The organism is Pseudomonas sp. F2 (assembly GCF_057174385.1).
The window spans coordinates 2,705,291-2,761,915 of the sequence record NZ_CM169904.1 but is presented as its reverse complement, the minus strand read 5'-3'; the positions used below and the strand labels follow the sequence as shown (position 1 = coordinate 2,761,915).

Here is a 56,625-nt window from a genome sequence, read left to right as displayed (position 1 = left end):
CAGATGCCCGGTTTTTTTGTGCTGACGAACAGGAGTCCTGATCCATGGCTGAACCTCTTTCCTTGCCGCCGGTGCCTGCGCCGCCGAAGGGTGAGCGTCTGAAAGACAAAGTGGTGCTGCTGACCGGCGCGGCCCAAGGCATCGGCGAAGCCATCGTCGCCACCTTCGCCTCACAGCAGGCCAGGCTGGTGATCAGCGATATTCAAGCAGAGATGGTCGAGAAGGTTGCCGCGCACTGGCGCGAGCAGGGCGCTGACGTGCAGGCGATCAAGGCCGACGTCTCGCGCCAGCAAGACCTGCATGCCATGGCCAGACTGGCGGTTGAGCGGCACGGGCGCATCGACGTGCTGGTCAACTGCGCCGGGGTCAACGTGTTCCGCGATCCGCTGCAAATGACCGAAGAAGACTGGCGTCGTTGCTTCGCCATCGATCTGGACGGCGCCTGGTACGGCTGCAAGGCCGTGTTGCCGCAGATGATCGAGCAGGGCGTCGGCAGCATCATCAACATCGCCTCGACCCATTCCTCCCACATCATTCCCGGTTGCTTCCCGTACCCGGTGGCCAAGCACGGCTTGCTCGGACTGACCCGGGCGCTGGGCATCGAATACGCGGCGAAGGGCGTTCGGGTCAACGCCATTGCCCCGGGCTACATCGAGACGCAACTCAACGTCGATTACTGGAACGGCTTTGCCGACCCGCAGGCCGAGCGTCAGCGCGCATTCGATCTGCACCCGCCGAAACGTATCGGCCAGCCGATTGAAGTGGCCATGACCGCGGTGTTTCTGGCCAGTGACGAAGCGCCGTTTATCAATGCCTCGTGTATCACCATCGATGGTGGACGCTCGGTGATGTACCACGACTGAATAGCTTGGATTTCAGGCGGTGAACTCCGCGTGAAATCCAATCATCATACGATATGACTATTTTCAACAGGCTTTGCAGCAGTACGTGTCACGCCACCACACCTGTGGCGAGGGAGCTCGCTCCTGCTCGGCTGCGCAGCAGTCGTAAATTCGGGCTGCGCGGTGTGTTTGATTGACCGAGGTAACCGGTTTTAGGGCCGCTTCGCAGCCCAGCGGGAGCAAGCTCCCTCGCCACAAGCTGTTTAATTTGCTCAAGAAAAATAACAAGGAGTCAGCTTATGAAACGTCGTTTCGGGATTCGTACCCTGTGCAGTGCCGCGCTGGCGGTCACCGCGTTCAGTCTGAGCAGTACGCTGCTCGCTGCCGACGCCGTGAAAATCGGTTTTCTGGTCAAGCAGGCTGAAGAGCCATGGTTCCAGACCGAATGGGCCTTCGCCGAAAAAGCCGCCAAGGACAAAGGCTTCGAACTGATCAAGATCGCCGTGCCGGACGGCGAGAAAACCCTCTCGGCCATCGACAGCCTTGCGGCCAACGGCGCCAAAGGCTTCGTGATCTGCCCGCCGGACGTCTCGCTCGGCCCGGCAATCATGGCCAAAGCCAAACTCAATGATCTGAAAGTGATCGCCGTCGACGACCGTTTCGTCGACGCCAGCGGCAAGTTCATGGAAGACGTACCGTACCTCGGCATGGCCGCGTTCGAAGTCGGCCAGAAGCAGGGCAACGCGATGGTCGCCGAAGCGAAGAAACGCAACTGGGACTGGAAAGACACTTACGCGGTGGTCAACACCTACAACGAACTCGACACTGGCAAGAAGCGCACCGACGGTTCGATGAAAGCGCTCGAACACGCCGGCCTGCCGAAAGACCACATCCTGACCGCCGCGCTGAAAACCCTTGATGTACCCGGCAGCATGGACGCCACCAACTCGGCGCTGGTCAAGCTGCCCAGCGCAGCGAAGAACCTGATCATCGGCGGCATGAACGACAACACCGTGCTCGGCGGCGTCCGCGCCACCGAAGCCGCCGGGTTCGCTGCGGCCAACGTGATTGGTATCGGCATCAATGGCACCGACGCCATCGGCGAGCTGAAAAAGCCCAATAGCGGTTTCTTCGGTTCGATGCTGCCAAGCCCGCACATCGAAGGCTACAAGACCGCCGAGATGATGTACGAGTGGGTCACCACCGGCAAAGAACCGCCGAAGTACACGGCGATGGACGACGTCACTCTGATCACCCGCGAGAACTTCAAGCAAGAGCTGGAAAAAATCGGCCTGTGGAACTGATGGCTGCTCGATCGGTGTGAAGAGGTGACTCAGATGCACGCGCAAGTACAGACACATGTAAACAGCAGCGGCGGCAGCCTGCGCTTCAACGGGATCGGCAAGACTTTTCCCGGGGTCAAGGCGCTGGACGCCATCAGCTTCGTCGCCCACCCGGGGCAGGTGCACGCCTTGATGGGCGAGAACGGCGCCGGCAAATCGACCCTGCTGAAAATTCTCGGCGGTGCCTACATCCCGAGCAGCGGCGAGTTGCAGATCGGCGAGCAGACCATGGCGTTCAAGTCGACCGCCGACAGCATCGGCAGCGGCGTCGCGGTGATTCACCAGGAGCTGCATCTGGTGCCGGAAATGAGCGTGGCCGAGAACCTGTTTCTCGGTCATCTGCCGGCCAGGCTCGGCCTGATCAATCGTGGTGTCCTGCGCCAGAATGCCTTGGCTTGTCTCAAGGGCCTGGCCGATGAAATTGATCCGCAGACCAAGGTCGGGCGCCTGTCGCTCGGCCAGCGGCAACTGGTGGAAATCGCCAAGGCGCTGTCCCGTGGCGCGCATGTGATCGCCTTCGATGAGCCGACCAGCAGCCTCTCGGCGCGCGAAATCGACCGTTTGATGGCGATCATCAGCCGCCTGCGCGATGAGGGCAAAGTGGTGCTCTACGTCTCGCATCGCATGGAAGAGGTGTTCCGCATTTGCGACGCGGTGACGGTGTTCAAGGATGGCCGTTACGTGCGCACCTTCGATGACATGAGCCAGTTGACCCACGATCAACTGGTGACCTGCATGGTCGGCCGCGACATTCAGGATATCTACGATTACCGCAGTCGCCCACGCGGCGCGGTGGCGTTGAAGGTCGACGGTTTGCTCGGCCCGGGCCTGCGCGAACCGGTGAGTTTCGAGGCGCACAAGGGCGAGATTCTTGGGTTGTTCGGCCTGGTCGGGGCCGGGCGCACCGAGCTGTTCCGGCTGCTCAGCGGGCTTGAGCGCAACACCGCCGGACGCCTGGAATTGCGCGGCCATGAACTGAAATTGCGCTCACCGCGCGACGCGATTGCCGCCGGGGTTCTGCTATGCCCCGAGGACCGGAAAAAAGAAGGGATCATTCCGCTGGCCAGCGTTGCCGAGAACATCAACATCAGCGCGCGCGGCGCCAATGCCAGCCTCGGCTGCCTGCTGCGCGGGCTGTGGGAGAAGGGCAACGCCGACAAGCAGATCAAGGCGCTGAAAGTCAAAACCCCGCACGCCGGTCAGCAGATCAAATTCCTGTCCGGCGGCAATCAGCAGAAGGCCATTCTCGGTCGCTGGCTGTCGATGCCGATGAAGGTCTTGCTGCTCGACGAGCCGACTCGCGGCATCGACATCGGGGCCAAGGCCGAGATCTACCAGATCATCCATAACCTGGCCGCCGATGGCATTTCGGTGATCGTGGTGTCCAGCGACCTCATGGAGGTGATGGGCATTTCCGACCGCATTCTGGTGCTCTGCGAAGGCGCGCTGCGCGGCGAAGTCAGCCGCGACCAGGCCAATGAATCCAACCTGTTGCAACTGGCTTTGCCGCGCCATCGCGCTGACGGCGTGGCGAACTGAGAGGTGACTATGATGACCATCCAAAACAAGGCGCTGCCGACTCCCCGCAAACCGCTGGACCTGCGGCGCTTCCTCGATGACTGGGTCATGCTGCTGGCGGCGATCGGCATCTTCGTCGCCTGCACGCTGCTGATCGACAACTTCCTCTCGCCACTGAACATGCGCGGGCTGGGCCTGGCGATTTCCACCACCGGCATCGCCGCGTGCACCATGCTTTACTGCCTGGCGTCGGGGCACTTCGACTTGTCGGTAGGCTCGGTGATCGCTTGCGCCGGCGTGGTGGCGGCGGTGGTGATGCGCGACACCAACAGCGTATTCCTCGGCGTCAGCGCGGCGCTGGTGATGGGCCTGATTGTCGGGCTGATCAACGGCATCGTGATTGCCAAGTTGCGGGTCAACGCGTTGATCACCACGCTGGCGACCATGCAGATTGTTCGCGGCCTGGCCTACATTTTTGCCAACGGCAAAGCGGTGGGCGTGTCGCAGGAATCGTTCTTCGTCTTCGGCAACGGCCAGTTGTTCGGCGTGCCGGTGCCGATCCTGATCACCATCGTCTGCTTCCTGTTCTTCGGCTGGCTGCTGAACTACACCACCTACGGGCGCAACACCATGGCCATCGGCGGCAACCAGGAAGCAGCGTTGCTCGCCGGGGTCAACGTTGACCGGACCAAGATCATCATTTTCGCCGTGCACGGCGTGATCGGCGCACTGGCCGGGGTGATTCTGGCATCGCGCATGACCTCCGGGCAGCCAATGATTGGCCAGGGTTTCGAGCTGACTGTAATTTCGGCGTGTGTGCTCGGCGGCGTGTCGTTGAGCGGCGGGATCGGCATGATCCGGCATGTGATTGCCGGGGTGCTGATTCTGGCGATCATCGAAAATGCGATGAACCTGAAGAACATCGACACGTTTTATCAGTATGTGATTCGCGGTTCGATTCTGTTGCTGGCCGTGGTGATCGACCGCCTCAAACAACGCTGATTCCCGCTCAGCACGCGAACCTGTGGGAGCTGGCTTGCCAGCGATTTCGGTTGATCATTCAACATTAACTTTGAATGTTCCGCCGCCATCGCTGGCAAGCCAGCTCCCACAGGTGGTTGCGCCGCGCCAGACCTTCCGTCATCTCTCCTAAAAATTCCTTGCTCGCCCGCGCCCGTTTCGGGTATCAATTTGTACATGATTAGACAGGTACGATTTGACAAGAAACAACGGGTGGTCGACGAGCTCGTCCGGCGTATCGAAAGCGGCCTCATGGAGGACGGCTTTCTGTTGCCCGGCGAGCATCAGTTGGCTCAGGAATTCAACGTCAGCCGTGGCACGTTGCGCGAGGCGCTGGCCGAGCTGAAGCGGCGCAATTACATCGCCACGCAAAGCGGGGTCGGCTCCATTGTCACGTTCGACGGTGTAGCACTCGATCAGCGCAGCGGCTGGGCGCAGGCGCTGGCCGACAGCGGGGCGCTGATCAACACTGAAGTGCTGCGCCTGGAAGCCGTGACCCGGCCCGATCTGCTCTCGCGGTTTGGCACCGACCAATTCATCACCCTCGACCGCCGTCGCCGCTCCAACGACGGCACTCTGGTGTCCCTTGAACGCTCGTTGATGCCGGCCACCGGCGGCCTGGAAAGCCTGCCGCGGGTCGGTCTGATCGACAACTCGTTGACCATTACCCTCGCGGCCTACGGCTACATCGGCGAGCGCGGTGATCAGTGGATCGGCGCCGAACCGCTGAATGCCGAAGACGCTGAGCTGCTCGGGCGCCCGGTGGGGACGGTGTTCCTCAAGGCCCTGCGCACCACCTACGACCGGCAGAACCGTTTCATGGAACAGGTCGAAAGCCTGCTCGACCCGGTGCATTTCCGCCTGCACCTGCAATTTGGAGAATCGAAATGACCGCGCTCAACCGTGCCCTTGGTGCGTTTTATGGCCTGGCCCTCGGTGATGCGCTGGGCATGCCGACGCAATCGCTGAACCGTGAAACGATCAAGATCCGCTTCGGCTGGATCACCGATCTGCAGGATGCTGGTCCTCTGCAACCAATAGCCGCCAACATGCCCAAAGGCTCGATCACCGACGACACCGAACAGGCGATTCTGGTCGGCGAGTTGCTGATCGAGGGCAAGGGCCGCATCGAGCCGGCCGTGCTCGCCCAACGGCTGATCGAGTGGGAAGCCGAGATGCAGGCCAAGGGTTCGCAGGACCTGCTTGGCCCGTCGACCAAACGCGCCATTGAAATGATCCTAGCCGGCCACTCGCCGGAGGAGGCCGGGCGTTATGGCACCACCAACGGCGCGGCGATGCGCATTACCCCGGTGGGCATTGCGGCGGATGTCGCCGATCCACAGCGTTTCATTGCGGCGGTGGTGCAGGCCTGTCAGGTCACCCACAACACCACGCTGGGGATTTCCAGTGCGGCGGCGGTGGCGGCGGTGGTCTCGGCCGGGATCAACGGCATGGATCTGGGCCAGGCGTTGAACCTCGGCCAGCAGATTGCGCAACAGGCCGAGGCACATGGGCACTGGGTGGCCGGCGGGCGCATCGCTTCGCGCATCAGTTGGGCGCGAACCATCAGCGTCGATAGTGACAAGGCGCTGCTGGCGGATCTGCTGTACGACGTGATCGGCACGTCGGTGGCATCGCAGGAATCGGTGGTGGTCTCATTCGCCCTGGCGCAGCAAGTGGCGGTCGGCGAGATGAGTGCGTTCGAAGCGTTGTGCATGGCCGCCAGCCTGGGCGGTGACACCGACACCATCGCGGCGATTCTTGGCGCCATGCTCGGGGCCTGCCTGGGTCTTGAGAGTTGGCCTGCCGAGATGATCAAAACGGTGAAGGCTGTCAATCATCTGGAGCTTGAGCCGTTGGTGCAAGGTCTGTTGGCCTTGCGTTGATTCAATTGACGCCTTCGCTGGCAAGCCAGCTCCCACAGGGATCGTGCATATCTTAAGGTTCACTTTGAACCTGTGGGAGCGGGCTTGCCCGCGATAGGCGCGACGCGTTTATGAATTATTCACCCGCAATGGATCGCACAGACAGGCCCGGGAAGGCCACAGATGTCTTGTCGTTTTGCGTCATTGCCACAACCACAATAAAGGCAAACAGGAGCACTGTTCATGAGTTCATCAAACGTCGGGCCAAGCGCCGGGCAACTGGAAACCCGGGGTATCGAGCCGGTGCCGGAAGCCGAGTGCAACGGCCATCCGTTGCAACTGTTCTGGGTCTGGTTCGCTGCCAACATTTCCATTCTCGGACTGCCGCTGGGCGCTACGCTGGTGGCGTTTCGCGGGCTGGCGATCTGGCAGGCGATCATCGTCGCGATTGTCGGCGCAGCCGGTTCGTTTGCGGTGGTGGGGATCATCTCGATTGCCGGCCGCCGCGGCCGCGCGCCGAGCCTGACCCTGTCGCGGGCGATCTTCGGCGTGCGCGGTAACATCGGCCCGACCCTGGTCTCGCTGATGTCGCGTCTGGGCTGGGAAACCGTCAACACCACCACCGCGGCATTCGTGTTGCTGTCGCTGTGCTCGATCCTGTTCGGCTCGCCGGTGGAAGCGAAAAGCGCGCCCGTGCTGACGCTGATCTTCATCGCTATTTTCGTGTTGCTGACCCTGTCGGTTTCCGGTCTCGGACACGCGACGTTGCTGGTGATCCAGAAGTGGGCGACCTACGTGTTCGGCGCGCTGAACATTCTGGTCGGCGGCTTCCTCTGCGCGACGATCGACTGGAGCGCGGTGTTCAACGCCACGCCAGCGCCGCTGAGCGCAATGATCATCGGCATCGGCACCATGGCCGCCGGCACCGGGATCGGCTGGGCCAACGCTGGCGCGGACATGTCGCGCTATCAGCACCGCAGCGTCAAGGCGGTGCGGCTGGTGGCATCGGCGGCGTTCGGTGCGGGGATTCCGCTGGTGCTGCTGATCACCCTCGGCGGCCTGCTGTCGGTGGGTAACAACGACCTGGCATCGGCGACTGACCCGATCGTGGCAATCCGCGACATGCTGCCAACGTGGATGGCCGTGCCGTACCTGATCACCGCATTCGGCGGACTGCTGCTGTCGAACAACCTCTCGGTGTACTCCGCCGGTTTGACCACGCTGACTTTGGGTCTCAAGGTCAAACGCGTCTACGCGGTGGTGGTGGACATCGTCGCGATCTTCGCCGGCTCGATCTACTTCATGCTGATTGCCGACAGCTTCTACGGCCCGTTCATCACCTTCATTTCCCTGCTGGCGGTGCCGATCACCGCGTGGGTCGGGATCTTCGTCGTCGACCTGATTCACCGGCATTACTACAGCCCCAACGACCTGCTTGATGTCAGCCCGAGCAGCGCCTATTGGTATCGCGGCGGCATCGAGTGGCGCGCGTTCGGCGCCTGGGCGATTGCCATCGTGCTCGGCTTCAGTTTCACCACCATCGGCACCACCGCCGAGAATGTCTGGTTCAAAGGCTTCCTGTCTGACTCGTGGCTGGGCCACAACGGTCTGGGCTGGATCGTGACCTTCGTGGTGGCCGGTGGCATTTACCTGGTTCTCGGCGGGGCGAAAGACCGCCGCGCCGCGCAAGTCGAGAATGCTCATGCCTAAGATGTTGCACACCGGCCAGGTCATCATTGACCTGGTCATGGCGGTGGATCAGTTGCCGCAAATCGGCGGCGATGTGCTGGCGCAGTCTGCGGCGTTCGAGGCCGGCGGCGGTTTCAACGTGATGGCCGCTGCCGTACGCAATGGTTTGCCGGTGGTTTATCTCGGTCGCCACGGCAGCGGGCGTTTCGGTGATCTGGCGCGTCAGGCGATGAACGCCGAAGGCATTCACATCGGTATACAGACGCCTGCGCAACGCGACACCGGGATTTGCGTGGCGCTGACCGATGCGTCGGCCGAGCGCAGTTTCATTTCCTACATCGGCGCTGAAGGTGAGGTGACCTGGGAGGATTTGAACAGCGTGACCGCCGAGGCGGGCGATTACGTGTATGTGAGCGGCTACAGCCTGCTGCATGCAGGCAAGGCGCAGGCACTGCTGGACTGGACGCTGGCGCTGCCGGACGCGATCAACGTGGTGTTCGATCCGGGCCCGCTGGTGGAGTCGCCGGACTCGGCGTTGATGCGGGCGCTGCTGCCGCGCATTGATGTGTGGACCAGCAACAGCGTCGAAGCGTTGCGCTTTACCGGGGCGGCGGACATTGGCGCGGCACTGGACCGACTCGCCAAACACTTACCGCGAGAAGTGCTGTTGGTGGTACGCGACGGGCCGCAGGGGTGCTGGATTCAGCAGGCCGATGAGCGGCGGCATGTGCCGGGGTTCGCCGTGAAAGCCGTGGACAGCAACGGTGCGGGTGATGCGCATGCCGGGGTGTTTGTCGCCGGGTTGGCGCAGGGCCTGGATGCGCATGAGGCGGCGCGGCGGGCGAATGCGGCAGCGGCTTTGGCGGTGACGCGATGGGGGCCGGCTACAGCGCCGGTGGCGGCTGAAGTGGATGTTTTTATCCGCGAGTCCTGCGGCGACTGAACTGACGCTTTCGCGAGCAGGCTCGCTCCCACAGGGAGATTTGCGTCGTTCACAGTTCCCTTTGTGGGAGCGAGCCTGCTCGCGAAGGGGCCATACGGCTCAGCACAAAAAATATGGATCAGCCCGCTTTGCGCAACGCCGCAATCAACTCATCCTTGCGCATCGAAGAACGCCCGGCGATATTCTTCGCCCGCGCCTCTTTCCTCAGACTGTCCACGGTCTGCGTCTCGCGCGACGCCTTGCTGTCGCGCGCATGTCCTTCACGACTGGCCACCGCTCGCCGCGATGATTCCTTGCGATCTCCGGACTTGGCACTCGCCGGTTTTCTGCGTCCGGAGCCGCCAGCCTTTTCGCCGCCGCCCGACTGTTTGTTGACCGTCGCCCAGGCCCGCGCTTCGGCTTCGTCCTTGGACAGGCCTTTGTGCTCGTAGCTGTCTTCGATGTGTTCAGCCTTACGTTTTTGCTCGGCGGTGTATTTGTCTTTGCTTCCACGAGGCATGGGATTTCTCCTTGCATCAGTAGATGGGTTTCATGTGTAGGAGCTGCCGAAGGCTGCGATCTTTTGCTTTTAAAAAACAAGATCAAAAGATCGCGGCCAGCGGCAGCTCCTGCATGATCATGCGTTCACACAACCACCGCTTCTAGACATCCAGCTTTCGCGCCGCTTCGACGCCCGCGGCACTGAGCTTGATCGGCAGATTCAACGAGTGTTCGCCGGCCTCGTTGCAAGTCACATGACCATGGTGAATCAGTCCGCGATCCTGCAGGGCGGCGAGGGCGCTGGCCACGACTTTCTCACCGCGATAGTTGTCCAGCACCTCTTTGCCCAGTCCGCTCGGATGGGCGTGCAGCAGGCGGGTGAGGACTTCTTTTTCCAGGTTTTTATCGACGTTCATGGTTACCTCTTCATGGATGTGAATAGGACGCTCGCGTCGGCGAACTACTGACCGCTGCCTTCGGAACCCGAGCCACCGGTGGTGGTTTTCGAGCCGATGCCGGGGCCGGCGTTATCGGGTGTGGCGGGGGAGTCGGGGGTGTTCATGCCACCCTGGCGACCGGGATCACTGCCTTGGGTGCGCGGATCGGTGCCGGTGGCGGGTGGCTGATTGATCAACGGAACGCCGGAGCCATCGGTGTTCATGCCCGGGGCACTGTTAATGGCGGGAGCGCGTGGTGACGGAACCGGATCGGTAGGACCGGTGCCTGCTGCGGTGGTAGAAGCGGCGAAAACCGCAGGACTCAGCAGGGCGGCGAAGACGAGGGCAGTCAACCTTGACGGGATCATAGGGCTTCTCCAGTGATTGAATTCCTTACCTTTCGTTGGTCTGCCCCTGGACTGGATTGGTGCCTGATGAACGACGAACGGTCGAGACACAGGTCATCAATCGATGCCGATTTCCTCCTTGAACTGCTCCATGAAACCCTTCAGACGCTGATGGCGGATCTGCGCCAGACGCTGACCGGCGCCAGTCTGAAAACCGTCGGCAAGGTGCAGCAGTTTGGTCTGGAAGTGGTCGAGGCAGAAGCGTGTGTCATCGTAGTCACGTGTCTTGGCTTCGGGGTCGCGTGGATCGTACAGCGCACTGCCCATGCGCCCGGCAACGTAGAAGGTACGGGCAACGCCGAGCATGCCCAGCGAATCGAGACGATCGGCGTCCTGGACCAGTTTTGCTTCGAGGGTGAGCGGGGTGATATTGGCGGAGAAACTGTGGGCTTCGATGGCGTGGCTGACGGCGGCGATTTTGCTGGCGGGCCAAGCCAGTTCAGCCAGCACATTGGCCGCTTTGTCAGCGGCAAGGCGCGAGGCCTGCGAGCGCAGCGGCGAGTTCTTCTCGACAGCTACGCAGTCGTGCAGCAGCACGGCGGCGAGCAACACTTCGAAGTCGCCGCCTTCCTCGGCCTGCAAGGTGCGCACGGTGTGCCAGACCCGTTGCAAGTGAGCGAGGTCGTGGGCGCCGTCGTCGGAGGTCTCCAGAGCGTGGGGCAGCAACTCGGCGGCGAGTGAGGTGAGCGGGGCAAAAGCAGCGGCGTTCATGAACATCCTTGCAGACTTACCTGAATTTCGAAGCCCATGATACTTCTGTGGTGAGGGGATTTATCCCCGATGGAGTGCGAAGCACTCCCATTTTTCAAGGCTGCTGCGCACCCCATCGGGGATAAATCCCCTCACCGCAAGGTTCTGTACCAGGTATTGAATGTGACGAGCGCTGCCCACGGCTTTAGTATGGCGCTTTCCCTTTTCCGACAAGGCCCGTTCATGACGATCGAAATCCGCCCGGCGACCCCCAGCGATGCGCCGCAAATCCTCGCCTTCATCACCGAACTGGCAGATTTCGAAAAGGCCCGCCACGAAGTGATCGCCAGCGTCACCGATATCGAGCGCAGCCTGTTCAGCGAAGGCGCCACGGCCCATGGCCTGATCTGCCTGCGTGACGGTATGCCAATCGGTTTCGCGGTGTTCTTCTTCAGCTATTCGACGTGGCTCGGCAGCAACTGCCTGTACCTCGAAGACCTCTACATCACTCCCGAACAACGCGGCGGCGGTGCCGGTAAAACCCTGCTGCGGCATCTGGCGAAAATCGCCTGCGACAACGACTGCGGCCGCTTCGAATGGAGTGTGCTGGACTGGAACACCCCGGCCATCGAATTCTACAAATCCCTTGGTGCGCAGCCGCAGGAAGAGTGGGTGCGCTATCGCATGGATGGCAAGGTGTTGCGCGAGTTTGCCGAGGGGTAGTTGATCCCTCAGGAAAAGATCGCAGCCTTCGGCAGCTCCCTCCTACAGAAGATTGATCATCCTCTGCAGGAGCTGCCGAAGGCTGCGATCTTTTTTTGGGTCAATCCCATAATATGGGAACGATATTTATATATTGAGATTTGTCTGCGCCAAGGTTTATAGTCCGTCGCACTCACTGCCAAAAACAAAACAGGTGATGCGATGCAAGCGCAATTGATCGCGCTCGATTGGGGGACGACCTCATTACGTGCTTACAAACTCGCAGCGGGCGCAGTGGTGCTGGAGCAGCGTGCGCTGTCGTTCGGGATCATGCAGTTACCGAAGACGCCGCGAGTCATCAACGGTGGTGAATGCACCGACGGTTTTGAACTGGCCTTCGAAGAGGCGTGTGGCGACTGGCTCGATGCGCAGCCGGATCTGCCGGTGATCGCCTGCGGCATGGTGGGCAGCGCTCAAGGCTGGCGCGAAGCGGCTTACTGCGAGACGCCGGCAAACGTCGCCAATCTCGGAAACTCCCTACAAACGCTGGTCAGTCTGCGCGGCACACGGGTGCATATCGTGCCGGGGGTGATTCAGCGTTCGCGTCTGCCCAATGTCATGCGCGGTGAAGAAACCCAAGTCCTCGGCGTGCTGCAGAACTTGCCGGCCGAGGCGGGCGGCGATCTGTTGATCGGTCTGCCGGGCAGCCATTCCAAGTGGGTGGAAGTGATCGACGGCTGCATCACGCATTTCGATACGTTCATGACCGGCGAAGTGTTCGCCGTGCTCAGTGAACACAGCATTCTCGGGCGTACCCAGCAACAGGGTGCAGCGTTCGACGGGCTGGCGTTTGACCGTGGCGTGCAAGTGGCGCTGTCGGCGGACGGCGAACTGGGTGTGCTCTCCACATTATTCAGTGCCCGCACCTTGGGCCTGACCGGCGAACTGGTCCCGACGGCGCAAGCGGATTACCTGTCCGGGCTGATGATCGGCCATGAACTGGTGGCGCTTGCCGCCGTGCAGCGGCGTCGGCGCCACAGCGTGCACCTGCCCGCAATCATCCTTATTGGCAACGCGCAACTCTGCGCCCGTTACGGCCGTGCGCTCGAGGCCTGCGGTTTCGCTCGCGTCACGCTGGCCGAGCAGGCCACCGAGCGTGGCCTGTGGCAACTGGCGCTGGCCGCCGGCCTGCTCGATTCCTCATCCCGTTAACCCTGACTGGAGGCCTGACATGCTCAAGCAAGCACTGGCACAAAACGGTCTGATCGCGATTCTGCGTGGCCTGCATCCGCAGGAAGCCGCAGCGGTCGGAGAAGTCCTGTATGCCGCCGGATTTCGCGTCATCGAAGTACCGCTCAATTCCCCGTCGCCGTATGAAAGTATCCGCATCCTGCGTCAGACCTTGCCCGCCGATTGCCTGATCGGTGCCGGTACGGTGTTGACGCCGGATCAGGTCGAATTGGTGAAAGAGGCTGGCGGCCAGGTGATCGTCATGCCGCACAGCGATGCCAAGGTACTGCGAGCAGCGAAAGCGGCGGGGCTGTACCTGTCGCCGGGTGTCGCCACGCCGACCGAAGCCTTCGCGGCGCTGGAGGAGGGCGCGGACATTCTCAAGCTGTTCCCGGCCGAGCAGATGGGCCCGGCAGTGGTCAAGGCGTGGCTCGCGGTGTTGCCTTCAGGGACGGTGCTGGCGCCGGTTGGCGGGATCACCCCGGACAACATGCAAGCGTTCATTGACGCCGGCGTAAAAGGTTTCGGCCTCGGTTCCGGCCTGTTCAAACCGGGCATGACGGTTGAGCAAGTGGCGGCCAATGCCGAAGCCTACGTGGCCGCGTGGAAAGCCCTTCGCTGAGATTTATCCGGCGCTGCGTGCGCTGCATCTAACAAGAGAGACAAGCAGATGAAAATCACCAAACTCACCACCTTCATCGTCCCGCCGCGCTGGTGCTTCCTCAAGGTCGAAACCGATGAGGGCGTGACCGGTTGGGGCGAGCCTGTAGTCGAAGGCCGCGCCCACACCGTCGCGGCCGCGGTCGAGGAATTGTCCGACTACCTGATCGGCAAAGACCCACGCAACATCGAGGACATCTGGACCGTGCTGTACCGCGGCGGCTTCTACCGCGGCGGCGCGATCCACATGAGTGCGCTGGCCGGTATCGATCAGGCGCTGTGGGACATCAAGGGCAAGGCCCTTGGCGTGTCGGTCAGCGATCTGCTGGGCGGTCAGGTGCGCGACAAGATTCGTGTGTATTCGTGGATCGGTGGCGATCGTCCGGCCGACACCGCGCGTGCCGCCAAAGAGGCGGTAAGCCGTGGTTTTACGGCGGTGAAAATGAACGGCACCGAAGAGCTGCAGTTCCTCGACTCCTTCGAGAAAGTCGATCTGGCCCTGGCCAATGTCGCCGCCGTGCGCGATGCGGTCGGGCCGAACGTCGGCATCGGTGTCGACTTCCACGGTCGGGTGCACAAGCCGATGGCCAAGGTGCTGATGAAGGAGCTCGACCCGTACAAACTGATGTTCATCGAGGAGCCGGTGCTCAGCGAAAACTATGAGGCGCTGAAGGAGCTGGCGCCGTTGACCAGCACGCCGATTGCCCTCGGTGAGCGGCTGTTCTCGCGCTGGGACTTTAAACGGGTGTTGAGCGAAGGTTACGTCGACATCATCCAGCCGGATGCCTCCCACGCCGGCGGCATCACCGAAACCCGCAAGATCGCCAACATGGCCGAAGCCTACGATGTGGCGCTGGCGCTGCATTGCCCGCTGGGGCCGATTGCGCTGGCGGCGTGTCTGCAACTCGACGCGGCTTGTTACAACGCGTTTATCCAGGAACAGAGCCTGGGTATCCATTACAACGAGAGCAACGACTTGCTCGACTACGTGAAGGATCCGCGGGTGTTCGATTACGACCAAGGCTTCGTGAAGATTCCGAACGGGCCGGGGCTGGGTATCGAGATCAACGAGGAATACGTGATCGAGCGTGCCGCCGTCGGCCACCGCTGGCGCAACCCGATCTGGCGTCATGCCGATGGCAGTTTTGCCGAGTGGTGAGTCTCTTCTGACCCACCCAAAATCCATTGTGGGAGCTGGCTTGCCAGCGATGACGGCGGCACATCCGACATTGATGTAACAGATGCACCGCTATCGCTGGCAAGCCAGCTCCCACAGGGTTCGGCGCAAGTTTTACGACTGTCCTCAAATAATCATAAAAAGAGGCACCCCCCATGCCAACGCAAACCCTCACCGGGCAGGCGTCTTTAGTCACGCCTAGCCGCAAGCGGTTTTTCATCATGGTGCTGCTGTTCATCACCGTGGTCATCAACTACCTCGACCGCAGCAACCTGTCGATTGCCGCGCCCGCGCTGACCAGCGAACTGGGCATCGATCCGGTTCACGTCGGGCTGATTTTCTCCGCATTCGGCTGGACCTACGCTGCGATGCAGATCCCCGGCGGCTGGCTGGTGGATCGCGTGCCACCGCGCATCCTCTACAGCGTCGCGCTGCTGCTGTGGTCGCTGGCCACGGTGCTGCTCGGCTTCGCCGCGAGTTTCATTGCGCTGTTCGTGCTGCGCATGGCGGTCGGCGCGCTGGAAGCGCCGGCCTATCCGATCAACAGCCGCGTGGTCACCACCTGGTTTCCCGAGCGCGAGCGGGCCACGGCAATTGGTTTCTACACCTCCGGGCAGTTTGTTGGCCTGGCGTTTCTGACCCCGGTGCTGGCCTGGCTGCAACATGAATTCGGTTGGCACATGGTGTTTGTTGCGACCGGTGCGGCGGGCATCATCTGGGCGGCGATCTGGTACGCGGTGTATCGCGAACCGCGAGATTTCAAGGGCGCCAACAACGCGGAGATCGACCTGATCCGCGAGGGTGGCGGACTGGTAGACATTCAAGCGCAAGCAACCAAGGCCTCGTTCAGCTGGACCGATCTCGGCATCGTCCTGAGCAAACGCAAGTTGTGGGGCATCTACCTTGGCCAGTTCTGCCTGAACTCGACGCTGTGGTTCTTCCTGACGTGGTTTCCGACCTATCTGGTGAAATATCGCGGCATGGACTTCATCAAATCCGGCCTGTTGGCGTCGCTGCCGTTTCTTGCCGCGTTCATTGGCGTGCTGTGTTCGGGGTTCTTCTCCGACTTGTTGATTCGCCGTGGCTGCAGCGTGGGCTTTGCGCGCAAGTTGCCGATCATTGGCGGACTGCTGATTTCCACCTCGATCATCGGTGCCAATTTCGTTGAATCGACACCGCTGGTGATCGCCTTCCTGGCGCTGGCATTTTTCGGTAACGGGCTGGCCTCGATCACCTGGTCGCTGGTCTCGACCCTCGCTCCGGCGCGCTTGCTGGGGCTGACCGGCGGGGTGTTCAACTTCATCGGCAACCTGTCGGCAATTGCCACGCCGATTGTCATCGGTTTCCTCGCCAGCGGTGATTCGTTCGCCCCGGCAATTACTTACATCGCGGTTCTGGCGCTGGTCGGTGCATTGTCCTACGTGCTGCTGGTGGGCAAGGTCGAGCGTATCGAGTTGTAGTCGTCTGCGTCGGGCGACCATAATGCCGCCCGTTCCCTCGCTCAACGGTAAAGGCTGGATATGCAGGAAGACGCCCCGGAAAAAACCAAGGACGCCGCACCCACCGGCACCCAGACGCTGCTTCGCGGCCTGGGTGTGGTGCACGCGGTGGCCAGTGGCGCCCGAGATCTGAAAGAGATTGCCCGGCTGATCGGCACCACGCGCAGTACCACCCATCGTCTGGCCAGTTGCCTGGTGGACGAGCGCTATTTGCGCGTAGTGCCGCAAATCGGCTATCTGCTGGGGCCGAAGCTGATCGAGCTGGGGTTTCAGGCGCGTGAAGAGTTGCCGCTGGTGAGTCTGGCCGGGCCGTATCTGGACGAGTTGTCGGCGCTGACCGGCGACACCGTGCACCTGGGCATTCGCGAAGGCGACGAGGTCTTGTACCTACTGAAGAATCCGGGGCGCAACGGCCCGGAAATGCGTTCGCGTGTCGGCCACCGCATGCCGTTGGCGCGCACCGGGATCGGCAAGGCGTTGATGCTCGATGATGCGCCGCAGGATTGGCAGCGCCTGTACGACATCAGCCTGCCGGCGGGTGGGAAAAGTCAGTTCTGGCCGCAGCATCCCCAGCAATCGTGGGAACAGCTCGAGCAGCGCATGACCGAGTACGTGGCCGGCGGCTATGCCTTCGATCTGGAGGACAACGAACCGTCGATCCGCTGCGTGGCGGCGCCGATTCGCGATGCGAGCAAGCGCATTGTCGCGGCCATCAGCATCGCCAGCACCGTGCCGTACATGCCGCTGGAAAAAATGGCCGAGCTGATCCCCCTGATCAAAGGGGTCACGGCCCGGCTCTCGGCAGAACTCGGTCTGAAGGTTTAAAGCTTCAAGGTCGCCATGTCGATCACGAAGCGGTACTTCACGTCACCGGCAATCATCCGCGCGTAAGCTTCGTTGATCTGGCGGATGTCGAGCATTTCGATGTCGCAGGTGATGTTGTGCTCGGCGCAGAAATCCAGCACTTCCTGGGTTTCGGCAATACCGCCGATCAACGAGCCGGCCAGGACTCGACGGCCCAGCACCAGGTTGGCGGCGTGCACGGGCGGATCGATCGGTTCAATCAGGCCGACCAGAATGTGCACGCCATCAAAGCGCAGGGTTTGCAGGTACGGGTTGAGGTCGTGCTGCACCGGAATGGTGTCCAGCAGGAAGTCGAAACGGCCCGCAGCGGCGGCCATTTGCTCGGCATCGGTGGAGACGATCACATGATCGGCGCCCTGACGACGGCCTTCTTCGGCCTTGCTCGCCGAACGGGTGAACAGCGTGACTTCCGCGCCCATCGCCTTGGCGAACTTGATGCCCATGTGACCGAGGCCGCCCATGCCGAGAATCCCGACCTTGTCGCCGGCCTTGACCCCGTAGTGCTTGAGCGGTGAGTAGGTGGTGATGCCGGCGCAGAGGATCGGCGCGGCGCTGGCCAGATCCAGTTTTTCCGGAATGCGCACCACGAAGTGCTCGCTGACCACGATGCTGTCCGAATAACCGCCCATGGTGTTGCTGCCGTCGACCCGGTCCGGGGTGGCGTAGGTCATGGTCGGGCCTTCGAGGCAGTATTGCTCGAGGTTCTGCTGGCAGGCGGCGCAGGTGCGGCAAGAGTCGACCATGCAGCCTACACCGACCAGGTCGCCGACTTTATGTTGAGTGACGTTGGCACCGATGGCGGTGACTTTGCCGACGATTTCGTGGCCCGGCATCAACGGGTACACGGCGATGCCCCATTCGTTGCGCGCCTGGTGGATGTCGGAGTGGCAGACGCCGCAGTACAGAATCTCGATCGCCACGTCGTCGGCGCGCGGGCTGCGGCGTTCGAATTTCATCGGGGCGAGGGGAGTGGTGGCCGATTGAGCGGCATAACCGATAGCGGTGTACATGAGAAACCTCGCAGAAGCAGTGACAGGTGAGGTGGCGCATTTTGGGCGCCGACTGCCGCTGCGGCCATGACGATTCCTCCGGGTCTCATGCCTAATCCTCCGGCATGCAGGTCTGGGCAAGCGCAGTGGCAAAAGGATCTGCGATGATGCTTGCATGCCTTTTTCCGTGACTTTTTTGAAGACCCCTCCGATGCAGTTGACCCGCCACCTTGATGCCAATGCCACGCTGGTTTCGCTGATCGAGCCGCTGGCGCTTTGCGACGGTTACAGCCAGACCGGGTTACCCGGTGTGCAGGTGTTGCGCGCCAGTTGCGACGTCGCGCGTGGCCCGCACATTTATGAGCCGAGCCTGATGATCATCGCCCAAGGCAGCAAACTGGCGTTCCTCGGCCCGCGCACCATGGAATATGGTGCCGGGCACTACCTGATTCAGGCGCTGCCGGTGCCGTTCGAGTGCGAAACCTTTGCCCTGCCGGATGCGCCGTTGCTGGGTGTATCGGTGGCCATCGACCGGGTGTTGCTCGGCGAACTGGTGCTGGCCATGGGGCTGGCGCCGGGGCGGCACATTCCGGCGCAGACACCGGAGTCGATGACCTCGGTGGTGCTCGACGATGACATGCGCGGCTGTGTCGAACGCTTGCTGCGTTGCCTGCACGATCCGCTGGAACGGCAGATTCTCGGACCGGCGCGGGTCCGTGAATTGTTGTTCACTACGTTGCGCGGGCCGCAGGCCGATGTGTTGCGCGCACTGGTCGAACAGCAGGGGCAGTTCGCCCGGGTCGCGGCGTCGATCAGCCATCTGCATGCGCATTACACCGAGCCGCTGAATGTCGAGACGTTGGCCAGTTGCGCGAACATGAGCGTTTCGTCCTTTCACGAGCACTTCAAGCGCAGCACGCTGTTGTCGCCGGTGCAGTATCTCAAGCGCCTGCGCCTGCTCAAGGCGCAGACCTTGCTGGTCGCTGAAGGCCTGGGCGTGGCGCAGGTGGCGCATCGGGTGGGGTATCAGAGCACGTCGCAGTTCAGTCGTGAGTACAAGCGCTACTTCGAGCGCAGTCCGGGCGAGGAGCGCGTGGCCTGAGAGTTTGCGTAACCCTGTGGGAGCTGGCTTGCCAGCGATGGCGGTGATCCACGCTGCCAAATGTCCACTGACACGGCCCCATCGCTGGCAAGCCAGCTCCCACAGGGGCTGATGTGATGCATTTAGTTGTGGGCAACAAAAAGGCCCCCGTTTCGGGAGCCTCGTTGTTCAGCGATGCGACTTACATGTTCGGGTAAGTCGGGCCGCCAGCGCCTTCCGGCGTGACCCAGGTGATGTTCTGCGAAGGGTCCTTGATGTCACAGGTCTTGCAGTGCACGCAGTTCTGGGCGTTGATCTGGAAGCGTTTTTCGCCGTCTTCCTTGGTGATCACTTCATACACACCGGCCGGGCAGTAGCGCTGTGCCGGTTCGTCGTACATCGGCAGGTTGCGGCTCAGCGGAATGCTTGGGTCGGTCAGCTTCAGGTGGCACGGCTGTTCTTCTTCGTGGTTGGTACCGGAGATGAACACCGAGCTCAGTTTGTCGAAGCTGAGTTTGCCGTCCGGCTTTGGATAGTCGATCTTCTTGCAGTCGGCCGCGAGCTTCAGGCAGGCGTAGTCCGGCTTGGTGTCGTGCAGGGTGAACGGCAGTTTGCCGCCGAAGATGTTCTGGTCCAGCCAGTTGAAACCACCGCCGACAATCGCGCCGAACTTGTGGATCGCCGGGCCGAAGTTACGGCTGGCGAACAGTTCGTCGTAGAGCCAGCTCTTCTTGAACGCGTCGACGTAGGAGGTCAGCTCTTCGGTGCCATCCTTTTCGGCGAACAGGGCGTCGGCCACCGATTCAGCAGCGAGCATGCCCGACTTCATCGCCGTGTGGCTGCCTTTGATCTTGGCGAAGTTCAGGGTGCCGAGGTCGCAACCGATCAGCGCGCCGCCCTTGAAGACCATTTTCGGCAGCGAGTTCAGGCCACCTTTGCAGATCGCGCGGGCGCCGTAGCTGACGCGTTTGCCGCCTTCCAGGTACTGCGCCAGCACCGGGTGATGCTTGAGGCGCTGGAACTCGTCGAACGGCGACAGGTAAGTGTTGCTGTAAGACAGGTCAACGATCAGACCGACCACGACCTGGTTGTTTTCCAGGTGATAGAGGAACGAGCCGCCGGTGTTTTCGGTGCCCATGATGTCCAGCGGCCAACCGGCGGTGTGCACCACCAGGCCTGGCTGGTGTTTGGCCGGGTCGATTTCCCAGATTTCTTTCAGGCCGATGCCGTAGTGCTGGGCGTCGGCATCGCTGTCGAGGTTGTAGCGCTTGATCAGTTGCTTGCCGATATGGCCACGGCAGCCTTCGGCGAACAGCGTGTACTTGCCACGCAGTTCCATACCCGGGGTGTACAGGCCTTCTTTCGGGTTGCCTTCACGGTCGACGCCCAGATCACCGGTGATGATCCCGCGCACGATGCCGTTTTCGTCGATCAAGGCTTCCTGAGCGGCGAAGCCCGGGTAGATTTCCACGCCCAGGTTCTCGGCCTGCTGGGCCAGCCAGCGGCACAGGTTGCCCAGGGAAATAATGTAGTTGCCTTCGTTGTGCATGGTCTTGGGCACAAAGAAGTCAGGGATTTTCTGCGCGCTGTCGGCGTTTTTCAGCACGAAAATGTCATCGCGGGTGACCGGCGTGTTCAGCGGGGCGCCGAGTTCTTTCCAGTCCGGGAACAGTTCGTTCAGAGCGCGTGGTTCGAACACGGCACCGGACAGGATGTGTGCGCCGACTTCGGAGCCTTTTTCGACCACGCAGACGCTGATTTCCTTACCGGCTTCGGCGGCCTTCTGCTTCAGACGGCAGGCGGCGGACAGGCCAGCGGGGCCGGCACCGACGATGACCACGTCGAATTCCATGTATTCGCGTTCCACAGGCTATCTCCTACTCAAGGCTCAACAGTTTTTTTTCTAATTTGGAGGTTCGGTGTCGCATCCGTTATTGCCTTTACGTTAACGTCAAGGGTAATAATGGGCAAACCACCTTTCTCTCTAGGCGGCGCATTATATCTACACCACTCCGAGCGTCCAATACAAACGTTTGTTTGAATCGGCTCCAGCCCAGAGAAATCAAAGAAGCGCGGCTTATGAACGGCCATTTTGCCGTATTGACCGGAATAGGCGTTCCGGTCAAGATACGGGCGGTTTTGCGCTCGCCGTAGGCAGACTGGCGGTTTCAAGAGCACCTCTAAAGACAGGGCACAGGCAGTTCAAGGTGATGCGCAGCGCAAGCCCGGCGCGCAGTTTACACACCGTGCGATTCAATGACCCGTTGGTCACCACTGACGAACGGTCATCGCCCCCCGCCGGCGTTTTTAGAGGTGCCCTTGTGCCCGATGAGCATCAACCGCCAGGTTCGCCTAGGCGACTTTCTTTTCACCGGAGAGTAACGAGGAATCCATGAAGGTTCTTGTAGCTGTCAAACGCGTTGTGGATTACAACGTCAAGGTTCGCGTCAAGGCGGACAATTCCGGCGTAGACCTCGCCAACGTCAAGATGTCGATGAACCCGTTCTGCGAAATCGCAGTGGAAGAAGCCGTACGCCTGAAAGAGAAAGGTGTTGCGACTGAAATCGTCGTCGTCTCCATCGGCCCGTCCACCGCTCAGGAACAGCTGCGTACCGCACTGGCTCTGGGTGCCGACCGTGCCATCCTCGTCGAATCCGCTGAAGACCTGACTTCGCTGGCCGTGGCCAAGCTGCTCAAGGCTGTGGTCGACAAGGAACAGCCTCAGCTGGTGATCCTGGGCAAACAGGCGATCGACAGCGACAACAACCAGACCGGCCAGATGCTTGCTGCACTGAGCGGCTATGGTCAGGGCACATTCGCTTCGAACGTCGAAGTCTCCGGCGACAGCGTTGCCGTGACCCGCGAAATCGACGGCGGCGCGCAGACCGTTTCCCTGAAACTGCCGGCCATCGTCACCACCGACCTGCGTTTGAACGAGCCGCGCTACGCGTCCCTGCCAAACATCATGAAAGCCAAGAAGAAGCCTCTCGAAGTGCTGACTCCGGACGCTTTGGGCGTTTCCACCGCCTCCACCAACAAGACCCTGAAAGTCGAAGCGCCGGCTGCACGCAGCGCGGGTATCAAGGTCAAGTCGGTGGCTGAACTGGTCGAGAAACTGAAAAACGAAGCGAAGGTAATCTAAAAATGACTATCTTGGTAATCGCTGAACACGACAACGAAGTGCTGGCCCCGGCCACGCTGAACACCGTGGCTGCTGCTGCCAAAATCGGCGGCGACATTCACGTACTGGTTGCAGGTCAGGGCGCTGGCGCCGTGGCCGAAGCCGCGGCGAAAATCGCAGGCGTGGGCAAAGTTCTGAACGCTGACAATGCCGCTTACGCGCATCAGTTGCCGGAAAACGTTGCTCCGCTGGTAGCAGAGCTGGGCGCTGGTTACAGCCACATCCTGGCTGCCGCCACGTCCAACGGCAAAAACATCCTGCCGCGCGTTGCCGCTGCACTGGATGTTGACCAGATCTCCGAGATCATCTCGGTAGAAAGCGCCGACACCTTCAAGCGTCCGATCTACGCCGGTAACGCCATCGCTACCGTGCAATCGACCGCTGCGATCAAAGTGATCACCGTGCGTGCCACCGGTTTCGACCCGGTTGCTGCTGAAGGCGGTTCGGCGGCTGTTGAGGCCGTTGCTGCTGCGCACGACGCCGGCACTTCCAGCTTCGTCAGCGAAGAACTGGCCAAGTCCGATCGTCCTGAGCTGACCGCTGCCAAGATCGTCGTCTCCGGCGGCCGCGGCATGCAGAACGGCGACAACTTCAAACACCTGTACGCCCTGGCCGACAAGCTGGGCGCCGCCGTCGGTGCTTCGCGCGCCGCGGTCGACGCAGGTTTCGTACCCAACGACATGCAGGTCGGTCAGACCGGCAAGATCGTTGCGCCACAGTTGTACATCGCCGTCGGTATCTCCGGCGCGATCCAGCACCTGGCCGGCATGAAAGACTCCAAAGTGATCGTTGCGATCAACAAGGACGAAGAAGCGCCGATCTTCCAGGTGGCCGATTACGGTCTGGTGGCGGATCTGTTCGAAGCAGTCCCTGAGCTGGAGAAGCTGGTCTAATCCGGCGGCTTCACTTATAAAGAGCCCGGCCTTCTGGTCGGGCTTTTTTTTGTCTCGAATTTGAGTGGGAGCGTTTGCCATGGATCTGCGCCGCAGGTTGTTATTGGGATTGATCCTGTTGCCGGGGATGGCTGCGACTGCCGGCAAGTGCGAGCGCCTGGTCGTCACCGGTAGCCCGGACGCGCCGCCGTACCTGTGGCAGGACCCGCAGAACCCCAAACATTTGATCGGCGCCAGTGCCGACCTGTTGCAGCAAGTGGCCAAGGATCTGGGGATCAAGGTCGAGCTGCTCTACGCCGGCAAACGCGCGCAGGCCCTCGACGAAGTGCGCAGCGGGCGCATGGACATGCTGGCGGACACGCCGCTGATGTTCAATGAGCTGGAAAACCTCGACTACGTCTATCCGCCGTTGCTGGAAAACGACTACCTGGTGTGGACGCGCAAAGGCTCGACGCTGGCCTACAGCGAAGCAAAAGACCTGCACGGGCACACTGGCGGGTTGTCGGAAAAGTCTCGAATGACCCAGGCTTTTGGCACTTTCGCCGAGCAGAATCTGACCCTGACGCGGACGGCAAACATCACTCAGGCCTTTCAGAAACTTCTGCTGGGCGAAGTGGAATATGTACTCGCCGGGCGCTATTCGGGCATGGCTGCCGCGCAGGCATTGGGCATGGCCAATGATCTGCTGGCGTTCGAACAGCCGATCGACCGACCGGGATTGTTCCTCGCGGTTTCGCATAACTCGGCCTGCAACGATCCGTGGTTGCGCGGACAGCTCGCTAAAAAGATGACAGAATTGCCCGCGTCCGGACTGACCGAGGCCGCGCTGCAACGCAATATCGAGCGCTGGAAGGCGCAGCAGCAACAACCGCAGCCACCTGTCAGTGCCCCAAAACAGTAGGGATTCTTAGTGAGTATTCGACCTCTTTTCGCGGCCATGGCCGTTCTGGCCCTGGCCGGCTGCGCCAACGATCCGGCACCCAATGAGCAAATGCGCCTGACCGAGCAGGCCATCACCCAGGCCAAGGCCGTCGGTGCGACCGCCGATGAAATGCCGGAAATGAAACTGGCCGAAGACAAGTTCAACCGGGCCAAGGGCAACATGACCGATGAGTCTTTCAAGAACGCCCGCATGCGCGCCGAACAGGCTGAGCTGGATGCGCGTCTGGCCGAAGCCAAAGTGCTGACGCAAAAGAGCGAAGAGCAACTCAACGTGCTCAACACCCGCATCATCCGTCTGCGCAAGCAACTGGGAGATGCCCAATGAGCCTCAAGTCCAAAATCCTCGGCGGGGTGATTCTGGCCGGTTGCGCAAGCCTCTATGGCTGCGCCGGTCAACACGGCGAAGCCGCATTGCAACAGGCTGGCAGTGACTTTCAGAAGGTCAAGGAAGATTCCAATGTGCTGCGTATCGCGCCGAAGGATGTGATCCGCGCCGGTGAGTCGCTGGCCCGCGCCGATCGCTTGTCCACCTATTGGGGCAGTGGCGCGGACGTGGTGCATTACGCGTACTTGAGTCAGCGCTACAGCGAAATCGCTCGCGAACACACCAATCTGGTGCTCAACGAAGAGCGCGCGGCGAAGCTTGAACTGGAGCGTCAGCGTCTGCAACTGGCCCTGCGCGAGTCCAAACTGCTGAGCGTACAGCAGCAGGGTAAATGGCTTGAAGAACAGATCGTGGCGTTGGCTACTACGCAGACCGATCGCGGTCTGGTGATGACCCTTGGTGATGTTCTGTTCGACACTGGCGAGGCGGAGCTGAAGAACTCGGCCAATCGCGTGGTGTTGAAGATTGTGCAGTTCCTGCAACTCAACCCGAAACGTGTGGTGCGTATCGAGGGTTACACCGACAGCACCGGTGGCAAACAGGAAAACCTCAAGCTGTCGCGTGATCGCGCGCAAGCAGTGGCCGATGTGTTGATGGACCTGGGGATTGAGGACAAGCGGATTCAGGTCGAAGGTTACGGTGACGAATACCCGGTGGACGCCAACGCTTCCGAGCGCGGTCGGGCACAGAACCGTCGGGTGGAAATTGTGTTCTCCGACGAAAAAGGCCAGCTTGGCGCCGCCCGCTGAGGGCTGCGTCTCTGGAAAGCCCGGCCTGTCTGCAGCGCCGGGCTTTTTTACGGCTGTCGATTGGCACGCAAATCCGTACAGTTTTGGCTGACACTGCACTGTACGGTCGACTATGGTGGCAACTGTCCCAGTACACTTCTAAACTGTTCCGGTATTGTTTCACACAAGAATAAAATGCCCGTGAAATCGAGTGCTGCGTCATGACCAACCTCTTGCTCTACCAACGTATTGCTCAACAATTGGCGGAAGACATCCGGCGCGGTGTCTATCAACCCGGAGAACGCGTGCCGTCGGTGCGCAAGATGAGTTCGCAGCTCAATGTCAGCCATGCGACGGTGTTGCAGGCGTATGCCAATCTCGAAGATCAGGGCCTGATCCGCGCACGGCCGCAATCCGGTTACTACGTGCACCAGACCCCGGCACTGACGGCGCCGACCCCGGACATCGCCCGGGTCGAACGCCCGGGCCTGGTCACCCGCGCCAGCATCATTCAGCAAGTGTTGGTCGAGTCTCGCCGCGAGGGGGTTTTCCCGTTGGGCGCTGCGGTGCCGAGTGTCGATTACCTCCCGGTTCGCGCACTGCATCAGCAACTGGCCAAGGTCACCCGATTCCACAGCCCACGCGCCTTCAGCTACATGTTCAGCCCGGGTTTCGAACCGTTGCGCCGGCAAGTGGCAATCCGCATGCGCGACGCCGGGGTGGTGGTCGATCCGTCGGAAGTGGTCATTACCCACGGTTGTGTCGATGCGCTGCAGATGTCGCTGCGGGTGCTGACCCGTCCGGGAGATCTGATCGCTGCCGAATCGCCAACCTATTACGGCCTGCTGCAACTGGCCGATCTGTTGGGCCTGAAAGTGATCGAGATCCCCAGCGATCCGGCCACCGGCATGAGCCTCGAAGCCTTGCAACTGGCGGCCAACCAATGGTCGATCAAGGCTTTGGTACTGACCACGCGCCTGAGCAATCCGTTGGGCGGCACCATGCCGGAAGAACGCCAGAAACAGCTGCTGCGTCTGGCCTCGGACTTCGATATCCAGATCGTCGAAGACGATATCTATGGGGAGTTGATGTTCGAACAGGGCCGCACCAAAGCCCTCAAGGCTTACGATCGACTGGATCGGGTGATTTACTGCTCGAGCTTTTCCAAAACGTTGTCGCCGGGCGTGCGCGTCGGCTGGATGATTGCCGGCAAGTATCAGCAGGAAATCCAGCGTCTGCAGACCTTCACCACGCATTCGGCATGCAGCGTGACGCAGATGGCGATTGCCGCTTATCTGGAAAATGGCGGTTATGACCGGCATTTACGGTACATCCGCCAGGAATACCGGAAAAATCTCAGCGCGTTCCAGTTGGCGGTGCAGCAGTACTTTCCCGAAGGTACGCAGATGACCCGGCCCACGGGCGGTTTCATCCTCTGGGTGAGTCTGCCGGGCAGGGTCAATACCCAGGAATTGCATGTCCGCGCATTGCAGCAGGGCATCAGCATTGCACCGGGGCTGATCTTCAGTAATACCGAGCAGTTCAATCACTGCATCCGCCTGAACTGCGGCACACCGTGGAATCGCGAGGCGGAAAGGGCGCTGATGACCCTCGGTCTGCTGGCGACTCAACTGTGTCAGGAAACGGCTGGCGGTTTCTGAACGAGCGGCGCGTCGTGCTTGTCTTGTGACGCTCAACAGGCGAGCATATGGCCCTCTGCCGTTAGTGTTGTAGGGTTCATGAAAGCGATTTTGCCTGCTGCCTGGATTTTGCTTGGTGTGTTGATGATGGGCCATGCGCCCGGTGTCATGGCAGCTGCCGTTCAGGAAAAGCCCGCAACGTCCGCGCCGGCAAGCAAACCGGCGGCGAGCAAAAAAGCCGTTGCAGATAACAAAGCTGCGGCTAAAAAAGCCCCACAGAAGAAAGCCGCCGCGGTGAAGAAACGGCCCCCGGTCGCCTCCAAGTCGAAACCGGCCAGCGAAGTGGCGAAAACCAGACTGCCACCGGCCAAGCTTGACCTGAGCTTGCCCAAGGATATGGTTCAGCAGCTTAAACCTGCCGGTACCGTACCGATGCCCAAGCACGACGCAATCCTGCCGCAGATGTTTGGCGAGAAGAACAGCGGCTTTCAGCTCAACGGCCGCCTGCTCAGCAACGAAATGCAGTTGCAGCTGCGCAATGAGGAGCGCCGTGAAGTCGAAGGCGCAGCACTGGATTTCGAGTTCAAGCAATAAATTCAATCGATCCGTGACCCGCGAACCAGACGCTTTGTCGGAGACTGGTCAGTCACATTCAGTTATCGGTAAAAACCCCGGTACAGGGAATTTGAAACAACCGTTTTAGCGGTTACTCTGTCCGCGTCTCTTTAACACATTGCCCGTTGCGAGGACTTGCTCGTCATGAAATGCCGTGAAGGCTGTGGCGCTTGCTGTATTGCCCCCTCCATCAGTTCTGCCATTCCGGGCATGCCCAACGGCAAGCCTGCCGGCGAACGTTGCGTGCAGCTCTCGGTCGAAAACCTGTGCAGCATTTTCGGCCAGCCGGAGCGTCCGGCGGTTTGTTCAGGATTTGCCGCCGATGTCGAAGTCTGTGGCAGCAGCTCCGAGGAAGCGATCAAACTGATCGGCTGGTGGGAGCAGATGACGGCGGCGTGATGTGTCAAACGAACGGAACTTCAACAATAAGGAATAAGACTATGGGTTCGCTGCATCGTATCGCTGTGTTGTGTGGTTTGACCGCTGTACTGGCTACTTCGTTGGCTCAGGCCGAGGACTGGAAGGTCGCCAAGGAACAGGACGGGATCAAGGTCTCGCTGGCTCAAGTGCCGGGCTCGGATTACAAGTCCTACCAGGGCGTGACCCTGATGAAGACCACCGTGGCCAAACTGCGTGCCTTGCAGGACGACGTGGCTGGCGCCTGCACCTGGATTCACGAGTGCAAAGCCCAGAAGCTGCTCAAGCACGAGGGCGATCAGAGCTGGACCTACACCCAGTTCAATACGCCGTGGCCAGTGACCCCACGTGATTCGGTGTTGCACATCACCACCGTTGAGGGCGCCGATGGCAGCCTGACCCGCAACCTCGAAGGCGTGCCGAAGTACATTCCCGAAGAGAAAGGCTTTGTCCGTGTCGCTCAGGTCAAAGGGTTCTGGAAGTTCGTACCCAAAGGTGATCAAGTCGAAGTGACCTATCAGGTGCACACTGAGCCCGGCGGCAGCGTACCGAGCATGATTGCCAACAAGTTCGTGGTCGACGCTCCCTTCAATACCCTTAAATCCCTGAAAGAACGCGCCGAGAAGTAATTTTTCGCGCTGACAGCAAAACGCCCCGACCGAATCGGGGCGTTTTGTTTTGTCGTTATATTGTGTTTCCAGATATGCGCTGCACGAAATTTTCACAAAGCGTTCCTGACAATTCGCCCGCGCAATGCGTGCTGTCTGCGAACGATTGCCTTTATGAAAGAGTCGGGCAGCGGGGCACTAATCAATGGCAATGCTGCCGGTGATCGTGCAACATTTGCGCACCGCGCACGCCCCGGGGTCTGGAATGGCCAATAGAGGGCATCGCGCCGCTGTATTTTGCAACTTCAACTTCCAATGGGTCCTAAAACGACATGGCAAACCCGGACGCCCTGAATCAGCAGCGATCTTCAACTCGGCTGCTGCAACCGACCGTCAAATCGCATCTGGCCTACACCCTGTTGTGTGCCCTGGTCATGATGGTGATGTTTTCCGTGCTGCGCCTCGCGCTGCTGGTCTACAACCGCGAGATGATCCTCGATACCCCGGCTTCGACCTTCCTCGAAGCTTTCGCCAACGGCTTGCGTTTCGACCTGCGCCTGGTGGTCTACGTCTGCGTTCCGCTGCTGCTGGCACTGTTCAGTGCGCGGGCGATGGCTGCGCGCGGGTTCTTCCGTCTGTGGCTGACCGTGGCGTCCAGCATCGCGCTGTTCCTCGGCCTGATGGAGATGGACTTCTACCGTGAGTTCCACCAGCGCCTCAATGGCCTGGTGTTCCAGTACGTGAAAGAAGACCCGAAAACCGTGATGAGCATGCTCTGGTACGGTTTCCCGGTGGTGCGCTACCTGCTGGCGTGGGTGATCGGCACCGTAATCCTGACCCTGGCCTTCAAGGGCGCCGATCGTGCAACCCGTCCGCGCGGCCCGTTCAGCGGCGGCAACGTCGGCACCCGTCAAGTGGCGCCGTGGTACACCCGTCTGGCGGTGTTCGTGGTCTGCCTGCTGATCTGCGTCGTGGCCGCCCGTGGCACCCTGCGTCAGGGCCCGCCGCTGCGCTGGGGTGACGTGTACACCACCGAATCGAACTTCGCCAACCAGCTCGGCCTCAACGGCACGCTGTCGCTGATCGCCGCCGCCAAGGACCGCATGGGTGAAGATCGCAACAACATCTGGAAAGCCAACCTGCCGCAGGAACAGGCGCAGAAAGTGGTGCGCGAGATGCTGGTGATGCCGGACGACAAACTGGTCGATGCCGACATTGCGGCGGTGCGTCGTGACTACACGCCACCGGCCGACAAGACCCTGCCGATCAAGAATGTGGTCGTGATCCTGATGGAAAGCATGGCCGGTCACTCGGTGGGCGCTCTGGGCGCACCGGGCAACATCACGCCGTACCTCGACAAACTGGCGAAGGAAGGCCTGCTGTTCGACCGTTTCTTCTCCAACGGCACCCATACCCACCAGGGCATGTTTGCGACCATGGCGTGCTTCCCGAACCTGCCGGGTTTCGAATACCTGATGCAGACCCCGGAAGGCAGCCACAAACTCTCCGGCCTGCCGCAGCTGCTCAGTGCGCGCAAGTATGACGACGTGTATGTCTACAACGGCGACTTCGCCTGGGACAACCAGTCGGGCTTCTTCAGCAACCAGGGCATGACCAACTTCGTGGGTCGTAACGACTTCGTCAACCCGGTGTTCTCCGATCCGACCTGGGGCGTGTCCGACCAGGACATGTTCGACCGTGGCCTGGTGGAGCTTAAGGCGCGGGAGAATGGCAAACCGTTCTATGCGCTGCTGCAAACCCTGTCCAACCACACGCCGTACGCCTTGCCAACGCCTTTGCCAGTCGAGCGCGTGACCGACCGCGGTTCGTTGAACGAACACCTGACGGCCATGCGTTATTCCGACTGGGCATTGGGCCAGTTCTTCGAGAAGGCGCGCAAAGAGCCTTACTTCAAGGAAACCCTGTTCGTCATCGTCGGCGACCACGGTTTCGGCAACGAGCGTCAGATCACCGAAATGGACCTGGGTCGTTTCAACGTGCCGATGCTGATGATTGCACCGGGCATTCAGGAGAAGTTCGGTACCCGTGACCATACCGTGGGCACCCAGATCGACATCGTGCCGACCATCATGGGTCGTCTGGGTGGCGAAGTGCGTCACCAGTGCTGGGGCCGTGACCTGCTCAACCTGCCGGCCGGCGACACCGGTTTCGGTGTGATCAAGCCGTCGGGCAGCGAGCAGACCACTGCCATCGTCACCGCTGACCAGATCCTGGTCTTGCCGAAGGAGAAGGAAATGGCGCCGAAGATCTACCAGTACCAACTGGGCGCGAACCCTTCTGCGGAGATCATTCCGGACGCACCGCGTACCGCCGAATTGAAACTCAAGCTTGAAGCGTTCCTGCAAACGGCGACCAAGAGCCTGATGGACAACACGGCCGGTGTGATCAACGGCAAGCCGGACTGATAAAACCGCTGCATAAAAAAGAGGCCCCTGAGGGCCTCTTTTTTTTGTCTTGGGGTTTTATATCCTGCCAAGTAACAGCAAGACCAACAGCACCACCAACACCACGCCAATAATGCCCGAAGGGCCATAACCCCAACTTCTGGAGTGCGGGAAGACCGGCAGACCACCGATCAGCAACAGGATCAGGATAATGATAAGAATTGTGCCCATGTCGATTTCCTTGTTTATAGCGTTCGAGAAGTCTTGGTATTCAAGGGCGACTGGAGGCTAACTAATTCCAGACGGCTTACAAATTCCGACCGGTGCGTATGAAAGAAAATTCAATGTTTTTTTAATGTATTTGGATGACTCGTTTATTTCCTTTGAAGCGCGAGATCAAAAGATCGCAGCCTTCGGCAGCTCCTACAGGGAACTGATGCAGGAGCTGCCAAAGGCTGCGATCTTTTGATCCTGTATTCAGCATTCTGATGGAGCGTGGGTGGCCAGTGTTCCTTCGCTACACTCCGCGCATCTCCTACAGAACAACAAGGCTGTCTGCTATGCAAAATCGCATGATGATCACGGGTGCGGGCTCAGGTTTAGGTCGCGAACTTGCACTGCGCTGGGCGCGTGAAGGCTGGCAGCTGGCCTTGTCCGACGTCAGCGAGCCTGGCCTGCAGGAAACCCTGAAGCGGGTGCGCGAGGCCGGTGGCGACGGGTTCATCCAGCGCTGTGATGTGCGTGATTACAGCCAGCTCACCGCGTTTGCCCAGGCTTGCGAAGTGAAGCTCGGCGGTATCGATGTCATCGTCAACAACGCCGGTGTGGCGTCCGGCGGGTTCTTCAGCGAGCTGTCGCTGGAGGATTGGGACTGGCAGATCGCGATCAACCTGATGGGCGTGGTCAAAGGCTGCAAGGCCTTCCTGCCGCTGCTGGAAAAGAGCAAAGGCAAGATCATCAACATTGCTTCGATGGCGGCATTGATGCAGGGCCCGGCGATGAGCAATTACAACGTGGCCAAGGCCGGTGTGGTGGCGCTGTCTGAAAGTTTGCTGGTGGAACTGGCGCAGCAGGAAGTCGGGGTGCATGTGGTCTGCCCGTCGTTCTTCCAGACCAACTTGCTCGACTCGTTCCGTGGCCCGACGCCAGCCATGAAAGCGCAGGTTGGCAAGTTGCTGGAAAGTTCGCCGATCAGCGCAGCCGACATCGCCGACTACATTTATCAGCAAGTGGCCGCCGGCGAGTTCATGATCCTGCCGCACGAGCAGGGACGCATGGCCTGGGCGATCAAGCAGAAGAATCCGCAACTGATCTACAACGAAATGACCACCATGGCCGATAAAATGCGCGCCAAGGCCAAACAAACCAACGGCTGAACTTGCCCCATGGGTGTCGCGTCGCTAGGGTGGCCGCAATGGTCACCCTGTCGAGAGGCATCAATGCTCAATTACCTGTGGTTCTTCCTCGCGGCGCTGTTTGAAATCGCCGGTTGTTTCGCCTTTTTCATGTGGTTGCGTCAGGGCAAAAGTGCCTTGTGGGTGATCCCGGCACTGCTCAGCCTGACGCTGTTCGCCCTGTTGCTGACCCGTGTCGAAGCGGCTTACGCCGGTCGCGCCTATGCCGCCTATGGCGGGATCTACATCGTCGCGTCGATTGGCTGGCTGGCAGTGGTTGAACGGGTGCGTCCCTTGGGTTCGGACTGGATCGGCGTGGCGCTGTGCGTGATCGGCGCCAGTGTGATCCTGTTCGGGCCGCGGTTTAGCGCCGCGTGAGGCGAGACTGTTTAGCGATTTGCAGGAAACGTCTGACGGGCGCAGCGCTTGCGGGTGTAGGGCAAGACTGAATTGCTCGCCGCGCATTGTAGAGCGGGCGTGCACCGCGCATCTTCAGGGCTGGTTAACCCTTGAAGGACGAACTCCATGCTTGTACTCAGCCGTGTTGTGGGCGAGTTGATTTCCATCGGTGACGACATTTCCCTGCGGGTGTTGTCCGTCAACGGCTCCAGTGTGCGCTTTGGTGTCGAAGCGCCGCAGAAGATCAATGTGCACCGTTCGGAAGTCTATGAGCGGATTCAGCGCAAACAGGCCACCGAGAAGGTCCGCTAGTCGAACAGGTGCTTGGGCACGTCGTGTTTGAGCATCAGTTGGCATTGTTCGCTTTCCGGGTCGAAAACGATCAGCGCCTGGCCTTTGGTCAACGCCTGGCGGACGCGCAGCACGCGGGTTTCCAGCGGCGTGTCATCACCGTTGTCGGTGCCATCGCGAGTGACAAAGTCCTCGATCAGGCGGGTGAGGGTGTCGACTTCTAGAGCGTCGTGGGGAATCAGCATGGGCACCTCGGTTCAATCAATGGCGGGATGCTACGGCGATTGGTGGCTGGCTGCCAGTTTTGTGTGGGCAGTATCGGCTCTATCGCTGGCAAGCCAGCTCCCACAGGGTTTGATGGTGTACACAAACAACTGATCCACCCCGAAAACTGTGGGAGCTGGCTTGCCAGCGATGGGGCCAGTCCAGCCACCACGGAAGCCCGGATCAACTGTCGGAGCGCTGCCCCACCAGACTGTCCACCGAAGGCACCCGCGTATCGCTCTCCATTTGCGTGTCATGCTCGATCTGGTGACTGAAGCGATCCAGCGAAGCATTGGCCGGCGCGGCATCGCTGGCAAATACCGGCGGGCTCAGAATGTACGCTCCAAGCAAACGACTGAGCGCCGCCAGACTGTCGATGTGCGTGCGCTCGTAACCATGGGTTGCATCACAACCGAAGGCGAGCAGGGCCGTGCGGATGTCGTGCCCGGCGGTCACCGCCGAATGCGCGTCGCTGAAGTAATAGCGGAACAGGTCGCGCCTTACCGGCAGTTCGTTTTCACTGGCCAGACGCAGTAAATGTCGCGACAGGTGATAGTCATAAGGGCCACCGGAATCCTGCATCGCTACGCTCACCGCGTGCTCACTGGAATGTTGGCCCGGAGCAACCGGCGCAATGTCAATGCCGACGAATTCGCTGACATCCCACGGCAAGGCCGCCGCCGCACCGCTGCCGGTTTCTTCGGTGATGGTGAACAGCGGGTGACAGTCGATCATCAGTTCCTGACCGCTGTCGACGATGGCTTTGAGCGCGGCGAGCAGCGCGGCGACACCCGCCTTGTCGTCGAGGTGGCGGGCGCTGATGTGGCCGCTGTCGGTGAACTCCGGCAACGGGTCGAACGCCACCACGTCGCCGACACTGATGCCCAGCGAGTCGCAATCGGCCTTGGTTGCGCAATACGCATCCAGACGCAGTTCGACGTGATCCCAACTGATCGGCATCTCGTCCACGGCGGTGTTGAACGCGTGCCCGGAGGCCATCAACGGCAACACGCTGCCGCGAATCACGCCGTTGTCGGTGAACAGGCTGACGCGGCTGCCCTCGGCAAACCGGCTCGACCAGCAGCCGACCGGGGCCAGGGTCAGGCGACCGTTGTCTTTCACCGCGCGCACTGCAGCACCAATGGTGTCGAGATGTGCGGAAACGGCGCGGTCGGGGCTGTTTTTCTTGCCCTTGAGCGTGGCGCGGATGGTGCCGCGACGGGTCATTTCGAAAGGGATACCGAGTTCTTCCAGACGCTCGGCGACGTAGCGCACGATGGTGTCGGTGAAGCCCGTGGGGCTGGGGATGGCGAGCATTTCCAGCAGGACTTTTTGCAGGTAGTTCAGATCCGGTTCGGGAATTTGTGTGGTCATGGAAACTCCTGATGAGTTGAGGCGCATCGATGGTTTCGATGAGGGAATTTGTGTTGCCTGTCAGGGCCTCATCGCTGGCAAGCCAGCTCCCACAGTGATGGGGTACACCGATAAACCTGTGGGAGCTGGCTTGCCAGCGATGGGGCCGTTTCAGGCTCTACATGATCAAGAAACAGCCGGCTGACTGTGCGGAAACAACAGATCGACAAAGCGCTCCGCCGTCGGCTGCGGCTCGTGATTGGCCAGGCCGGCGCGTTCGTTGGCTTCGATAAACACGTACTCCGCTTGATCCGCCGCCGGCACCATCAAGTCGAGGCCGACCATTGGAATGTCCAGCGCCCGCGCTGCGCGGACGGCGGCATCGACCAGGGTCGGGTGCAGAATCGCCGTGACGTCTTCCAGCGTGCCGCCGGTGTGCAGATTGGCGGTGCGGCGCACAAACAGGTGTTCGCCCGCCGGCAAAATAGTGCTGTAGTCATAACCGGCCGCGTGCAGGGTGCGCTGGGTTTCGTGGTCCAGCGGGATCTTGCTCTCGCCCCCGGTGGCGGCTTGCCGGCGTCGACTCTGGGCCTCGATCAATGCACCGATCGAATGATGGCCGTCACCGACCACCTCGGCGGGACGACGAATCGCTGCCGCCACCACTTCAAAACCGATCACCAGAATCCGCAGGTCGAGGCCTTCGTGGAAGCTTTCGAGCAGTACGCGGCTGTCAAAACGCTTGGCGGCTTCGATGGCCTGCTGCACCTCTTCGATGCTCTGCAAATCCACCGCCACGCCCTGGCCCTGTTCACCGTCGAGCGGCTTGACCACCACCCGCTGATGCTCATCAAGAAACGCCAGGTTGTCGTCGGCGTTGCCCGCCAGTTGCTGCGAGGGCAGCTTCAGGCCGGCGCCTTTCAACACTTTGTGAGTCAGGCTTTTGTCTTGGCACAGACTCATGCTGATCGCGCTGGTCAGGTCGCTCAGCGATTCGCGGCAACGCACGCGACGTCCGCCATGGCTGAGGGTGAACAGCCCGGCTTCGGCGTCGTCCACCTGCACGTCGATGCCGCGCCGGTGCGCTTCCTCGACGATGATCCGCGCGTAAGGGTTGAAGTTGGCTTCCGGCCCGGGCCCGAGGAACAGCGTCTGATTGATGCCGTTCTTGCGTTTGATGGCGAAGGTCGAGAGGTTGCGAAAGCCGAGTTTGGCATAGAGATTCTTGGCCTGACGGTTGTCATGCAACACCGACAAATCCAGATAACTCAGGCCGCGGCTCATGAAGTGTTCGATCAAATGCCGCACCAGCACTTCACCGACACCGGGCCGCGAGCACTGTGGATCCACCGCCAGGCACCACAGGCTGCTGCCGTGTTCCGGATCGTTGAAGGCTTTCTGGTGATTGAGGCCCATGACGCTGCCGATCACCGCGCCGCTGTCTTCATCTTCGGCCAGCCAATAAACCGGGCCGCCCTGATGATGCGGAGTCAGGCGCGTGGCATCGATCGGCAACATGCCGCGTGCCTGATACAGCAGATTGATTGCCTGCCAGTCCGCTTCGCTCTGCGCGCGGCGAATGCGGAAGCCGCGAAACACGCGGGTGGCCTGGCGGTAATCGCTGAACCACAGGCGCAGGGTATCGGACGGGTCGAGAAACAGTTGCGTCGGTTCGAGCCCGAGAATCTGTTGCGGTGCGGCAACGTACAGAGCGATATCGCGTTCGCCGGGCTGCTCGTTGAGCAGTTCCTGGGCCAGTGTCGCCGGATCAGGAAAGGTGTGACCGATCAGCAGCCGGCCCCAGCCGCAATGCACGGCAATGGGGTCGGCGCCCAGTGTGCTGCCGTCTTCGGCCAGACGCGCCTGCAAGCGTTCATACGACGGTGTCTGGCCGCGCAACAGGCGTTGATTGATAGCCGTGGCGTGAGGTTTCATCAATCAGATTCCTTGTTCACTGAGCCACAGGTTCAGGGCCGCCAGTTGCCACAGTTTCGAACCGCGCAAAGGCGTCAGTTGGCCTTGCGGATCCGTCAGCAGTTTGTCGAGCATGGCCGAGTTGAACAGGCCGCGATCCTGGCTCGGATCCAGCAGCAGTTCACGCACCCAGTTCAGGGTGTCGCCTTGCAAATGCTTGAGGCCCGGCACCGGGAAGTAACCTTTCTTGCGGTCGATCACTTCGCTTGGAATCACCAGCCGTGCAGCTTCTTTGAGCACCTGTTTGCCGCCATCGGGCAGCTTGAACTGGCCGGGAATCCGCGCTGACAGTTCAACCAGTCGATAGTCGAGAAACGGCGTGCGCGCCTCCAGACCCCAAGCCATGGTCATGTTGTCGACGCGTTTGACCGGGTCGTCCACCAGCATCACCGTGCTGTCCAGACGCAGCGCTTTATCCACCGCGGCCTCGGCGCCGGGTTGGGCGAAATGCTCTTTCACGAAGTCGCCAGCGGCGTCATTCGCGGTCAGCCATTTCGGTTGCACGGTGGCGGCGTAGTCGTCGTAGCTGCGGTCAAAAAACGCCGCGCGATAGGCTGCATACGGATCCGCTGCGCCGTCGACTTGCGGATACCAGTGATAACCGGCGAACAGCTCATCCGCGCCCTGGCCGCTCTGCACCACTTTGCAATGCTTGGCCACTTCGCGCGACAGCAGATAGAAGGCGATGCAGTCGTGGCTGACCATCGGCTCGCTCATCGCGCGGAACGCCGCGGGCAGTTGCTCGATGATCTCTTTTTCGTCGATGCGCAATTGATGGTGCTGCGTGCCGTAGTGTCTGGCGATCAGATCGGAATACTGGAATTCGTCACCGCGCTCGCCGCCGGCATCCTGGAAGCCGATGGAAAAGGTCGACAGGTTTTCCACACCGACTTCACGCAACAGGCCGACGAGCATGCTCGAATCGACACCGCCGGACAGCAGCACGCCGACATCCACTGCCGCCCGTTGACGAATCGCTACCGCTTCGCGGGTGCTGTCGAGCACGCGGTCGCGCCAGTCTTCGAGGGTCAGGTTTTTCTCGTCGTCGTGCGGGCCGTAGGGCAGGGTCCACCAGGTTTTCTGTTCGGTGCGGCCATCAGCCTCGACGCGCATCCAGGTCGCCGGTGGCAGCTTTTCGATGCCCGCGAGCAAAGTGCGTGGAGCCGGCACCACTGCATGGAAATTCAGGTAGTGATTGAGCGCCACCGGATCGAGGATCGGGTTGATGTCGCCGCCCTTGAGCAGTGCCGGCAGGGCCGAGGCAAAGCGCAAACGCTGGCCGGTGCGCGACAGGTACAAAGGCTTCACGCCGAGGCGGTCACGAGCGATGAACAGGCGCTGCGCATCGCGTTCCCAGATGGCGAAGGCGAACATGCCGTTGAGTTTTGGCAGCAGCGCTTCGCCCCAGGCGTGGTAGCCCTTGAGCAGCACTTCGGTGTCACCACCGGAATAGAAGGCATAGCCGAGCGCTTCGAGTTCGGCACGCAGTTCCGGGAAGTTGTAGATCGCGCCGTTGAAGGCCAGGGACAAGCCCAGCTGGCTGTCGATCATCGGCTGCGCCGAGCCGTCCGACAGGTCCATGATTTTCAGGCGACGATGGCCCAGGGCAATCGGCCCTTGGGCATGGAAGCCCCACGCGTCGGGGCCGCGAGGGGCCAGGTGATGGGTGATTCGCTCTACCGCTGCAAGGTCTGCAGGTTGATGATCAAAACGTAACTCGCCAGCTAATCCGCACATAAAGTCCTTACCGGTTTTTCCGTTGGGGAGGGGTGATTCAAGTCTGGCCAAAATGGCCGGTACTCAGAAACTGACCCGCTGCAGATGTGGGAGTTTTAGAACGATGAGTTATAAGAGGCGGCGACTGACCAGCGGCCAGCCGCCATTTTTCATTTGCCGCGAATCAACGTGCGCAACGCGAAACGGTTGGGATGGCACGCCTCGGCGACGCTTTTGGGCAGTGGCAGCGGCTCGTTGTCCAGCCACGCCGCGAGCAGTTCGCCCGACAGCGGCGCGGTGATCAGCCCGCGTGAACCATGGCCACTGTTGACGTACAGGCCATCGAGCCACGGGCAGGCGATGTCCGGCACTTGGCGCGCATCCTTGCTCAACGCGGCATAGGCCTCGGCGAAGGCTTCGCGGTCGGCGAGGGGGCCGACAATCGGCAGATAGTCAGGACTGGTGCAGCGGAATGCGGCGCGTCCTTCCAGGGTTTCCGGGGGCAGCCCATTGATGTGCAGACGCGCTACCAGATCGCTGGAGATCTCTTTGAGCATCGCCAGATTGCCCAGGTGTTCGGCGGTGGTCGGTGTCAGGTCATCGCTGTTGAAGTCGAAGCTGGCGCCAAGCGTGTGTTCGCCCAGACGTGCCGGGGCGACATAACCTTCGGCGCAGACCACGGTGCGCAGCGCCTGGCTCTCGGCGGTTTGCGGCAGGCGCGTGATCTGCCCGCGAATGCGCTTGAGCGGCAGCTCGGCACTTTGCGCAAAGCGTTTGATCTCCGCTGCGCCGGCCAGCACCACCACTGGCGCGCTGGCGAGCACCCGTTCGCCATCGAGGGCTTGCCACTGTCCCTCGACCTTGCGCAGTTCGAGCACTTCGTGGTGCTTGAGCAGTTCGATGTTCGCTTGCGCGGCTTGTGCCTGGCACAGCGCGGGCGGATGCACCCAGCCCCCTTCGGGATAGTACAAACCGCCATGGGCCAGACCGATGCCGGCCTGAATCTCGGCTTGCGGCTGATCGAGCCAGTGCACCAGGTCTTCCGGGAATGCCGCGGCCAGTTGCGCCTGACGCTCGGCTTCCTTGGCATTGAACGCCAGTTGCAGCACGCCGCAATCGTCCCAGTCGGTGCCGCGTTGCAGGGTTTCCAGCAGACGGCGGGTGTAGCCGAAGCCGCTGACGATCAGTTGTGACAACGCTGTGCCGTGGGCCGACAACTTCAGGTACAGCACGCCCTGTGGATTGCCTGACGCTTCCTGCGCCACCTCGGCATGCCGCTCCAGCAGACTGACCTGCCAACCGCGCGCCGCGAGGCTGGCGGCCGTGGCACAACCGGCCAGTCCGGCGCCGATTACCAGCGCCCGACGGTCAGCGGTCAGCGGAGCAGGGCGGGCGAACCACGGTTTGTCCGGCAGCGGGGGCGCGACGTCCTGCGGCCAGCCGAGAAACTCGCCGCGCAGGATCTCCCACTTGTGGCCGATGCCCGGTGTGCGTTTCATCTTGAACCCGGCGGCGTTGAGCAGACGCCGCACCCAACCGGTGCTGGTGAAGGTACTGATGGTCGAGCCGGGCGCCGCCAGTCGAGCCAGTTCGACGAACAGTTCGGCGGTCCACATGTCGGAGTTTTTCGCCGGAGCGAAACCGTCGAGAAACCACGCGTCAATCTGCGCATCGAGTTGCGGCAATTGTTCCAGCGCATCGCCGATCAGCAGCGTCAGCGTGACCCGGCCGTTGCCGAGGACGATCCGCTGAAAGCCCTGATGGATTGCCACGTAATGGGTCAGCAGTTGATCGGCCAGCGGCTTGAGTTGCGGCCACAGGGCCAGAGCCCGCTGCAGATCCGCCGGACTCAACGGGTACTTTTCGACACTGACAAAATGCAGCCGCGCACCAGCTACTGCGTGCTGCTCGAACAGTTGCCAGGCGCAGAGAAAATTCAGCCCGGTGCCAAACCCGGTTTCACCGATCACCAGTCGCCCGTGCGCCGGCAACGCGGCAAAGCGCTCGGCCAGGCGATTCTGTTCGAGGAACACGTAACGGGTTTCATCCAGCCCCGACTGGTCGGAAAAATACACATCATCGAACACCCGCGAACGCGGGCGTCCTTGGTCATCCCAGTCGAGTTGGGCGTGGGGCAGTACAGGTTTCATGGCAGGCTCGGCAACGACAAGGCGGCCATTCTAGCTGATTGGGTGGAAGGGGCTTGATCCATGGCAAGGCCTGGCTGCGCAGCCTCGAAGACAATCGATGATTTGGGCGCTGATCAGAGCAACCTGTGGCGAGGGGATTTATCCCCGATCGGCTGCGCAGCAGTCGCAATCCCGCTACCAGCGTGCATCTGGCGTTGAATGGCTTTGGGGCCGCTGCGCTGCCCATCGGGGATAAATCCCCTCACCACAGAGTTTTTCTTGAAGCCAAAAGGAGCGGAATTTCTCCGTCGTACCCATGCCCAATCCGCTAGTCTTGCTGAATCCTGGAAGGAGCCGTGCCCATGTTTGAATCCGCCGAAATCGGCCATGCCATCGACAAAGAGACTTACGATGCGGCTGTGCCTGCCTTGCGTGAAGCACTGCTGGAAGCGCAGTTCGAATTGCAGCAGCAGAAGCGTTTCCCGGTGATCATCCTGATCAACGGCATTGAGGGCGCCGGCAAGGGCGAGACCGTCAAGTTGCTCAACGAGTGGATGGACCCGCGTCTGATCGAGGTGCGCACCTTCGATCAGCAGACCGATGAAGAGCTGGCGCATCCACCGGCGTGGCGTTACTGGCGGATGCTCCCGGCCAAGGGGCGGATGGGCGTGTTCTTCGGCAACTGGTACAGCCAGATGCTTCAGGGGCGAGTCCACGGCCTGTTCAAGGATCCGCGTCTGGATCAGGCGATCAACGCCGCCGAACGTCTGGAAAAGATGCTCTGCGATGAAGGCGCGCTGATCTTCAAGTTCTGGTTTCACCTGTCCAAGAAACAGATGAAGGCCCGCCTCAAGGCGCTGGCCGACGACCCGCTGCACAGTTGGCGCATCAGCCCGCTGGACTGGCAGCAATCGCAGACCTACGACAAGTTCGTCAAATACGGCGAGCGCGTGTTGCGCCGCACCAGCCGCGACTATGCGCCCTGGCACATCATCGAAGGTCTGGACGCCAACTACCGCAGCCTCGCGGTGGGCAAGATTCTGCTGGAGGGCTTGCAGAATGCGCTCAAGCGTACTGAGGTGCATACCGAAGAGGTCAACGCCGCCCCGTTGGGCACTGCCGTCGACGAACTCAACCTGCTCGACAGCCTCGACCTGAACCAGCAGCTGGAAAAGAAAGATTACGAAGAACAACTGATTACCGAGCAGGCGCGGCTGTCCGGGTTGATGCGTGACAAGCGCATGCGTCGCCATGCGTTGGTGGCGGTGTTCGAAGGCAATGATGCGGCGGGCAAGGGCGGGGCGATCCGCCGGGTGGCGGCGGCGCTCGATCCGCGTCAGTACAGCATCGTGCCGATTGCCGCGCCGACCGAAGAGGAGCGCGCGCAGCCGTATCTGTGGCGCTTCTGGCGACATTTGCCGGCACGCGGCAAGTTCACCGTGTTTGATCGCTCCTGGTATGGCCGGGTGCTGGTGGAGCGGGTCGAAGGCTTTTGCAGCCCGGCCGACTGGTTGCGCGCCTACAGCGAGATCAATGACTTCGAAGAGCAGATCGCCGACGCCGGGGTCATCGTCGTCAAGTTCTGGCTGGCGATCGATAAGGACACGCAGATGGAACGTTTCCAGGCCCGCGAGCAGATCCCGTTCAAGCGCTTCAAGATCACCGAGGACGACTGGCGCAACCGCGACAAGTGGGACGCCTACCGCGCCGCCGTGGGCGACATGGTCGACCGCACCAGCACCGAGATTTCGCCGTGGACGCTAGTCGAGGCCAATGACAAACGCTGGGCGCGGGTCAAGGTCCTGCGCACGATCAACCGCGCGCTCGAAGAGGCGTTCGAGAAGTCCGACAAGCGCGCGAAAAAACACAAGGACTGAGCCGATGGGCACGCATACGCGGGGTGAATGATTGTCGCGGTCGGCGGTGGGGTGGACTTATCCTCGGTTGACTCTCCTGCGACAACAACAATTGAGGTATGCCATGCGTGAAGTGGTGATCGTCGACAGCGTGCGGACCGGCCTGGCCAAGTCCTTTCGCGGCAAGTTCAACCAGACCCGTCCCGATGACATGGCGGCCCATTGCGTCAATGCGCTGCTGTCGCGCAACGACATCGACCCGGCCAGCGTCGAGGACTGCATTGTCGGCGCCGGCTCCAACGAGGGCGCGCAGGGTTACAACATCGGCCGCAACGTGGCGGTGCTTTCGCAGCTGGGCACGAATGTGGCCGGCATGACCCTCAACCGTTTTTGCTCCTCGGGTTTGCAGGCGATTGCGATTGCCGCCAACCAGATTGCTTCCGGTTGCAGCGACATCATCGTCGCCGGTGGCGTCGAGTCGATCAGCCTGACCCTGAAAAGCGTCAACACCGATCACCTGATCAATCCGCTGCTCAAGCAGCAGGTGCCGGGCATCTACTACACCATGGGGCAGACCGCTGAAGTGGTGGCGCGTCGTTATGACGTGAGTCGCGAGGCGCAGGATCGCTATGCGCTGCAAAGCCAGTTGCGCACCGCCCAGGCTCAGGCGGCCGGGCTGTTCGATGACGAAATTGTGCCGATGGCGGTCAAGTACCGGGTCGAGGACAAGAACAGCGGCGAGGTGCAGATCCTCGACGGCATCGTCGATCGCGACGACTGCAACCGCCCGGACACCACCTATGACAGCCTCGCCGGACTGAAGCCGGTGTTTGCCGAAGACGGCTCGGTCACCGCCGGCAACTCGTCGCAGTTGTCTGACGGCGCGTCGATGACGCTGGTGATGAGCCTGGAAAAAGCCCTGCAACTGGGGCTCAAGCCGAAGGCGTTTTTCCGCGGCTTCACCGTGGCCGGTTGCGAGCCGGACGAAATGGGCATCGGCCCGGTGTTCTCGGTGCCGAAACTGCTCAAGGCCAAGGGCCTGCAAGTGGCCGATATCGATCTGTGGGAACTGAACGAGGCGTTTGCTTCACAGTGCCTGTATGCCCGCGACCGTCTGGAGCTCGACAACGAAAAATACAACGTCAACGGCGGCTCGATTTCCATCGGCCACCCGTTCGGCATGACCGGCTCGCGGCAGGTCGGACATCTGGTGCGTGAGTTGCAACGGCGCAATCTGCGTTACGGCATCGTGACCATGTGCGTGGGGGGCGGGATGGGGGCGACGGGGTTGTTTGAGGCTGTTCGGTAAGCCTGAAGATAATAGTCGGCATTCAAGCCGTCATCGCTGGCAAGCCAGCTCCCACAGGTTCTGCAGGTGTTGCCTGTATTTGTGAACACCCTGGAACACTGTGGGAGCTGGCTTGCCAGCGATGGGATCAACCTGATGACCGATTGGAATCCACAACCTGCATCCGCGCGATATACGCTTTTATTTCCTGCTCCGCCTTCTCCGGGGAATCGAACGGCCCTTCAAGGGTGTTCTCCCGCGTACAGAAAAACAGTTCGCCATTGACCCGGCACATCCGCTCACTGCGAAAGTGGGTGGCGGGGGCGCTGTCCTGGGCGCGCATTCCATACATGATCGGCCTCCTTGGTTGATGCGCTGAAAGGGATCCAATGAGCTTATGCCTGAAGCACTTGGTGCGCCCGGTCAGCCGATCAACGGCAAAGCGTCAATTTAATGCTGCGACCTGCACAGTTTCATTCGCGGCCTGGCCCGAACTGTCCCTGTGTTGCGCCTGCGCGCGGGCCTAGAATGACCGCTCTCGTCAGCAGGCTTTGGGGTTCGCATGCACATTTCATCCGGTCGCTGGGTTTACGGTCTGTTCCTGGCGCTGCTGACGGCGTTCTTGTGGGGCATTCTGCCAATCAAGCTCAAACAGGTGTTGCAGGTGATGGACCCGATCACCGTGACCTGGTTTCGTCTGTTGGTCTCCGGTGGTTGCCTGTTTATTTATCTGGCGTCGGTAAAGCGTCTGCCGAGCCGCAAGGTCCTCGGCCCCCGGGGCGGCTGGCTGGTGTTAATGGCGGTGCTCGGGCTGGTGGGCAACTACGTGCTGTACCTGATGGGGCTCAATCTGCTCAGCCCCGGTACCGCGCAACTGGTGGTGCAGATGGGGCCGATCATGTTGCTGATCGCCAGCCTGTTTGTGTTCAAGGAGCGCTTCAGCATCGGTCAGGGCATCGGGCTGGCGGTGCTGCTGATCGGCTTCGTGCTGTTTTTCAATCAGCGGCTGGCCGAGTTGCTGACGTCGTTGTCGGACTACACCGCCGGCGTGTTGCTGGTGCTGTTGGCCTCGACGGTCTGGACCTTCTACGCGCTGGGTCAGAAGCAATTGCTCACGGTGTGGAATTCGCTGCAGGTGATGATGGTGATTTACCTGTTCTGCGCTTTGTTGCTGACGCCGTGGGTGCATCCGCTCAAAGCGCTGGAATTGAGCCCGTTGCAGGGCTGGCTGCTGCTGGCTTGCTGCATGAACACGCTGATTGCCTACGGTGCCTTTGCCGAGGCGCTGGCGCATTGGGAGGCCTCGCGGGTCAGTGCGACGCTGGCGATCACGCCATTGGTGACCTTTGGCGCGGTGGCGATTGCCGCCGCGGTGTGGCCGGACTATGTGCATGCCGAGCAGATCAACGGTCTGGGCTATGGCGGGGCGGTGCTGGTGGTGTTGGGGTCGGCGCTGGTGGCGCTGGGGCCGTCGTTGATTGCCGGGCTGAAAGCGCGGCGCATGCGGGTGGCCTGAAAAGCAAAAGATCGCAGCCTGCGGCAGCTCCTACAGTTGGAATGCGTTCCCCTGTAGGAGCTGTCGCAGGCTGCGATCTTTTTGCTGTTAGCCCTTGGCGCCAGCCTCGATCATGTTCTCCGGCCGCACCCAGGCATCGAACTCCTCATCGGTCAGATAGCCCAGCTGCAGTGCCGCCTCACGCAAGGTCAGGCCTTCGCCGTAAGCCTTCTTGGCGATTTCTGCCGACTTGTCGTAGCCGATGTGCGGGTTCAACGCGGTCACCAGCATCAGGCCACGTTCCAGGTGCTGCGCCATGACCTGCGCATCCGGCTCGAGCCCGGCGATGCAGTGCTGCTGGAAGTTGCTGCAGCCGTCGGCGAGCAGGCGAATCGATTGCAGCACGTTGTGAATGATCACCGGTTTGTACACGTTCAGTTGCAGGTGCCCCTGACTGGCGGCGATGCCGATGGTGACATCGTTGCCCAATACCTGGCAGGCGAGCATCGACAGCGCTTCGCACTGGGTCGGGTTGACCTTGCCGGGCATGATCGAGCTGCCCGGTTCGTTGGCCGGCAATTTCACTTCGGCCAATCCGGCGCGGGGGCCGGAGCCGAGCAGGCGCAAGTCGTTGGCGATTTTCATCAGCGCCACGGCGAGGGTCTTCAGAGCACCGGACAGACTGGTCAGCGGCTCATGCCCGGCCAGCGCGGCAAATTTGTTCGGCGCGGTGACGAACGGCAGGCCGGACAGTGCGGCAAGCTCGGCGGCAATCGCTTCGCCAAAACCGTGCGGCGAATTCAGGCCGGTGCCGACGGCAGTGCCACCCTGCGCCAGTTCGCACACCGCCGGCAGTGCCGCACGGATCGCTCGCTCGGCGTAATCCAGTTGCGCTATGAACCCGGACAACTCCTGACCGAAGGTGATCGGCGTCGCGTCCATCATGTGCGTACGGCCGGTCTTCACCAGTTTCATGTGGCGCGCCGCCAGTTCGGCCAGACCGCCGGACAGCTCCGCAATCGCGGGCAGCAATTGCTCCTGCACGGCTTTGGCCGTGGCGATGCTCATGGCGGTGGGGAAGCAATCGTTGGAGCTTTGCGAGCGGTTGACGTGATCGTTGGGGTGCACCGGCGTCTTGCCGCCGCGCGGGTTGCCGGCCAGTTCGTTGGCCCGGCCGGCGATCACTTCGTTGACGTTCATGTTGCTCTGGGTGCCGCTGCCGGTCTGCCAGACCACCAGCGGAAACTGGTCGTCGTGCTGGCCGTCGAGGACTTCGTCGGCGGCCTGTTCGATCAGGCGGGCGATGTCGGCGGGCAGGTCGCCGTTGCGGTCGTTGACCCGGGCGGCGGCTTTCTTGATCAGGGCCAGCGCGTGCAATACCGGCAGCGGCATGCGTTCCTGACCAATGGCGAAGTTGATCAGCGAGCGTTGCGTCTGAGCACCCCAGTAGGCGTCGTCCGGGACTTCGATCTGGCCCAGGCTGTCGGTTTCGATACGGCTCATCGTGCACACTCCTGTTGGTCTGTTTGCGCAGTTTAGGCCCGGTCAGGCCCAGGTGGTTCCCTCGAACCGATTGTTGACCGGCAAAACCCCGCCAATCAAGCACGGCAAGGCCCGGGGGTTGAGCCACGAGGTTTTTTAGGCGCAGAATGGTCGCCCTTGGGGTTTGACCTCGCCTAGCTGAAAAGGAAACTCGATGACTCGTCTTCGTGCCATCTGCACCGCGGTTGCACTGGTTTGCGCCAGCGGCCAGGTGCTTGCCGATACCGCCAGCCACAACGCCAGTGCTGAAGCTTTCCTGACCCTGGCGCACGCTGACAAGCTGGGCACTCCGGTGTACATGCAAGTGCAGCAAATGTTCGCTCAGCGTTTTGAACAGACCAAAGCCCCGGAATCCAAGAAAGCCGTACTGGAAACCTACCAGGCCAAGGCCAACGCCGCGCTGGACCAGGCCATCGGCTGGAACAAGCTCAAGCCTGACATGGTCAAGCTCTACACCAGCAATTTCAGCGAATCGGAGCTGAAAGACCTGGTTGCGTTCTATCAGTCGCCACTGGGCAAGAAAGTCCTGGAAAAAATGCCGCAGCTGACCCAGCAATCGGCCCAGATGACTCAGGCCAAACTGGAAAGCGCCGTGCCAGTCGTCAACAAGCTGCTCGACGACATGACCAACGAGCTGGCACCGAAAGGCGCTGCGCCGGCCAAGAAGAAGTAAGCGGAGTTCGTGATGAGCATGCAACAACGCATCGAATCGACGCTGGCTCTGCTTCAGCCTGAACATTTGCAGGTGCTGGACGAAAGCCACATGCACAGTCGCGGGTTGCAGACCCACTTCAAGGCGGTGGTGGTCAGCGCGCAGTTCGAAGGCCTGAACCGGGTCAAACGCCACCAGAAAGTCTACGGCACGCTCGGCGAGCTGATGGGCGAGTTCCATGCGTTGGCGCTGCACACCTACACCCCGCAGGAATGGGCAGAAGTCGGCGCCGCTCCGGCGTCGCCGACCTGTGCCGGCGGTAGCAAACATTAAGATCAAAAGATCGCAGCCTGCGGCAGCTCCTACACTGGATTGAGTTCCCTGTAGGAGCTGCCGCAGGCAGCGATCTTTTTTGCTAGAATCCGCAACGCGCCGCTCAGCCGGCGCGTTTTTTTTGAATCCGGTTCACCCTTTGCGAGGGTAGCCACCTGGAGAAATACCCATGACACAACCGATTGTCGTGGCGGCACTGTATAAGTTCGTCACCCTCGAAGATTACGTTGACCTGCGCGAGCCACTGCTCAAGGCGATGGTCGACAACGGCATCAAAGGCACGCTGCTGATCGCCGAAGAAGGCATCAACGGCACCGTGTCCGGCAGCCGCGAAGGCATCGATGGCCTGCTCGCGTGGCTGAAGAACGACCCGCGCATGATCGACATTGACCACAAAGAGTCGTACTGCGAAGAGCAGCCGTTCTACCGCACCAAGGTCAAGCTGAAGAAAGAGATCGTTACCCTCGGCGTCGAAGGCGTGGACCCGAACAAGAAGGTCGGCACTTACGTCGAGCCGCAGGACTGGAACGCGCTGATCAGCGACCCGCAAGTGCTGCTGATCGACACCCGCAACGACTACGAAGTGGCAATCGGCACCTTCGAAGGCGCCATCGATCCGAAAACCACCAGTTTTCGTGAATTCCCCGACTACATCAAAGAGCACTTCGACCCGGCCGTGCACAAGAAAGTCGCGATGTTCTGCACCGGCGGCATTCGCTGCGAAAAAGCCTCCAGCTACATGTTGGGCGAGGGTTTCGAAGAGGTTTACCACCTCAAGGGCGGTATCCTGAAGTACCTCGAAGAAGTGCCGCAGGAAGAAACCAAGTGGCAGGGCGACTGCTTCGTCTTCGACAACCGCGTGACCGTGCGTCACGACCTCAGCGAAGGCGACTACGATCAATGCCATGCCTGCCGCACACCGGTCAGTGTTGAAGATCGTGCCTCCGAACATTACGTGGCCGGTATCAGCTGCCCGCATTGCTGGGACAAGCTGAGCGAGAAAACCCGCCGCAGCGCCATCGATCGGCAGAAGCAGATCGAACTGGCCAAGGCGCGCAACATGCCGCACCCGATCGGCTACAACTATAAACAAGCATCCACCGAGGCCTGATCATGACTGCGCGCCTGCTCTATGTGATGGATCCGATGTGTTCCTGGTGCTGGGGGTTCGCTCCGGTCGCCAAGGCATTGGTCGAGCAGGCGCAGGCAGCGGGAGTGGAGCTGCATCTGGTGGTCGGCGGCTTGCGCACCGGTAGCGGTGCGGCGCTGGAGCCGACCACGCGGCGCTACATCCTTGAGCATTGGCAGGCGGTCACCGAGGCCACCGGGCAGCCGTTCAAGTTCGACGGCGCCTTGCCCGACGGTTTTGTCTACGACACCGAGCCGGCCTGCCGCGCGATCGTTACCGCGCGCAGCCTGGCACCGGATTGCGCTTGGACGCTGGTCGGCCTGATCCAGCAGGCGTTTTACGCTGAAGGTCGCGATGTCACCCAGGCCAGTGTGCTGGTGGAGCTGGCTGAAAAGGCTGGCGTGCCGCGCATCGAATTTGCTGCCTTGTTTGATCATGCCGACCAACACAAAGCGACTCAGGCGGATTTCACTTGGGTGCAGGATCTGGGCATTGCCGGATTCCCGACCCTGCTCGCCGAGCGCAATGGCCAACTGGCCTTGCTGACCAACGGCTATCAACCGCTCAGTGAGCTGTCGCCATTGCTCGGCCGCTGGCTGGAGCGCGCAGCCTGTGCCTGACCGGGCCGATGACACGCCAGCCGTAAAGCGTGTCGACCGGCTGAGCTGGGCAGAAGTCCGGCGCCTGGCACTGCATCACAAAAAATCCCTGTGGATCGCCAACGGCGTGGCCGTGCTGGCGACTTTGTGCAGCGTGCCGATTCCGTTGCTGTTGCCGTTGCTGGTGGACGAAGTCCTGCTCGGCCATGGCGATGCCGCGCTGAAAGTCATGAACCATGTGTTGCCGTCGATGTGGCAGCAGGCGGCGGGTTATATCGGCCTGATGCTGCTGGTCACCCTGACGCTGCGTTGCAGCGCCCTGTGTTTTGGCGTGTTGCAGGCGCGGCTGTTTGCCCGGCTGGCGAAAGACATCGTCTACCGTATTCGCGTGCGCCTGATCGAGCGCCTGAAAAGGATTTCCCTCGGCGAATATGAAAGCCTCGGCAGCGGCACCGTGACCACGCATCTGGTCACCGATCTGGACACTCTCGACAAATTCGTCGGCGAAACCCTCAGCCGGTTTCTGGTGGCGATGCTGACCCTGGTTGGCACCGCCAGCATTCTGATGTGGATGCACTGGAAACTGGCGCTGCTGATCCTGCTGTTCAACCCGTTGGTGATCTACGCCACGGTGCAACTGGGCAAGCGGGTCAAGCACCTGAAGAAACTGGAGAACGACAGCACCTCGCGTTTCACTCAGGCCTTGAGCGAAACCCTTGATGCGATCCAGGAGGTGCGCGCCGGCAACCGTCAGGGCTTCTTCCTCGGGCGACTCGGCTTGCGCGCGCAGGAAGTGCGTAACTATGCGGTCAATTCGCAGTGGAAGACCGATGCGTCGAACCGCGCCAGTGGTCTGCTGTTCCAGTTCGGCATCGACATCTTCCGCGCGGCAGCGATGCTCACGGTGCTGTTCTCCGACCTGTCGATCGGGCAGATGCTCGCGGTGTTCAGTTACCTGTGGTTCATGATCGGCCCGGTCGAGCAACTGCTCAATCTGCAATACGCCTACTACGCAGCGGGCGGCGCGCTGGCGCGGATCAACGAACTGCTGGCGCGGGCTGACGAGCCGCAGTACCCGGGTGGCGTCGACCCGTTCAAGGGCCGTGAAACCGTGGGCATCGAGGTGCAGGGGCTGAGCTTCGGTTACGGCGATGAACTGGTGGTGGATCAGATGAACCTGTCCATTGCTCCCGGTGAAAAAGTCGCGATTGTCGGTGCCAGTGGCGGCGGCAAGAGCACGCTGGTGCAGTTGCTGCTCGGGTTGTACACGCCGTTGTCCGGCACCATTCGTTTCGGCGGTTCGACCCAGCAGGAAATCGGCCTGGAACTGATTCGCGAAAACGTCGCGGTGGTGCTGCAGCATCCGGCGCTGTTCAACGACACCGTGCGCGCCAATCTGACCATGGGCCGCACCCGCAGCGACGAAGCCTGCTGGCAGGCACTGGAAATCGCCCAGCTGGAGGCGACCATCCGCGCCTTGCCGGATGGCCTGGACAGTATCGTTGGACGTTCCGGCGTACGCCTGTCCGGCGGTCAGCGCCAGCGTCTGGCAATTGCGCGGATGATCCTCGCCGAGCCGAAAGTGGTGATCCTCGACGAAGCCACCTCGGCCCTCGATGCCGCTACCGAATACAACCTGCATCAGGCCATGGCGCGCTTCCTCAGCGGCCGCACCACGCTGATCATTGCCCATCGCCTGTCGGCGGTGAAGCAGGCCGATCGCGTGCTGGTGTTCGATGGCGGGCAAGTGGCCGAGGATGGCGACCACCAGCAACTGATCGCCGATGGCGGCCTCTACGCCAAGCTCTACGGCCACTTGCAGCGTCTGTAATCAGCCCCACAGCACCTGCAACGCTGTCTCGCCGCCATCATGGCCGAACTGCTTCATCACCACCGAACAGGATTCGCACGGGCGCATGGTTGTCGCGATGTCGACCGAGCGGATCTCCTTCGGATCGGGGTATTTCTCGCGCAGCACGCTGATCAGTTTGCTTTCGCTGTCCAGCGAGGTCGGCCGGCTGGTCTGCGTTGGCTGATAGGTTTTCAGATCCTTGATGGTCAGCGGCACGGCCAGTAATTGCCCTTGCTCGGTCACCTCCAGCGAGGTGCGCGGGAAGGCCGGGTTGTAGTCGATATTGATGTAAGTGGTGTTGCCGATCCGTACATGATTGGCGCCCATGTGGCGAAACAGCGGCAGGCGCTGGGTGCTGCCCTGAGCGCCGGAGACACTGACGTAGACTTCCCGTTTACCGCTGGCCGTGGTGACTTCGGCGTAGGCGATGTTGCGGGCGTTGAGTGGCCGTTCACGCACGGGCAACAGGTTGTGCAGTTTCTGCATGGCACTGTCGATACGCAGTGCCGCGTTGTTGGCCGGGTTGATCGTCGGTGACAGGAACAACGTGTCGAAAATCTCTGCGGTTTTCTGCCGCAAGGCTTCCGGCGCTTCCTTGCTGCGCGCCCACGTGACGGCGCCTTCGGGCAGGCGGGTGACGATCATCCGGGTCGAGTGATCAAACATCAGCGCCTCGCCCGGACTGGTGTCGACTTTCAGCCATTTCAGATGGTTGGCCGGACTGGCCGTGGTGCCGATGGGAATCGCGATCTGCTCCATGGCCTGCATCGCGCGCTGCACCGATTCGAGGCCATGGATGCGCACGATGTTATTGGCGTGCAGCGAGCCGGTGTAGACGGTCAGCAGTTCCGCACCGAGGCTGCCGTCGACCAGTTCGGCGGGGGCCAGGCGTTTGAATGTCAGCTGCCCGACCGGGACTTCGCCGTTGGCGAAAGTGGCGAGGTAGTACTCATGGTTGTTGACCCGGAAAAATACATGGGTGGCCGAGTCGTCGATGGCCGGCAGCAGCACTGCGCCGACCTGATGTGAATCATTGATCCCGTCGTAGGTACCGCCGGTTTTTATCCGGGCATAAATACCTTTGCGAAACTGCAGCGTGGCTTGAATCTGCTGTCTTGGCATCAGCTTGCCCTGATTGAAGCCCAGGCGATGCAGGTCGCCGGTGAACAATCGCGGGCGGTTATCGATGATTTGATAAAGCCTGGCATCTACCGCCAGGAACGTTCCTTTTTGCCGGGGCAGGGCGGCGGGCTCCGAAATCCGCTCGCCAAACCACGGCGCGTAACCCTTTTCCCTGTCGATCGTGCCGAGGGCGGGGATCGGGGCGGGTTCTGCGGTGATGTAGCTGACGCGGCAGTCGCTCGCGCCCGGTGCACGACGGACCCGGCATGGCAGCAGTGTCCAGTGCTGACTGTCATCGAGCAGATCGACCCGGCGCAGTTCATCGCCGTCGAGTCGATAGGGCACATCATCGATCAATACCGTGGTGCGTCCGCCAGCCTCGGGCATGAGTTCGATGCGCGTATCGGGCGCCAGCTCGATATCGACTTGATTATCGGTTTTTTTCACGACGCTGTAATGCGAACGCCCCAGCGAAAAATCGTTTTCGTGTGCGAGTAACTGAGGCCCGTAAGGGCGGTCGGACAGCGGATCGAGCAGGTGATACCGGGAACCGCCGACGTTGCGTACCGGTACGTCGTCAATGCCCCTGACCACCGCCAATTGATCGGCAGGGTTCAGCGCTTTCCACCGACCGGCATCCAGCGCCTGGGGCAGGCTGCGTATCACGTCATAGTCAGCGCTTCTGCCGGCCAGTCTCTTCAGACGCGCCACGGCGCGGTGTTCCAGATGCGCCACGGCCCGCACGGCGCCGATCACGCCTCGGCCTCCGAGCTTGAGCAAGGCAGGCACAGCGTCCAGCGGATTGAGGTTTCTCAAGCTCGAAACCAGCAGGTTCTTCGACAATTGCGCCATGCGTGGCAGTGCGACGCGAATCGCCATTCTTCCTGCCACGGCTGCAAGACGGATGCTGCCGGCGACAAATTTGCCCAAGGGAATCGCGAACGAGACGATATCGAGGAACAGGCCGAGTACGCCCAGTGCGCGTTTCTCCGGACTGTCCGATTGCAGGTCTTCGAGACTGCCCCAGAACGGAATAAAGCCCTTGAGGGCATGAATCCAGTGCGTTTTGCTGGTGTCTTGTTCGAAGCGGGTTTTTCCCCAGGCGTCGCTGCGCAGCGCCTGCTCGTCGACATAGAACAGCTGCGTCGCGATGAATGAAGCGATTTGCGCAGTGCGTGGCGAAGTAAAGCTCAGGTTCGGCGAACTGTCGTGATGGGCCGCCGGGATCATCGAAACCGGGAGCGGCTTGCCCAGTGGTTCGAGGATGGCGATGCACCTGGCGTCGGGGGCGGGGGACGAACCGTTCCAGTGTGCTTGTCGATCAAATGGCAGGCGGCGGGCGATGAGGCGAGTGATGCGCTGGGCCTTGGTGCGTCCACGTTTAGGGGCAAGTGGTGGCATTAACAGACCGCCAATATGGGTACCGTCCAGATCTGCACGGTGGCGAATGATGCCGGCGCGCGGCAGGCATTCGTAGAAGCGGGACGGGCCCTGATACGTCACCTGCAGGACGAAACCCATGCGTGCCCGACGTGGCAGGATATTTTCCGCTGTTTCCAGGTGTGCCTCGATGTGCCGCGTCTGATCCCTGAGGCTGTGAATCCTCACTTCGCCGTGCTCCAGTGCCCGCCGTTCAGCCCACGGTAGCGTGACCAATAATGACTTGATCAAATATTCATAGGCTTCGCGGGTCTTGCTCAGATAGTCGTCGAACTGCCGGTCAAACTCTGTCTTGATCTCGGGCAGGGTGCAATTGCTCGGGAAGCGTGAAAGGCGTCGGCCCCGATATTCGGTGTCGACAAAACCACTTTGCAGCCTGCCTTGCGGATTCAGGCTGATCCATTCGCTGGCGTTGCGGCCATCGCTGCTGACGTACCAGCGCGTGTCGTTGTTCAGCCCGCCAGAGGCATAGACCTCCAGCAGCGGCCAGGTATGCAATGCCACATCTTCGGTATCGATAATGTTGCGTCGGGTACGGTTGCGCGCTGAGTGATGGTAGCGTTTGAGGCGAATCGTCGTGTGATCGTACAGATCGTTGGCCAGTGCCTTGTCCAGTTCTTGTTGTGCCAGAGTGAGTCTGCGTGGCGGCTCGGTGTCCAGTTGCAGGATCGCCGCGTTCAGTTGTTTCTCGTGGTCTTCCAGAGCGTGCAGCGGCGCCTGACCGTCGGAGGCTTCGCTCGCGACAGCCAACGCTCCGGTGGCTGCGGTCCAGGTACGTGCGGCAGCCGCTCGGGTCATGGCGATCAGGGATTGCAGGTCGCTGCTGGCGTTTTGACTTTTGTGCAGCGGCAGATCCACCAGTTGCTGGAAGCTCAAATACTCCAGCAACCCTGGATCAAGGGCATGAGCGAGGTGCACGCCATGCACGAAATTGACCCAGACCACCGAGCTGGCGTAAGGCAAGTCGTCAGGGATGTCGCGCACTTGAAATTCCGGTCCGAATTGCGCCAGGCAGACCCATCCCAGCAGGTGTTTTTCGATCGTCGTCGAGGTTCGGTCAGAATCCTCCAGATGCTGTAGAAAGTCCCGGCGAATGGTGGCGTAGCCGGCTCCGTAGTGAGCGCGTTGTTCGAGCGCAAAACCGGCCACTTCGGTCGAGCTGTGGTTGCCGGGCAGTTCGTACCACAGGCATAACGCTTCGAGCAGTAAACGCAGGCCGATATCGGGGACGGTCAGTTCATCGGGACGGGCACCGTACCATTGCAGCTTTTGCAGCAAGCGCAAGCCCAGGTCATGGGCCTGCGGGGTGTCGAGCAAGCGCTCCAGGCAGGTGGCGGGCTGCTGCTCCAGTTGCTGGAGGGTAAAAGGAGGCGTGACTTCGCTGGCCAGACTGTCGATGGCCGACAGGGATTTACCGATGAGCCAGGCGCCAATCACATCGTGAGCCGCGGCTTTGTCCTCGTCGCTCATCATTACCGTAAGCGTCGAGAGAGGTCGCAGACTCAGCCGGTGGCTGGCGCACTGTTCTTCGACTTTGCCGATCAGCCGGGTCAGTGCTGCGGCGTCCGGTGCATCCGCAAATGTGAACCCGGACTCACGCAGCAGTTGTGACAGCGGTAGCAGCCTGTCGGAACGCAGGTGTGCGCCTATACTCAGCAACGCTTGCTGAAACGCTTGAACGCTGCTGGAGGCGCGGCTGACGCTGTCGATGACATACCGGTCGACGCTGCCATCGCGACGGTTGAAGGAGAAGCTGCATTGATCAGCCGTGGCGTCGACTTGCAGCAGTGATTCTCTGGATGTCTGCAGGTACGCGGTCAATTGTGGTTCGCCGCTGTTTTCGAACAGCGTCTGCAGCATGTTTTGCGCCTGGTCTTGCGCTGCGCCCAGGCGTGAATGGGCCTGGGGCGCCAGGTAGTAGGACTCCAGTGGAGTCGAAGCGTCGAGGACCGCGCGCAGGGCAGTGATCATTGCGCGGTATTCGCTCTGTTGGGCAGTATGGCGTTGCAGCGCGGTTGAAAGTGACTGCATGGAAGATGGCTCTGGATGATTGAAAGCCGTCAGTGTCGAAGCATTGCGCACCTTGGGTGCGGTACATATGTATGGTCGGTTGCACGCTTCCTGGCTTGCCGGAAGGGGTAACGCCCCCTAGTCTGGCTTTAGCGGTCTCCCCTTGATGATGGCAGTACGTACGCAAAGGACCTCATGAAGCAAAAAAGGACACTCGGAACGCCACGGTTGTTGGGCATCGTCTGGCCATTTATTGCCGTCGTGTTATTTCAGGCGTTATTGGGGGGCGTGAGTCTCTACGTCCTGTCGGCCGTGCGGGGCTACGTTGCCGGTGAAAGTCTCTGGTCCAAGGGCCAGAAGGACGCCATCTATTATTTGAACCTGTATGCCGACAGCCGCGACGAGGCGATCTTCCTCAAGTACAAGGACGCGATTGCGGTGCCTCAGGGCGGTCACCAGTTGCGTCTGGCGCTGGATCGTCAACCACCGGATCTGCAGGCGGCGCGGGAGGGGATTCTCAAGGGTGGCAACCATCCC

General features: G+C 61.1%; 52 protein-coding genes (1 of these 52 running past the window's edge). 37 read left to right on the top strand and 15 right to left on the bottom strand.

Going from position 1 to position 56,625, the window contains the following annotated elements:
* The first annotated feature begins 44 nt into the window (after positions 1-44).
* The 8 genes from AC193Q_RS12230 (at position 45) to AC193Q_RS12195 (ending at position 9,220) form a co-directional block, all read left to right on the top strand.
* Positions 45-863 carry an SDR family oxidoreductase gene (locus AC193Q_RS12230; protein ID WP_483879569.1) on the top strand — a complete coding sequence of 273 codons (819 nt, stop codon included), beginning with the start codon at positions 45-47 and terminating at the stop codon, positions 861-863.
* 278 nt (positions 864-1,141) lie between these two features.
* Positions 1,142-2,146, top strand: coding sequence for a substrate-binding domain-containing protein (locus AC193Q_RS12225; RefSeq protein ID WP_121186631.1), 1,005 nt, complete (start codon positions 1,142-1,144; stop codon positions 2,144-2,146).
* A 33-nt stretch (positions 2,147-2,179) separates the two neighbouring features.
* A complete protein-coding gene (gene araG / locus AC193Q_RS12220) occupies positions 2,180-3,724 on the top strand; it encodes an L-arabinose ABC transporter ATP-binding protein AraG (protein WP_483879568.1) in 1,545 nt (514 codons plus the stop codon).
* A gap of 12 nt (positions 3,725-3,736) precedes the next feature.
* Positions 3,737-4,705, top strand: a complete 969-nt coding sequence (gene araH / locus AC193Q_RS12215) for an L-arabinose ABC transporter permease AraH (RefSeq protein WP_027612371.1) — start codon at positions 3,737-3,739, stop codon at positions 4,703-4,705.
* 195 nt (positions 4,706-4,900) lie between these two features.
* The gene (locus AC193Q_RS12210) at positions 4,901-5,614 is read left to right on the top strand and encodes a GntR family transcriptional regulator (RefSeq protein WP_027612372.1); all 714 of its coding nucleotides are present in this window, start codon (positions 4,901-4,903) and stop codon (positions 5,612-5,614) included.
* Positions 5,611-6,609 (top strand): ADP-ribosylglycohydrolase family protein, encoded by a 999-nt coding sequence (locus tag AC193Q_RS12205; protein WP_121186627.1) that lies wholly within the window; start codon positions 5,611-5,613, stop codon positions 6,607-6,609. The genes AC193Q_RS12210 and AC193Q_RS12205 overlap by 4 nt, the downstream gene beginning before the upstream one ends.
* A gap of 222 nt (positions 6,610-6,831) precedes the next feature.
* Positions 6,832-8,298, top strand: coding sequence for a purine-cytosine permease family protein (locus tag AC193Q_RS12200; protein ID WP_483879567.1), 1,467 nt, complete (start codon positions 6,832-6,834; stop codon positions 8,296-8,298).
* Positions 8,291-9,220, top strand: coding sequence for a PfkB family carbohydrate kinase (locus AC193Q_RS12195; protein WP_483879566.1), 930 nt, complete (start codon positions 8,291-8,293; stop codon positions 9,218-9,220). The genes AC193Q_RS12200 and AC193Q_RS12195 overlap by 8 nt, the downstream gene beginning before the upstream one ends.
* A gap of 118 nt (positions 9,221-9,338) precedes the next feature.
* Here the strand turns inward: AC193Q_RS12195 and AC193Q_RS12190 are convergent, their stop codons facing one another.
* The 4 genes from AC193Q_RS12190 to AC193Q_RS12175 all read right to left on the bottom strand — a co-directional run bounded on the left by AC193Q_RS12190 (position 9,339) and on the right by AC193Q_RS12175 (position 11,255).
* The gene (locus AC193Q_RS12190; protein WP_483879565.1) at positions 9,339-9,719 is read right to left on the bottom strand and encodes a Rho termination factor N-terminal domain-containing protein; all 381 of its coding nucleotides are present in this window, start codon (positions 9,717-9,719) and stop codon (positions 9,339-9,341) included.
* Between the two features lie 142 nt (positions 9,720-9,861).
* Complete coding sequence (locus AC193Q_RS12185; protein ID WP_007961959.1) at positions 9,862-10,116, bottom strand: hypothetical protein; 255 nt, start codon at positions 10,114-10,116, stop codon at positions 9,862-9,864.
* Between the two features lie 44 nt (positions 10,117-10,160).
* Entirely contained in the window at positions 10,161-10,505 is a 345-nt protein-coding gene (locus AC193Q_RS12180) for a hypothetical protein (RefSeq protein WP_047295624.1), read from the bottom strand.
* 96 nt (positions 10,506-10,601) lie between these two features.
* On the bottom strand, positions 10,602-11,255 hold the full coding sequence (locus AC193Q_RS12175) for an HD domain-containing protein (protein ID WP_047295622.1): 654 nt from the start codon (positions 11,253-11,255) through the stop codon (positions 10,602-10,604).
* Between the two features lie 222 nt (positions 11,256-11,477).
* On the opposite strand from AC193Q_RS12175, the gene AC193Q_RS12170 reads away from it, so the two are divergent.
* From AC193Q_RS12170 to AC193Q_RS12145, 6 genes are all read left to right on the top strand, one after another.
* Positions 11,478-11,957 carry a GNAT family N-acetyltransferase gene (locus AC193Q_RS12170; RefSeq protein WP_047295620.1) on the top strand — a complete coding sequence of 160 codons (480 nt, stop codon included), beginning with the start codon at positions 11,478-11,480 and terminating at the stop codon, positions 11,955-11,957.
* A gap of 201 nt (positions 11,958-12,158) precedes the next feature.
* Positions 12,159-13,148: a 2-dehydro-3-deoxygalactonokinase gene (locus AC193Q_RS12165; RefSeq protein WP_047295618.1), complete on the top strand. Its 990-nt coding sequence runs from the start codon at positions 12,159-12,161 to the stop codon at positions 13,146-13,148.
* 19 nt (positions 13,149-13,167) lie between these two features.
* A complete protein-coding gene (locus AC193Q_RS12160) occupies positions 13,168-13,788 on the top strand; it encodes a 2-dehydro-3-deoxy-6-phosphogalactonate aldolase (RefSeq protein WP_095668608.1) in 621 nt (206 codons plus the stop codon).
* A 48-nt stretch (positions 13,789-13,836) separates the two neighbouring features.
* Complete coding sequence (dgoD, locus tag AC193Q_RS12155) at positions 13,837-14,985, top strand: galactonate dehydratase (RefSeq protein WP_007961968.1); 1,149 nt, start codon at positions 13,837-13,839, stop codon at positions 14,983-14,985.
* Between the two features lie 173 nt (positions 14,986-15,158).
* A complete protein-coding gene (locus AC193Q_RS12150; RefSeq protein ID WP_095668609.1) occupies positions 15,159-16,463 on the top strand; it encodes an MFS transporter in 1,305 nt (434 codons plus the stop codon).
* 60 nt (positions 16,464-16,523) lie between these two features.
* On the top strand, positions 16,524-17,327 hold the full coding sequence (locus tag AC193Q_RS12145; protein WP_041069258.1) for an IclR family transcriptional regulator: 804 nt from the start codon (positions 16,524-16,526) through the stop codon (positions 17,325-17,327).
* Here the strand turns inward: AC193Q_RS12145 and AC193Q_RS12140 are convergent.
* Entirely contained in the window at positions 17,324-18,376 is a 1,053-nt protein-coding gene (locus AC193Q_RS12140) for an NAD(P)-dependent alcohol dehydrogenase (RefSeq protein WP_041069261.1), read from the bottom strand. The two genes, AC193Q_RS12145 and AC193Q_RS12140, sit on opposite strands and share 4 nt — an antisense overlap.
* Before the next feature lie 190 nt (positions 18,377-18,566).
* Between AC193Q_RS12140 and AC193Q_RS12135 the strand changes: the two genes are divergently transcribed.
* Positions 18,567-19,457: an AraC family transcriptional regulator gene (locus AC193Q_RS12135; RefSeq protein WP_483879564.1), complete on the top strand. Its 891-nt coding sequence runs from the start codon at positions 18,567-18,569 to the stop codon at positions 19,455-19,457.
* 181 nt (positions 19,458-19,638) lie between these two features.
* Here the strand turns inward: AC193Q_RS12135 and AC193Q_RS12130 are convergent, their stop codons facing one another.
* Positions 19,639-21,303, bottom strand: a complete 1,665-nt coding sequence (locus AC193Q_RS12130) for an electron transfer flavoprotein-ubiquinone oxidoreductase (RefSeq protein WP_047295612.1) — start codon at positions 21,301-21,303, stop codon at positions 19,639-19,641.
* Positions 21,304-21,828: 525 nt separating this feature from the next.
* Here AC193Q_RS12130 and AC193Q_RS12125 point away from each other — a divergent pair.
* The 10 genes from AC193Q_RS12125 (at position 21,829) to AC193Q_RS12080 (ending at position 31,271) form a co-directional block, all read left to right on the top strand.
* Positions 21,829-22,578 carry an electron transfer flavoprotein subunit beta/FixA family protein gene (locus AC193Q_RS12125; protein ID WP_483879563.1) on the top strand — a complete coding sequence of 250 codons (750 nt, stop codon included), beginning with the start codon at positions 21,829-21,831 and terminating at the stop codon, positions 22,576-22,578.
* A gap of 2 nt (positions 22,579-22,580) precedes the next feature.
* Entirely contained in the window at positions 22,581-23,510 is a 930-nt protein-coding gene (locus AC193Q_RS12120) for an electron transfer flavoprotein subunit alpha/FixB family protein (protein ID WP_483879562.1), read from the top strand.
* Between the two features lie 79 nt (positions 23,511-23,589).
* Entirely contained in the window at positions 23,590-24,411 is an 822-nt protein-coding gene (locus tag AC193Q_RS12115; RefSeq protein WP_483879561.1) for a substrate-binding periplasmic protein, read from the top strand.
* Between the two features lie 9 nt (positions 24,412-24,420).
* On the top strand, positions 24,421-24,777 hold the full coding sequence (locus tag AC193Q_RS12110) for a DUF4398 domain-containing protein (RefSeq protein WP_027612390.1): 357 nt from the start codon (positions 24,421-24,423) through the stop codon (positions 24,775-24,777).
* Positions 24,774-25,586: an OmpA family protein gene (locus AC193Q_RS12105; protein ID WP_047295605.1), complete on the top strand. Its 813-nt coding sequence runs from the start codon at positions 24,774-24,776 to the stop codon at positions 25,584-25,586. Before AC193Q_RS12110 ends, AC193Q_RS12105 begins: the two co-directional genes overlap by 4 nt.
* 200 nt (positions 25,587-25,786) lie before the next feature.
* Entirely contained in the window at positions 25,787-27,226 is a 1,440-nt protein-coding gene (locus AC193Q_RS12100) for an aminotransferase-like domain-containing protein (RefSeq protein WP_003226969.1), read from the top strand.
* Between the two features lie 78 nt (positions 27,227-27,304).
* A complete protein-coding gene (locus AC193Q_RS12095; protein WP_047295602.1) occupies positions 27,305-27,799 on the top strand; it encodes a hypothetical protein in 495 nt (164 codons plus the stop codon).
* Between the two features lie 165 nt (positions 27,800-27,964).
* Positions 27,965-28,219: a YkgJ family cysteine cluster protein gene (locus AC193Q_RS12090; protein WP_041069283.1), complete on the top strand. Its 255-nt coding sequence runs from the start codon at positions 27,965-27,967 to the stop codon at positions 28,217-28,219.
* Between the two features lie 41 nt (positions 28,220-28,260).
* Positions 28,261-28,866 (top strand): START domain-containing protein, encoded by a 606-nt coding sequence (locus tag AC193Q_RS12085; RefSeq protein ID WP_121186613.1) that lies wholly within the window; start codon positions 28,261-28,263, stop codon positions 28,864-28,866.
* 311 nt (positions 28,867-29,177) lie between these two features.
* The gene (locus tag AC193Q_RS12080; protein ID WP_121186611.1) at positions 29,178-31,271 is read left to right on the top strand and encodes an LTA synthase family protein; all 2,094 of its coding nucleotides are present in this window, start codon (positions 29,178-29,180) and stop codon (positions 31,269-31,271) included.
* 57 nt (positions 31,272-31,328) lie between these two features.
* On the opposite strand, the gene AC193Q_RS12075 is transcribed toward AC193Q_RS12080, so the two are convergent.
* A complete protein-coding gene (locus AC193Q_RS12075) occupies positions 31,329-31,487 on the bottom strand; it encodes a DUF3309 family protein (protein WP_169432680.1) in 159 nt (52 codons plus the stop codon).
* 323 nt (positions 31,488-31,810) lie between these two features.
* On the opposite strand from AC193Q_RS12075, the gene AC193Q_RS12070 reads away from it, so the two are divergent.
* The 3 genes from AC193Q_RS12070 (at position 31,811) to csrA (ending at position 33,355) form a co-directional block, all read left to right on the top strand.
* Positions 31,811-32,626 carry an SDR family oxidoreductase gene (locus tag AC193Q_RS12070; RefSeq protein WP_121186609.1) on the top strand — a complete coding sequence of 272 codons (816 nt, stop codon included), beginning with the start codon at positions 31,811-31,813 and terminating at the stop codon, positions 32,624-32,626.
* Positions 32,627-32,689: 63 nt separating this feature from the next.
* Entirely contained in the window at positions 32,690-33,022 is a 333-nt protein-coding gene (locus tag AC193Q_RS12065; protein WP_003226957.1) for a YnfA family protein, read from the top strand.
* A gap of 147 nt (positions 33,023-33,169) precedes the next feature.
* Positions 33,170-33,355: a carbon storage regulator CsrA gene (csrA, locus tag AC193Q_RS12060; protein WP_041069300.1), complete on the top strand. Its 186-nt coding sequence runs from the start codon at positions 33,170-33,172 to the stop codon at positions 33,353-33,355.
* Here the strand turns inward: csrA and AC193Q_RS12055 are convergent.
* The 5 genes from AC193Q_RS12055 to mnmC form a co-directional block, all read right to left on the bottom strand.
* Positions 33,352-33,579 (bottom strand): YheU family protein, encoded by a 228-nt coding sequence (locus AC193Q_RS12055; protein ID WP_003172962.1) that lies wholly within the window; start codon positions 33,577-33,579, stop codon positions 33,352-33,354. The genes csrA and AC193Q_RS12055 overlap by 4 nt on opposite strands.
* Positions 33,580-33,781: 202 nt before the next feature.
* A complete protein-coding gene (locus AC193Q_RS12050; protein WP_041069309.1) occupies positions 33,782-34,972 on the bottom strand; it encodes an osmoprotectant NAGGN system M42 family peptidase in 1,191 nt (396 codons plus the stop codon).
* A gap of 165 nt (positions 34,973-35,137) precedes the next feature.
* Positions 35,138-36,886 carry an N-acetylglutaminylglutamine synthetase gene (gene ngg / locus AC193Q_RS12045; protein WP_095668613.1) on the bottom strand — a complete coding sequence of 583 codons (1,749 nt, stop codon included), beginning with the start codon at positions 36,884-36,886 and terminating at the stop codon, positions 35,138-35,140.
* Between the two features lie 3 nt (positions 36,887-36,889).
* Positions 36,890-38,662, bottom strand: coding sequence for an N-acetylglutaminylglutamine amidotransferase (locus tag AC193Q_RS12040; protein ID WP_121186605.1), 1,773 nt, complete (start codon positions 38,660-38,662; stop codon positions 36,890-36,892).
* Between the two features lie 149 nt (positions 38,663-38,811).
* Positions 38,812-40,791 (bottom strand): bifunctional tRNA (5-methylaminomethyl-2-thiouridine)(34)-methyltransferase MnmC2/FAD-dependent 5-carboxymethylaminomethyl-2-thiouridine(34) oxidoreductase MnmC1, encoded by a 1,980-nt coding sequence (gene mnmC / locus AC193Q_RS12035; RefSeq protein ID WP_483879560.1) that lies wholly within the window; start codon positions 40,789-40,791, stop codon positions 38,812-38,814.
* Positions 40,792-41,132: 341 nt separating this feature from the next.
* Between mnmC and pap the strand changes: the two genes are divergently transcribed.
* The gene (pap, locus tag AC193Q_RS12030) at positions 41,133-42,647 is read left to right on the top strand and encodes a polyphosphate:AMP phosphotransferase (protein ID WP_121186601.1); all 1,515 of its coding nucleotides are present in this window, start codon (positions 41,133-41,135) and stop codon (positions 42,645-42,647) included.
* Positions 42,648-42,750: 103 nt separating this feature from the next.
* Positions 42,751-43,935 carry a thiolase family protein gene (locus AC193Q_RS12025; protein WP_121186599.1) on the top strand — a complete coding sequence of 395 codons (1,185 nt, stop codon included), beginning with the start codon at positions 42,751-42,753 and terminating at the stop codon, positions 43,933-43,935.
* A gap of 127 nt (positions 43,936-44,062) precedes the next feature.
* On the opposite strand, the gene AC193Q_RS12020 is transcribed toward AC193Q_RS12025, so the two are convergent.
* Positions 44,063-44,266, bottom strand: a complete 204-nt coding sequence (locus AC193Q_RS12020; RefSeq protein ID WP_121186597.1) for a DUF6316 family protein — start codon at positions 44,264-44,266, stop codon at positions 44,063-44,065.
* Between the two features lie 210 nt (positions 44,267-44,476).
* Between AC193Q_RS12020 and AC193Q_RS12015 the strand changes: the two genes are divergently transcribed.
* Positions 44,477-45,430: a DMT family transporter gene (locus AC193Q_RS12015; protein ID WP_047295581.1), complete on the top strand. Its 954-nt coding sequence runs from the start codon at positions 44,477-44,479 to the stop codon at positions 45,428-45,430.
* 87 nt (positions 45,431-45,517) lie between these two features.
* Here the strand turns inward: AC193Q_RS12015 and AC193Q_RS12010 are convergent, their stop codons facing one another.
* Complete coding sequence (locus AC193Q_RS12010; RefSeq protein ID WP_095668619.1) at positions 45,518-46,912, bottom strand: class II fumarate hydratase; 1,395 nt, start codon at positions 46,910-46,912, stop codon at positions 45,518-45,520.
* Between the two features lie 193 nt (positions 46,913-47,105).
* Between AC193Q_RS12010 and AC193Q_RS12005 the strand changes: the two genes are divergently transcribed.
* The 5 genes from AC193Q_RS12005 (at position 47,106) to AC193Q_RS11985 (ending at position 51,495) form a co-directional block, all read left to right on the top strand.
* On the top strand, positions 47,106-47,624 hold the full coding sequence (locus AC193Q_RS12005) for a DUF2059 domain-containing protein (RefSeq protein ID WP_003226938.1): 519 nt from the start codon (positions 47,106-47,108) through the stop codon (positions 47,622-47,624).
* 12 nt (positions 47,625-47,636) lie between these two features.
* On the top strand, positions 47,637-47,936 hold the full coding sequence (locus AC193Q_RS12000) for a BolA family protein (RefSeq protein ID WP_041069332.1): 300 nt from the start codon (positions 47,637-47,639) through the stop codon (positions 47,934-47,936).
* Between the two features lie 169 nt (positions 47,937-48,105).
* Entirely contained in the window at positions 48,106-49,047 is a 942-nt protein-coding gene (gene trhO, locus AC193Q_RS11995; RefSeq protein WP_121186595.1) for an oxygen-dependent tRNA uridine(34) hydroxylase TrhO, read from the top strand.
* 35 nt (positions 49,048-49,082) lie between these two features.
* Entirely contained in the window at positions 49,083-49,685 is a 603-nt protein-coding gene (locus AC193Q_RS11990) for a DsbA family protein (protein WP_179295021.1), read from the top strand.
* Positions 49,678-51,495 (top strand): ABC transporter ATP-binding protein, encoded by a 1,818-nt coding sequence (locus tag AC193Q_RS11985; RefSeq protein ID WP_047295570.1) that lies wholly within the window; start codon positions 49,678-49,680, stop codon positions 51,493-51,495. Before AC193Q_RS11990 ends, AC193Q_RS11985 begins: the two co-directional genes overlap by 8 nt.
* Here AC193Q_RS11985 and AC193Q_RS11980 read toward each other — a convergent pair whose 3' ends face one another.
* Positions 51,496-56,109 carry a hypothetical protein gene (locus AC193Q_RS11980; RefSeq protein ID WP_483879559.1) on the bottom strand — a complete coding sequence of 1,538 codons (4,614 nt, stop codon included), beginning with the start codon at positions 56,107-56,109 and terminating at the stop codon, positions 51,496-51,498.
* Positions 56,110-56,283: 174 nt separating this feature from the next.
* Between AC193Q_RS11980 and AC193Q_RS11975 the strand changes: the two genes are divergently transcribed.
* Positions 56,284-56,625: the beginning of an EAL domain-containing protein gene (locus AC193Q_RS11975; protein ID WP_239777850.1), read on the top strand. Its footprint extends 2,118 nt past the window's final position; only the first 342 of its 2,460 coding nucleotides appear in the window; it begins with the start codon at positions 56,284-56,286; the stop codon falls past the right edge of the window.

What these genes read in the sequence shown, in the direction of transcription:
- AC193Q_RS12230 (WP_483879569.1), top strand. Translation starts at nt 45, where the DNA reads ATGGCTGAACCTCTTTCCTTGCCGCCGGTGCCTGCGCCGCCGAAGGGT.
- AC193Q_RS12225 (WP_121186631.1), top strand. Translation starts at nt 1,142, where the DNA reads ATGAAACGTCGTTTCGGGATTCGTACCCTGTGCAGTGCCGCGCTGGCG.
- araG (WP_483879568.1), top strand. Translation starts at nt 2,180, where the DNA reads ATGCACGCGCAAGTACAGACACATGTAAACAGCAGCGGCGGCAGCCTG.
- araH (WP_027612371.1), top strand. Translation starts at nt 3,737, where the DNA reads ATGACCATCCAAAACAAGGCGCTGCCGACTCCCCGCAAACCGCTGGAC.
- AC193Q_RS12210 (WP_027612372.1), top strand. Translation starts at nt 4,901, where the DNA reads ATGATTAGACAGGTACGATTTGACAAGAAACAACGGGTGGTCGACGAG.
- AC193Q_RS12205 (WP_121186627.1), top strand. Translation starts at nt 5,611, where the DNA reads ATGACCGCGCTCAACCGTGCCCTTGGTGCGTTTTATGGCCTGGCCCTC.
- AC193Q_RS12200 (WP_483879567.1), top strand. Translation starts at nt 6,832, where the DNA reads ATGAGTTCATCAAACGTCGGGCCAAGCGCCGGGCAACTGGAAACCCGG.
- AC193Q_RS12195 (WP_483879566.1), top strand. Translation starts at nt 8,291, where the DNA reads ATGCCTAAGATGTTGCACACCGGCCAGGTCATCATTGACCTGGTCATG.
- AC193Q_RS12190 (WP_483879565.1), bottom strand. Translation starts at nt 9,719, where the DNA reads ATGCCTCGTGGAAGCAAAGACAAATACACCGCCGAGCAAAAACGTAAG.
- AC193Q_RS12185 (WP_007961959.1), bottom strand. Translation starts at nt 10,116, where the DNA reads ATGAACGTCGATAAAAACCTGGAAAAAGAAGTCCTCACCCGCCTGCTG.
- AC193Q_RS12180 (WP_047295624.1), bottom strand. Translation starts at nt 10,505, where the DNA reads ATGATCCCGTCAAGGTTGACTGCCCTCGTCTTCGCCGCCCTGCTGAGT.
- AC193Q_RS12175 (WP_047295622.1), bottom strand. Translation starts at nt 11,255, where the DNA reads ATGAACGCCGCTGCTTTTGCCCCGCTCACCTCACTCGCCGCCGAGTTG.
- AC193Q_RS12170 (WP_047295620.1), top strand. Translation starts at nt 11,478, where the DNA reads ATGACGATCGAAATCCGCCCGGCGACCCCCAGCGATGCGCCGCAAATC.
- AC193Q_RS12165 (WP_047295618.1), top strand. Translation starts at nt 12,159, where the DNA reads ATGCAAGCGCAATTGATCGCGCTCGATTGGGGGACGACCTCATTACGT.
- AC193Q_RS12160 (WP_095668608.1), top strand. Translation starts at nt 13,168, where the DNA reads ATGCTCAAGCAAGCACTGGCACAAAACGGTCTGATCGCGATTCTGCGT.
- dgoD (WP_007961968.1), top strand. Translation starts at nt 13,837, where the DNA reads ATGAAAATCACCAAACTCACCACCTTCATCGTCCCGCCGCGCTGGTGC.
- AC193Q_RS12150 (WP_095668609.1), top strand. Translation starts at nt 15,159, where the DNA reads ATGCCAACGCAAACCCTCACCGGGCAGGCGTCTTTAGTCACGCCTAGC.
- AC193Q_RS12145 (WP_041069258.1), top strand. Translation starts at nt 16,524, where the DNA reads ATGCAGGAAGACGCCCCGGAAAAAACCAAGGACGCCGCACCCACCGGC.
- AC193Q_RS12140 (WP_041069261.1), bottom strand. Translation starts at nt 18,376, where the DNA reads ATGTACACCGCTATCGGTTATGCCGCTCAATCGGCCACCACTCCCCTC.
- AC193Q_RS12135 (WP_483879564.1), top strand. Translation starts at nt 18,567, where the DNA reads ATGCAGTTGACCCGCCACCTTGATGCCAATGCCACGCTGGTTTCGCTG.
- AC193Q_RS12125 (WP_483879563.1), top strand. Translation starts at nt 21,829, where the DNA reads ATGAAGGTTCTTGTAGCTGTCAAACGCGTTGTGGATTACAACGTCAAG.
- AC193Q_RS12120 (WP_483879562.1), top strand. Translation starts at nt 22,581, where the DNA reads ATGACTATCTTGGTAATCGCTGAACACGACAACGAAGTGCTGGCCCCG.
- AC193Q_RS12115 (WP_483879561.1), top strand. Translation starts at nt 23,590, where the DNA reads ATGGATCTGCGCCGCAGGTTGTTATTGGGATTGATCCTGTTGCCGGGG.
- AC193Q_RS12105 (WP_047295605.1), top strand. Translation starts at nt 24,774, where the DNA reads ATGAGCCTCAAGTCCAAAATCCTCGGCGGGGTGATTCTGGCCGGTTGC.
- AC193Q_RS12100 (WP_003226969.1), top strand. Translation starts at nt 25,787, where the DNA reads ATGACCAACCTCTTGCTCTACCAACGTATTGCTCAACAATTGGCGGAA.
- AC193Q_RS12095 (WP_047295602.1), top strand. Translation starts at nt 27,305, where the DNA reads ATGAAAGCGATTTTGCCTGCTGCCTGGATTTTGCTTGGTGTGTTGATG.
- AC193Q_RS12090 (WP_041069283.1), top strand. Translation starts at nt 27,965, where the DNA reads ATGAAATGCCGTGAAGGCTGTGGCGCTTGCTGTATTGCCCCCTCCATC.
- AC193Q_RS12085 (WP_121186613.1), top strand. Translation starts at nt 28,261, where the DNA reads ATGGGTTCGCTGCATCGTATCGCTGTGTTGTGTGGTTTGACCGCTGTA.
- AC193Q_RS12080 (WP_121186611.1), top strand. Translation starts at nt 29,178, where the DNA reads ATGGCAAACCCGGACGCCCTGAATCAGCAGCGATCTTCAACTCGGCTG.
- AC193Q_RS12070 (WP_121186609.1), top strand. Translation starts at nt 31,811, where the DNA reads ATGCAAAATCGCATGATGATCACGGGTGCGGGCTCAGGTTTAGGTCGC.
- AC193Q_RS12065 (WP_003226957.1), top strand. Translation starts at nt 32,690, where the DNA reads ATGCTCAATTACCTGTGGTTCTTCCTCGCGGCGCTGTTTGAAATCGCC.
- csrA (WP_041069300.1), top strand. Translation starts at nt 33,170, where the DNA reads ATGCTTGTACTCAGCCGTGTTGTGGGCGAGTTGATTTCCATCGGTGAC.
- AC193Q_RS12055 (WP_003172962.1), bottom strand. Translation starts at nt 33,579, where the DNA reads ATGCTGATTCCCCACGACGCTCTAGAAGTCGACACCCTCACCCGCCTG.
- AC193Q_RS12050 (WP_041069309.1), bottom strand. Translation starts at nt 34,972, where the DNA reads ATGACCACACAAATTCCCGAACCGGATCTGAACTACCTGCAAAAAGTC.
- ngg (WP_095668613.1), bottom strand. Translation starts at nt 36,886, where the DNA reads ATGAAACCTCACGCCACGGCTATCAATCAACGCCTGTTGCGCGGCCAG.
- AC193Q_RS12040 (WP_121186605.1), bottom strand. Translation starts at nt 38,662, where the DNA reads ATGTGCGGATTAGCTGGCGAGTTACGTTTTGATCATCAACCTGCAGAC.
- mnmC (WP_483879560.1), bottom strand. Translation starts at nt 40,791, where the DNA reads ATGAAACCTGTACTGCCCCACGCCCAACTCGACTGGGATGACCAAGGA.
- pap (WP_121186601.1), top strand. Translation starts at nt 41,133, where the DNA reads ATGTTTGAATCCGCCGAAATCGGCCATGCCATCGACAAAGAGACTTAC.
- AC193Q_RS12025 (WP_121186599.1), top strand. Translation starts at nt 42,751, where the DNA reads ATGCGTGAAGTGGTGATCGTCGACAGCGTGCGGACCGGCCTGGCCAAG.
- AC193Q_RS12020 (WP_121186597.1), bottom strand. Translation starts at nt 44,266, where the DNA reads ATGTATGGAATGCGCGCCCAGGACAGCGCCCCCGCCACCCACTTTCGC.
- AC193Q_RS12015 (WP_047295581.1), top strand. Translation starts at nt 44,477, where the DNA reads ATGCACATTTCATCCGGTCGCTGGGTTTACGGTCTGTTCCTGGCGCTG.
- AC193Q_RS12010 (WP_095668619.1), bottom strand. Translation starts at nt 46,912, where the DNA reads ATGAGCCGTATCGAAACCGACAGCCTGGGCCAGATCGAAGTCCCGGAC.
- AC193Q_RS12005 (WP_003226938.1), top strand. Translation starts at nt 47,106, where the DNA reads ATGACTCGTCTTCGTGCCATCTGCACCGCGGTTGCACTGGTTTGCGCC.
- AC193Q_RS12000 (WP_041069332.1), top strand. Translation starts at nt 47,637, where the DNA reads ATGAGCATGCAACAACGCATCGAATCGACGCTGGCTCTGCTTCAGCCT.
- trhO (WP_121186595.1), top strand. Translation starts at nt 48,106, where the DNA reads ATGACACAACCGATTGTCGTGGCGGCACTGTATAAGTTCGTCACCCTC.
- AC193Q_RS11990 (WP_179295021.1), top strand. Translation starts at nt 49,083, where the DNA reads ATGTGTTCCTGGTGCTGGGGGTTCGCTCCGGTCGCCAAGGCATTGGTC.
- AC193Q_RS11980 (WP_483879559.1), bottom strand. Translation starts at nt 56,109, where the DNA reads ATGCAGTCACTTTCAACCGCGCTGCAACGCCATACTGCCCAACAGAGC.